General features: G+C 35.2%; 48 protein-coding genes, 4 tRNA genes, 1 other RNA gene and 3 pseudogenes (1 of these 56 running past the window's edge). 37 read left to right on the forward strand and 19 right to left on the reverse strand.

The genetic code is table 11. The features are described 5' to 3' along the window. Nucleotides 1–471 precede the first annotated feature (471 nt). From GYY69_RS06810 to GYY69_RS06820, 3 genes are all read left to right on the forward strand, one after another. Entirely contained in the window at nucleotides 472–1,209 is a 738-nt protein-coding gene (locus GYY69_RS06810) for a carbonic anhydrase (protein WP_174797002.1), read from the forward strand. A gap of 604 nt (nucleotides 1,210–1,813) precedes the next feature. After that, on the forward strand, nucleotides 1,814–2,341 hold the full coding sequence (locus tag GYY69_RS06815) for an STY0301 family protein (RefSeq protein WP_174797003.1): 528 nt from the start codon (nucleotides 1,814–1,816) through the stop codon (nucleotides 2,339–2,341). Nucleotides 2,342–2,464: 123 nt separating this feature from the next. Continuing rightward, on the forward strand, nucleotides 2,465–2,992 hold the full coding sequence (locus GYY69_RS06820) for an STY0301 family protein (RefSeq protein WP_174797004.1): 528 nt from the start codon (nucleotides 2,465–2,467) through the stop codon (nucleotides 2,990–2,992). Nucleotides 2,993–3,193: 201 nt separating this feature from the next. Here the strand turns inward: GYY69_RS06820 and GYY69_RS06825 are convergent, their stop codons facing one another. From GYY69_RS06825 to GYY69_RS06850, 6 genes are all read right to left on the reverse strand, one after another. Next, nucleotides 3,194–3,763, reverse strand: coding sequence for a hypothetical protein (locus GYY69_RS06825; protein WP_160430361.1), 570 nt, complete (start codon nucleotides 3,761–3,763; stop codon nucleotides 3,194–3,196). 354 nt (nucleotides 3,764–4,117) lie between these two features. Beyond that, nucleotides 4,118–4,450 carry an integrase core domain-containing protein gene (locus GYY69_RS06830; protein WP_075539333.1) on the reverse strand — a complete coding sequence of 111 codons (333 nt, stop codon included), beginning with the start codon at nucleotides 4,448–4,450 and terminating at the stop codon, nucleotides 4,118–4,120. Continuing rightward, nucleotides 4,428–4,694, reverse strand: a complete 267-nt coding sequence (locus tag GYY69_RS06835) for an IS3 family transposase (protein WP_065581808.1) — start codon at nucleotides 4,692–4,694, stop codon at nucleotides 4,428–4,430. Before GYY69_RS06835 ends, GYY69_RS06830 begins: the two co-directional genes overlap by 23 nt. A gap of 55 nt (nucleotides 4,695–4,749) precedes the next feature. After that, complete coding sequence (locus GYY69_RS06840; protein WP_065581809.1) at nucleotides 4,750–5,379, reverse strand: peroxiredoxin-like family protein; 630 nt, start codon at nucleotides 5,377–5,379, stop codon at nucleotides 4,750–4,752. Next, complete coding sequence (locus GYY69_RS06845) at nucleotides 5,366–5,953, reverse strand: DNA alkylation repair protein (protein ID WP_065581810.1); 588 nt, start codon at nucleotides 5,951–5,953, stop codon at nucleotides 5,366–5,368. The genes GYY69_RS06840 and GYY69_RS06845 overlap by 14 nt, the downstream gene beginning before the upstream one ends. 454 nt (nucleotides 5,954–6,407) lie before the next feature. Continuing rightward, complete coding sequence (locus tag GYY69_RS06850) at nucleotides 6,408–6,890, reverse strand: MarR family winged helix-turn-helix transcriptional regulator (RefSeq protein ID WP_065581812.1); 483 nt, start codon at nucleotides 6,888–6,890, stop codon at nucleotides 6,408–6,410. A gap of 242 nt (nucleotides 6,891–7,132) precedes the next feature. Between GYY69_RS06850 and GYY69_RS06855 the strand changes: the two are divergent. Next, nucleotides 7,133–8,206, forward strand: a pseudogene (locus tag GYY69_RS06855) (IS3 family transposase). An 8-nt stretch (nucleotides 8,207–8,214) separates the two neighbouring features. Next, nucleotides 8,215–8,385, forward strand: coding sequence for a hypothetical protein (locus tag GYY69_RS06860; protein WP_174786988.1), 171 nt, complete (start codon nucleotides 8,215–8,217; stop codon nucleotides 8,383–8,385). A 46-nt stretch (nucleotides 8,386–8,431) separates the two neighbouring features. Here GYY69_RS06860 and ssrA read toward each other — a convergent pair. Beyond that, nucleotides 8,432–8,796: a transfer-messenger RNA gene (gene ssrA / locus GYY69_RS06865) on the reverse strand. A 1,520-nt stretch (nucleotides 8,797–10,316) separates the two neighbouring features. On the opposite strand from ssrA, the gene GYY69_RS06870 reads away from it, so the two are divergent. After that, nucleotides 10,317–11,213 (forward strand): DMT family transporter, encoded by an 897-nt coding sequence (locus GYY69_RS06870; protein ID WP_174797005.1) that lies wholly within the window; start codon nucleotides 10,317–10,319, stop codon nucleotides 11,211–11,213. An 84-nt stretch (nucleotides 11,214–11,297) separates the two neighbouring features. Here GYY69_RS06870 and GYY69_RS06875 read toward each other — a convergent pair whose 3' ends face one another. Together GYY69_RS06875 and mprF are read right to left on the reverse strand one after the other, a co-directional pair. Further along, complete coding sequence (locus tag GYY69_RS06875) at nucleotides 11,298–12,578, reverse strand: virulence factor family protein (protein WP_174797006.1); 1,281 nt, start codon at nucleotides 12,576–12,578, stop codon at nucleotides 11,298–11,300. Nucleotide 12,579: 1 nt separating this feature from the next. After that, nucleotides 12,580–15,183, reverse strand: a complete 2,604-nt coding sequence (gene mprF, locus GYY69_RS06880; protein WP_202984965.1) for a bifunctional lysylphosphatidylglycerol flippase/synthetase MprF — start codon at nucleotides 15,181–15,183, stop codon at nucleotides 12,580–12,582. Between the two features lie 334 nt (nucleotides 15,184–15,517). Here mprF and GYY69_RS13095 point away from each other — a divergent pair. The 3 genes and pseudogenes from GYY69_RS13095 to GYY69_RS06890 all read left to right on the forward strand — a co-directional run. Then, nucleotides 15,518–15,613 (forward strand): annotated as a pseudogene (locus GYY69_RS13095) (IS5/IS1182 family transposase); the annotation flags it as partial. A 229-nt stretch (nucleotides 15,614–15,842) separates the two neighbouring features. Then, complete coding sequence (locus GYY69_RS06885; protein WP_174797008.1) at nucleotides 15,843–17,168, forward strand: hypothetical protein; 1,326 nt, start codon at nucleotides 15,843–15,845, stop codon at nucleotides 17,166–17,168. A 17-nt stretch (nucleotides 17,169–17,185) separates the two neighbouring features. Then, nucleotides 17,186–17,854, forward strand: a complete 669-nt coding sequence (locus GYY69_RS06890) for an HD domain-containing protein (protein WP_174797009.1) — start codon at nucleotides 17,186–17,188, stop codon at nucleotides 17,852–17,854. A gap of 117 nt (nucleotides 17,855–17,971) precedes the next feature. Here the strand turns inward: GYY69_RS06890 and GYY69_RS06895 are convergent, their stop codons facing one another. From GYY69_RS06895 to GYY69_RS06910, 4 genes are all read right to left on the reverse strand, one after another. After that, on the reverse strand, nucleotides 17,972–18,895 hold the full coding sequence (locus GYY69_RS06895; RefSeq protein ID WP_174797010.1) for an AEC family transporter: 924 nt from the start codon (nucleotides 18,893–18,895) through the stop codon (nucleotides 17,972–17,974). 24 nt (nucleotides 18,896–18,919) lie between these two features. Further along, on the reverse strand, nucleotides 18,920–21,574 hold the full coding sequence (gene glnD, locus GYY69_RS06900; RefSeq protein ID WP_174797011.1) for a bifunctional uridylyltransferase/uridylyl-removing protein GlnD: 2,655 nt from the start codon (nucleotides 21,572–21,574) through the stop codon (nucleotides 18,920–18,922). 149 nt (nucleotides 21,575–21,723) lie between these two features. After that, on the reverse strand, nucleotides 21,724–23,556 hold the full coding sequence (locus GYY69_RS06905; protein ID WP_174797012.1) for a hypothetical protein: 1,833 nt from the start codon (nucleotides 23,554–23,556) through the stop codon (nucleotides 21,724–21,726). Between the two features lie 40 nt (nucleotides 23,557–23,596). After that, nucleotides 23,597–24,472: a hypothetical protein gene (locus tag GYY69_RS06910; RefSeq protein ID WP_174797013.1), complete on the reverse strand. Its 876-nt coding sequence runs from the start codon at nucleotides 24,470–24,472 to the stop codon at nucleotides 23,597–23,599. 566 nt (nucleotides 24,473–25,038) lie between these two features. Between GYY69_RS06910 and GYY69_RS06915 the strand changes: the two genes are divergently transcribed. The 5 genes from GYY69_RS06915 to GYY69_RS06935 all read left to right on the forward strand — a co-directional run bounded on the left by GYY69_RS06915 (nucleotide 25,039) and on the right by GYY69_RS06935 (nucleotide 30,046). Beyond that, nucleotides 25,039–25,515: a PTS sugar transporter subunit IIA gene (locus GYY69_RS06915; protein ID WP_174797014.1), complete on the forward strand. Its 477-nt coding sequence runs from the start codon at nucleotides 25,039–25,041 to the stop codon at nucleotides 25,513–25,515. Nucleotides 25,516–25,524: 9 nt separating this feature from the next. Beyond that, a complete protein-coding gene (locus GYY69_RS06920) occupies nucleotides 25,525–25,803 on the forward strand; it encodes a PTS sugar transporter subunit IIB (RefSeq protein WP_065566501.1) in 279 nt (92 codons plus the stop codon). Between the two features lie 10 nt (nucleotides 25,804–25,813). Beyond that, entirely contained in the window at nucleotides 25,814–27,199 is a 1,386-nt protein-coding gene (locus tag GYY69_RS06925; protein ID WP_174797015.1) for a PTS galactitol transporter subunit IIC, read from the forward strand. Between the two features lie 93 nt (nucleotides 27,200–27,292). Continuing rightward, the gene (locus tag GYY69_RS06930) at nucleotides 27,293–29,356 is read left to right on the forward strand and encodes a BglG family transcription antiterminator (protein WP_174797016.1); all 2,064 of its coding nucleotides are present in this window, start codon (nucleotides 27,293–27,295) and stop codon (nucleotides 29,354–29,356) included. Nucleotides 29,357–29,383: 27 nt separating this feature from the next. Further along, on the forward strand, nucleotides 29,384–30,046 hold the full coding sequence (locus tag GYY69_RS06935) for a class II aldolase/adducin family protein (protein ID WP_174797017.1): 663 nt from the start codon (nucleotides 29,384–29,386) through the stop codon (nucleotides 30,044–30,046). A gap of 177 nt (nucleotides 30,047–30,223) precedes the next feature. Here the strand turns inward: GYY69_RS06935 and dhaL are convergent, their stop codons facing one another. Continuing rightward, nucleotides 30,224–30,853, reverse strand: coding sequence for a dihydroxyacetone kinase subunit DhaL (dhaL, locus tag GYY69_RS06940; RefSeq protein WP_174797018.1), 630 nt, complete (start codon nucleotides 30,851–30,853; stop codon nucleotides 30,224–30,226). A 1-nt stretch (nucleotide 30,854) separates the two neighbouring features. Further along, nucleotides 30,855–31,859, reverse strand: coding sequence for a dihydroxyacetone kinase subunit DhaK (locus GYY69_RS06945; RefSeq protein ID WP_174797019.1), 1,005 nt, complete (start codon nucleotides 31,857–31,859; stop codon nucleotides 30,855–30,857). 284 nt (nucleotides 31,860–32,143) lie between these two features. Between GYY69_RS06945 and tcdA the strand changes: the two genes are divergently transcribed. The 9 genes from tcdA to nusG all read left to right on the forward strand — a co-directional run bounded on the left by tcdA (nucleotide 32,144) and on the right by nusG (nucleotide 38,947). Continuing rightward, nucleotides 32,144–32,938, forward strand: a complete 795-nt coding sequence (gene tcdA, locus GYY69_RS06950) for a tRNA cyclic N6-threonylcarbamoyladenosine(37) synthase TcdA (protein ID WP_174797020.1) — start codon at nucleotides 32,144–32,146, stop codon at nucleotides 32,936–32,938. Nucleotides 32,939–33,242: 304 nt separating this feature from the next. Continuing rightward, complete coding sequence (gene adhE / locus GYY69_RS06955) at nucleotides 33,243–35,939, forward strand: bifunctional acetaldehyde-CoA/alcohol dehydrogenase (RefSeq protein WP_174797021.1); 2,697 nt, start codon at nucleotides 33,243–33,245, stop codon at nucleotides 35,937–35,939. A 152-nt stretch (nucleotides 35,940–36,091) separates the two neighbouring features. Next, nucleotides 36,092–36,167 (forward strand) — tRNA-Thr (locus GYY69_RS06960). A 33-nt stretch (nucleotides 36,168–36,200) separates the two neighbouring features. Beyond that, nucleotides 36,201–36,285 (forward strand) — tRNA-Tyr (locus tag GYY69_RS06965). 55 nt (nucleotides 36,286–36,340) lie between these two features. After that, a tRNA-Gly gene (locus tag GYY69_RS06970) sits at nucleotides 36,341–36,415 on the forward strand. 3 nt (nucleotides 36,416–36,418) lie between these two features. After that, nucleotides 36,419–36,494, forward strand: a tRNA-Thr gene (locus GYY69_RS06975). Nucleotides 36,495–36,677: 183 nt separating this feature from the next. Then, on the forward strand, nucleotides 36,678–37,862 hold the full coding sequence (gene tuf / locus GYY69_RS06980) for an elongation factor Tu (protein WP_065582082.1): 1,185 nt from the start codon (nucleotides 36,678–36,680) through the stop codon (nucleotides 37,860–37,862). A 133-nt stretch (nucleotides 37,863–37,995) separates the two neighbouring features. Beyond that, entirely contained in the window at nucleotides 37,996–38,397 is a 402-nt protein-coding gene (gene secE, locus GYY69_RS06985) for a preprotein translocase subunit SecE (protein WP_065638494.1), read from the forward strand. Nucleotide 38,398: 1 nt separating this feature from the next. Then, a complete protein-coding gene (nusG, locus tag GYY69_RS06990) occupies nucleotides 38,399–38,947 on the forward strand; it encodes a transcription termination/antitermination protein NusG (RefSeq protein ID WP_085248546.1) in 549 nt (182 codons plus the stop codon). 217 nt (nucleotides 38,948–39,164) lie between these two features. Here nusG and GYY69_RS06995 read toward each other — a convergent pair whose 3' ends face one another. Beyond that, nucleotides 39,165–39,716, reverse strand: a complete 552-nt coding sequence (locus GYY69_RS06995) for an HPP family protein (protein WP_174797022.1) — start codon at nucleotides 39,714–39,716, stop codon at nucleotides 39,165–39,167. 180 nt (nucleotides 39,717–39,896) lie between these two features. On the opposite strand from GYY69_RS06995, the gene GYY69_RS07000 reads away from it, so the two are divergent. Continuing rightward, nucleotides 39,897–40,469 (forward strand): TetR/AcrR family transcriptional regulator, encoded by a 573-nt coding sequence (locus tag GYY69_RS07000; protein ID WP_174797023.1) that lies wholly within the window; start codon nucleotides 39,897–39,899, stop codon nucleotides 40,467–40,469. 67 nt (nucleotides 40,470–40,536) lie between these two features. On the opposite strand, the gene GYY69_RS07005 is transcribed toward GYY69_RS07000, so the two are convergent. Both GYY69_RS07005 and GYY69_RS07010 read right to left on the reverse strand, forming a co-directional pair. Next, a complete protein-coding gene (locus GYY69_RS07005) occupies nucleotides 40,537–42,459 on the reverse strand; it encodes an ABC transporter ATP-binding protein (protein ID WP_174797024.1) in 1,923 nt (640 codons plus the stop codon). Nucleotides 42,460–42,604: 145 nt separating this feature from the next. Beyond that, nucleotides 42,605–44,608 carry an OPT family oligopeptide transporter gene (locus tag GYY69_RS07010; RefSeq protein ID WP_174797025.1) on the reverse strand — a complete coding sequence of 668 codons (2,004 nt, stop codon included), beginning with the start codon at nucleotides 44,606–44,608 and terminating at the stop codon, nucleotides 42,605–42,607. A 224-nt stretch (nucleotides 44,609–44,832) separates the two neighbouring features. Here GYY69_RS07010 and mazG point away from each other — a divergent pair, with 224 nt between their 5' ends. From mazG to GYY69_RS07025, 3 genes are all read left to right on the forward strand, one after another. Further along, complete coding sequence (gene mazG, locus GYY69_RS07015; protein WP_202984966.1) at nucleotides 44,833–45,636, forward strand: nucleoside triphosphate pyrophosphohydrolase; 804 nt, start codon at nucleotides 44,833–44,835, stop codon at nucleotides 45,634–45,636. Continuing rightward, entirely contained in the window at nucleotides 45,629–46,069 is a 441-nt protein-coding gene (locus GYY69_RS07020) for a hypothetical protein (protein WP_174797026.1), read from the forward strand. Before mazG ends, GYY69_RS07020 begins: the two co-directional genes overlap by 8 nt. Before the next feature lie 71 nt (nucleotides 46,070–46,140). Further along, on the forward strand, nucleotides 46,141–46,833 hold the full coding sequence (locus GYY69_RS07025; protein ID WP_202984967.1) for a glutathione S-transferase N-terminal domain-containing protein: 693 nt from the start codon (nucleotides 46,141–46,143) through the stop codon (nucleotides 46,831–46,833). 434 nt (nucleotides 46,834–47,267) lie between these two features. Here the strand turns inward: GYY69_RS07025 and GYY69_RS12855 are convergent, their stop codons facing one another. Continuing rightward, nucleotides 47,268–47,402 carry a hypothetical protein gene (locus GYY69_RS12855; protein WP_255458436.1) on the reverse strand — a complete coding sequence of 45 codons (135 nt, stop codon included), beginning with the start codon at nucleotides 47,400–47,402 and terminating at the stop codon, nucleotides 47,268–47,270. Nucleotides 47,403–47,590: 188 nt separating this feature from the next. Here GYY69_RS12855 and GYY69_RS07030 point away from each other — a divergent pair, with 188 nt between their 5' ends. The 10 genes and pseudogenes from GYY69_RS07030 to relA form a co-directional block, all read left to right on the forward strand. Then, entirely contained in the window at nucleotides 47,591–48,127 is a 537-nt protein-coding gene (locus GYY69_RS07030) for a hypothetical protein (RefSeq protein WP_174797027.1), read from the forward strand. A 782-nt stretch (nucleotides 48,128–48,909) separates the two neighbouring features. Beyond that, nucleotides 48,910–49,611 carry a tRNA (guanosine(46)-N7)-methyltransferase TrmB gene (gene trmB, locus GYY69_RS07035; protein ID WP_174797028.1) on the forward strand — a complete coding sequence of 234 codons (702 nt, stop codon included), beginning with the start codon at nucleotides 48,910–48,912 and terminating at the stop codon, nucleotides 49,609–49,611. 18 nt (nucleotides 49,612–49,629) lie between these two features. Further along, nucleotides 49,630–50,355, forward strand: coding sequence for an oxygen-insensitive NADPH nitroreductase (gene nfsA, locus GYY69_RS07040; RefSeq protein ID WP_174797029.1), 726 nt, complete (start codon nucleotides 49,630–49,632; stop codon nucleotides 50,353–50,355). Further along, nucleotides 50,352–51,515, forward strand: coding sequence for a histidine-type phosphatase (locus GYY69_RS07045; RefSeq protein WP_174797030.1), 1,164 nt, complete (start codon nucleotides 50,352–50,354; stop codon nucleotides 51,513–51,515). The genes nfsA and GYY69_RS07045 overlap by 4 nt, the downstream gene beginning before the upstream one ends. A 274-nt stretch (nucleotides 51,516–51,789) precedes the next feature. Continuing rightward, nucleotides 51,790–52,806, forward strand: a complete 1,017-nt coding sequence (galE, locus tag GYY69_RS07050; RefSeq protein ID WP_174797031.1) for a UDP-glucose 4-epimerase GalE — start codon at nucleotides 51,790–51,792, stop codon at nucleotides 52,804–52,806. A 47-nt stretch (nucleotides 52,807–52,853) separates the two neighbouring features. Then, nucleotides 52,854–52,961 (forward strand): annotated as a pseudogene (locus tag GYY69_RS13100) (galactose-1-phosphate uridylyltransferase); the annotation flags it as partial. Between the two features lie 400 nt (nucleotides 52,962–53,361). Continuing rightward, entirely contained in the window at nucleotides 53,362–53,676 is a 315-nt protein-coding gene (locus GYY69_RS07055; protein WP_174797093.1) for an aldose epimerase family protein, read from the forward strand. A 219-nt stretch (nucleotides 53,677–53,895) separates the two neighbouring features. Further along, nucleotides 53,896–54,384, forward strand: coding sequence for a pantetheine-phosphate adenylyltransferase (coaD, locus tag GYY69_RS07060; RefSeq protein WP_174797032.1), 489 nt, complete (start codon nucleotides 53,896–53,898; stop codon nucleotides 54,382–54,384). 10 nt (nucleotides 54,385–54,394) lie between these two features. Continuing rightward, nucleotides 54,395–55,732, forward strand: coding sequence for a 23S rRNA (uracil(1939)-C(5))-methyltransferase RlmD (gene rlmD, locus GYY69_RS07065; protein WP_174797033.1), 1,338 nt, complete (start codon nucleotides 54,395–54,397; stop codon nucleotides 55,730–55,732). Between the two features lie 3 nt (nucleotides 55,733–55,735). Next, a protein-coding gene (relA, locus tag GYY69_RS07070) for a GTP diphosphokinase (protein ID WP_174797034.1) crosses the window boundary here: on the forward strand, nucleotides 55,736–57,671 show its 5' portion. The gene runs 323 nt beyond the window's last position; the window shows 1,936 of its 2,259 coding nt (coding positions 1–1,936); the start codon lies at nucleotides 55,736–55,738; its stop codon lies off the right edge, out of view.

Consider the following 57,671-nt stretch of genomic DNA (forward strand, 5'->3'; position numbering starts at 1 on the left):
ACGATGTAATCTACAACGACGATGACTCTGACTTTGACAGTTTCAGTGTTATTTGCACCGCACCTTAGCTTTTAGCATTGAGTTCTTAATCATTAAGGCGCAGTGATACTTATATGACTGTAGTTGGTTAAGTTATCAAAGAACAACCCCCACCTAGTTGGGGACGCTGAGCAGGCAGAGTCTGCGAGTTTTGCGCTTTAATGACGGAAAATCAAAAAAAACACTTCCCTGACTGACGACGCTTAAGCTGTGAAGAGTTACTCAACATAAACAATTAGACATTATCATAATAAAAATTGAGTAAAATTATTACCAAACAAAACAGGCTATTTTTTATCTGGTTTTTTGTATAAATGTCAAACGATTTTTTTATAAAAATATCAAAAAGTGATGATGTGTGATTGTAGTAAGGTGGTTTTTTGTGGCGTATAATTTGGTTCCCACTAAACAACTTTCTGACGTAAAATCAACATGAAATTTAATATAATCATTGCAGCCTTAATGGCAACCAGTTTATCTTGTGCTGCTGTAGAGCCTGCTCCGCATTGGGATTATGAAGGCGAATTTAAACCCGAAAATTGGGGAAAACTTTCACCTGAATTTTCAACCTGTGAAAACGGCAAAAATCAATCGCCGATCAATATTGAACATGCACTAAAAACGCACCATGATAAACTTAAACTGGTGTTTAAACCCAGCAAGCAAGAAATCATCAACAACGGCCATACCATTCAAATCAATGTTAACGAAGGTAATACCTTAGAAATTGATAATGAAATCTTTACGTTACAACAATTCCATTTTCATGCACCAAGCGAAAATATGATTAAAAGTAAACCCTTTCCGATGGAAGCTCACTTTGTTTATAAAAACGACAAGGGCGACTTAACGGTTGTTGGTCTTATGTTTAATAGGGGAAAATCTAACCCCGAATTAGCTAAAGCTTGGCAACATATTCCGACACAAGTAGGAAATACTGCGGCATTAAGTCAGCCGGTTAATATTAAGGCATTATTGCCAAATAGATTAGATTTTTACCGCTTTAGCGGCTCACTAACAACACCGCCTTGTACGGAAGGTGTGAGATGGATTATTTTAGAACAAGAAAGTAGCGCATCTGCCAAACAAATTGAAAAATTCCACTCAATCATACATCACGATAACAACCGTCCAATTCAGCCTTTAAATGGTCGTGTGATAGTTAACTAATACTTTTTGGCTCTATCGGTGAGAGCGAGTAGAGCCAATAATTACTGCACTTATCACTTATAACACACTAAAATATATAATGTATTTTTTAATGATTTTTCGTAATTAAATATTATACGCATACCGTATAAAAATTTTACGCTATCATCAAATAATATTAATACCCTGTCAAAACATGAAAATTTATGTAATCAGGGCTACTTTATTGATTTTATGTTCAGGTGTTTTTTATCTTTATCTTTATCTTATCTTTAGTGCCTCAGCGTCTTGATAGTCATCACTCATATTCTATAAATATGAGTGGATAGGTTAAGCTAACTGCCCATTCTATCGTTATATGCTTTTAGGGATGAAAGCATGATTATTGGCAAATTAAGGTTAAATCATCAAAGAAAAGTTTCTCCAGCTCAAGAGCAATTGCGCCCACCAATATAACAGCAATGCTTAATCCTGCATGAGTTACAAAACAAGTTGGGTTTGTAATAATGTACTTAATCCACAATTGATCACCTAATATAAATGATTAATGACTTAAATTTTAAAAAAGGTTATATTATTCAACACTAAAAATAGTGTTTTTTATAATTAAAAAGGAATAGTTAACATGAAAGGAAAAATTTTTAGTATTGCCATAATATTATTAGCTGGAGCTTGTATGCCCCTTTCAGCTAATGCAATTTATGAGATAACTTGCCCTGATTCTGTTCAGGTAAACGCGATTTCCACCGAATTAGAAACATTACCTGAAGGATGGCAAATATCCGAACAAAAAAATCTGTTGTTACGAGTTGATAGTGGTGAAGTATACCATGGTAAACCAGTGAATTTAGGACAGATGATACCCTTTACAACTACCATTAAAGGTAAAAAATATAAGGATTCATGGAGTGTTGATACTCGTTATGATACACCTAATGATACTGGTTATTGGTTTAATTGTTCTTATTCACGTAATCGGGTTCGCTTAATAAAACACATCGATCCAACCATGAAAACCTGCTGGGTAATCACTTCAAAAGATGCAAAAGGTAATATGAAAGTAAAACTAAATTGCGATAAAAAAATACATGAAGGTCGACAATCATACTCTAAAGGTGAAAATAAAGTTAGTTTAAGCTCTAACATCGGATAAAGTTAGATAGCAAAAATAGCCTTGGTTTAGATAGTTAATAGTCTAATGCATTTAACTTAATAAAATGATATTAACTATTAGAAATCATTGTATTTTTTATAAGATTAAGAAGGAATAGCAAACATGAAAGGTAAAATTTTAAGTTTAGCAGCAATTGTCGTAATAGGGGGGAGTCTTTGCCGTTCAGCTAATGCAAATCAAGAGATAGTTTGTCCCGAATCGGTAAAAATAAAATATGCTAAACCTGAACTAGAAGTTGTGCCTGAAGGCTGGGAAGTGTCTGAAAAAGGCTATGATAAGAATAAAATTAATGGTTTAATCTTGCCAGAAGATATCGCTCACACCAGTTCTCTTATTCGACTAAATCAAGTAGAAGTATATTCCGGAAAATCAACAGATTCAGCAAAAAGAATAAAAACCAAGCCCGCAATGATAAATGGGAAAAAATATAAGGCAGTTTGGTTGTTAGAGAGCAGTGATGATACTAATAAACTGAGCTTTTGGGCTAGCTGTAATTATAACTACAATAACGAAGTACAATTGACAAAGCCTATTGATGCATCACTGAAAACTTGTTGGGCAGTTGACACCCAAAATCAGCATCAAGGAACACTTGCTAAATTAGTGTGTAGTACTGAAAAAGCAAAATAAATTAATATTAGTTTGGATATTTCGGGGGATATGTTCACATTTCCCACAAAAGTTATACCTCAATAAAGATAGTAAAAGGTAGTCGTTTGTGACTGCCTTTTACTTTTGTCAGAGATTAGCGTTTTATATAGTCCTTTATCACACTTATAACCATATTGGAGCAAGTGAAATAAATAATGAAAATCTGGTTTGATTAAATCGTTATATAGATTGCTTCTCTATATGTTGATTTATAAAATCAATGACAGGTTGCCAAATTTCTTGTTCGGGTGCTTGATAATCCCATAAAGGTGTAACCAACTCATCTAATATTTGCAATTTAGCGAGAAAATTTTTTGAATAGGTTTGACGTTGTTCATCTGACATGGCTAGTAACCTTTCTGACGAAATGTATTTGCGCTTTTGCCGTGGGTTTTCAATAAAATTGCCTAAACTACATAATTCTTTCTCATTTTCACATTCTGAATAGGAAAAGGGATAAGTTTGTTCTACTTGTTCAAAAGCATCTGCAATTTGCGGTAAATTTACTGCTTTCATTGCTGGTACAACATATTTTGCTGTAGCATAATTCCATAAAAGATTACACCAACCATCACTTTGCCAATGACTAATGGTATGAATGACAACAAAAGCATAGAAAGCATTTCGATCCAGTTTTGTGCTTAGCTCTGATTCGCAAGGGATACACTCATAAATCTTATCAAAGAACGCGATGACATCTTCAAAATCAGATAGCTTTTGATTCTGAGTTAACATATTAATTGTTATCATATTATTTCCTTATCCTAATTTATTTGAATTTTAACATATTTGAAAAGCAATGAAATGCTATCTTAGCAGCAGTCTTAAAATTGTGCTGTTTTATGGGGTGGTTACAACCTGTCCCTTGATATTCACGTCCGTTATAGGTATAAATACATTCAATGATATAAGGACATTGGGCTAATACATCATTTTGTAGAAACTGTGTTGAGCTAAATTGGGATTTATCGGGGTATATGACCCCATAAAGCTCACGTAAAAAATCAGTCTCGTGTTTTTTTTCGTTTCATTTTTAAGTAACGGTAAACGTTTGGTGTCAACATAGAGCATTCCGCCTTGATAGGGTTTATTATCGCGCTTAGCTTATCTTCTTAATTTATCTTCAATGGACTTTTCAACTTTAACCAGATGTTTAATACCATAAAAGAGAGTTTTATATCGTTCGTTTTTACTTGTCAAAGGAACAAATGTAAATACCCCAAACTTAGTACAAGATTCAAGTAGAAAATAATACTCCTTGTTTAGGGTTTTATACTCAATCTGCGTCATATTATTTAATGCTTCATGAGGTTTTTCGTTGTTATAACTGGTTAGCCATTCTTCTGTTACCTTTCTTGCTTGTTCCAGATTATTAAATAGATATAAATCTAGTACCTCTGTGCGATAGATGCGATTAAATCGTTCCAATATACCCATTTTGATATGGGTTGCCGAGCTCAATATAATCAATGGCTATATCATGTGATTTAGCCCAGTTAATAAACGTATTTCCAGTGAATTCCGGTCCATTATCTACTCGTATTTTGAGTGGATAATTATGATATTCAGCCAGTTTATCCAGATAACGGGTGATCCTGCCAGCCGGCAAACTGACCGCAATATCAATGCCTAGCACCTCACGATTAAAGTCATCGATGACATTGAAGTGTGGATAATTCAACAGTAGATTCTTATATAAGCCCTTTAGACTCTATATAAATTAATCCAAATGATTTTTAAAGTTTAATATCACATACATCAGCTCTTTCCATATAATTTGTGGAAACTGAAGAAAATAGAATTTTTTTATTTTTATCAATAAGATAAGTTGCAGGAATAGGCAGTTTATACGTCTTATCATTATTAAATAATTCTAAATCTGCTCCCATGTTTTTATAGATATCACGAACATTTTCTTGCAGCGTAAAAACAAGCCCATATTTATCAGCAATTTCGTTCCCTTTATCAGAAAGTATTCTAAATTCGAGGTTATTTCGTACCGTTACATCGTGATTAAAATGAATAGTTTGAGGAGAAATCGCAATAACCGTTGCACTATCAATAAGATTGTTATTTATAGCTTCTTGGTAATGTGCTAATTCAGCCATACAAAACGGACACCAATTACCACGAAAAAAGCTAAGTATAACTGGATTATGTTGCAATGTATCGTAGAGCGAAATAGGTAGACCCTCAGCATCTGGCAACGTAAAATCAGGAGCTATATCACCGACTTTAAGAGCGTGGTTTTCTAAATTTAGCTCTATAAGTTCATGAAGTGATTGTCCGAACGCATTTAAAATATCAACTGGCACAGTTTGCGCCATTTCTTTTTGTATTAGCTCAAGTTTTTCATTTAATTTCATGATTATTTTCCTTTAGAGGTTTATTTATTGTGCGTATAGCTTTTTTAACAATACGCTGTGTAAATGCTGAATCACTTTCTGATAACCATTGTGAATAGAGGTCTGATACCCAACTTGGTCGAGTTTTACTTGCATCATTTAACCAATTAGCAACTGAATCTTGGACATATTTTTCAGGTTCGTTTTTTAATGGTTCAAGTAAAGAAAGAGCCATTTCAGGTTGTGTTTTTAACTCACTAATATGCTTAGACCAACCCCCTCTAGGCCTTAAACATTCAACAGCAAACCACCTAACGTAGGGATTTGGGTTTATTACCCAAGTAGAAAGTAATTGAATAGAAACAATTAAATCAGAAGATAATTTTTCTCGAACGGCCATCCAAACCCATTTGCAAACTCTAAAGTGGATATCTTTAGCGTAAGATTGAATCTGGATAAGTAATTCTTGTAGCGATAGTGGAGGTTTCTTTTGGGTAAGAACCACTCTAAATAAATGCTCTTGATCTATTTGTAAGCATTCATTGAGATTAGTCGTGGCACCAAGCCCGTTATTCAATATGTCAATACGATTCATTATTCGTAACACCCTGGTAATATGATATTGTTGGGGTAGATGATTTTTTAATCTGTTCAGTTAACTTTCCATGTATCGTATCACTCATAAAATACTGACTCATAAAGACCGAATGAAGTCGATATGGAGTAAAACCGAAGGTTCTTCCCATTGTCAGCAATTCATAATAACAATCAATAATCTGATCTACATGTAATACTATTAAAAGCCGATTATTCGGCATAATTATTAAGTACGGAGAGAAATAAGGTAGTTTTCGTTCACTTTTAATAAGCCCTTTGAGAACATATTCTCGACTTATCAACCAAATAGCTTCAAAAAACGCATCATACGTGGAAGCAAATTTTATTGTTATCTTATCTTTAATAAAAGATGATTTGTTAAGATGCGTAACAATTCTAAGATTCTTTGTTTCCTGAAGCATATCAGTAATCTCTAAATTCATAAATTATAATTAATCATCTTTAAGCTGAGACATTTTATTTAAAATACAAACGAGCGTTTTAATTTCAGAATCTGTTAAATTTTTTGTAATGTTAGCAATCCAAAGACTATGTTCCTTGAAGATTCGGTGTATCAAATCTTGGCCTTTTTTAGTCAGAGTAATATCAATTTTTCTTCCATCGGTGATGTCTTCAGTTTTATTGACCAATTTTTCTTTAACTAAAGAATGAATGAAAGAGGTTATCGTTGGTTTTGTAACTCCACTCAGAGTAGCAATTTCTTGCGGTGATAGCACCTTATGCTCAAATAGAAGTACGAGCACCATAAAACGCCCCTCAGATAACTGATAATCACTTAGTCGTTTAGCACATTCTTTGTCTATTCTCATTCCAGTAGAAAGTATACTAAAACAAGCTTCTACCGATAATATATTGGCTGCTTTATGTTTTTTAATAATACGAGCTAATGATATATATTTTTTTTCCAACTTCACGATTATGACCTCCTTTTAATATAGTTAGATGTCTAACTAAACTGCCAAAAAAATAGTTAGACATCTAACTATATCTGGATTATAAAAAAAACATATTCCTTGTCAAGAAATATTAAAAAATAATTTCACTTAAGTATAAAGCTCATCAACAAAACAAATTAATACAGATTGTAACTACCCCCTAAAATAGTACAGCAAAAAAGTAGAAAATTCTCTATGATAAAAGTAAAGGGGATTTAATTATGAAAAAAATGACTGAATATCAAATCGTCGCTATTTTAAAAGAAGCTGAAGCGGGTATTCCCGTTAAAGAACTGTGCCGTAAATAGGGCATGGGTAATTCAACTTTCTATAAATGGCGGGAAAAATACGGCGGAATGGAAACTTCGGACATCAAACGCTTAAAGGAGCTGGAGGTTGAAAACCGTAAGCTTAAGCAGATGTTTGCCGAGCTGAGCTTAAAATCCCAGCTTCAGGAAGAAATCATAAAAAAGCTTTAGTGCCCACAACAGCACGTAAAACGTGGGCACAGCAACTACAACAAAATCATTTAGTTACTATTGCTATGAGTTGTGCCATTGTTGGCTTAAGCCATTGTGCTTACTATTATCAACCTAAGTTACTGGATGATTCGGTGATTATTTCGGTGTTGAATGCTATCACAGACCGGCATTTACGCTGGGGCTTTCCTAAATGCTTTAATCGTATCAAAAAGCTCGGCTATAAATGGAATCATAAACGGGTGTATTGTGAGTTGAAACTTAATATTAGGGCTAAACGTAAAAAACGTATCCCCCAACGAACACCAGAAAAGCTATTGGATCCTAATAAACAAGGTGAATGTTGGTCAATGGATTTTATGAGTGACAGTAGCCGTAATCAACGTCGCTTTAGGACCCTCAATGTCATCGATGACTTTAATCGTGAGGCGCTAGGCATTGATATTGCAGTAAGCTTACCGGCAGGGAGAATTACCCGTTACTTAGATAAACTGGCCAAATATCATGGCTATCCATTAAAAATACGAGTCGATAATGGGCCAGAATTTACAGGAAAAACCTTTATAAACTGGGCTAAATCCCATTGATATAGCCATTGATTATATCCAGCCCGGTAGCCCTTATCAAAATGGCTATATTGAACGATTTAATCGTACCTATCGTACTGAAGTACTCGATTTATATCTTTTTAACAATTTAGCGCAAGCAAGGAGAATAACCGAAGAATGGTTAACGATTTATAATACCGAAAGACCGCATGAGGCATTAAATAATATGACACCGATTGAGTATAAAACACTAAAACAAGCAGCATGATTTTCTACGTGAGTTGTGTACTAAGTTTGGGGTATTTACAGCGATTACATCCAGATATTTATATGGATGAGTTATTAGTTGGAATGCGTACTATTAATCAAGTTTTAGCGCATATTATGAAAAAACTTGATATTTATGATGAAGTTAAATTAGATACATCTGAATTGTATGTTAAGTAAAAATTTATTTATAAATTTAACTTAATGCAGATGGCAAAGGACTAAGTGGTGGAGCTGGCGGGAGTTGAACCCGCGTCCGAAATCTCTACATCCTCGGTACTACATGCGTAGTTTGTTTTTGAATTTCATCTACCCGCTGCGAACAAACACGCCACTGATAGACTAGCTTGATTAAGTTTAATGCTTCCGCCCCAAGCAAGGCTTCCACACGATCTCGTTTGGGTTTGACTCCTCTTGATCCCCGTCCTACGAGCGGAGGCTAGGGAGAGAAGGCTCTATGCAGGTTATTAAGCTGCTAGTGCGTAGTTTTCGTCGTTTGCGACTATTTTTTTGCGGTTTATTTACGAGGCCTACCGCACCTCGGCATGCACCTTGGGTTTCGCAAATCCCGTCGAATCCAGAATCAGCCCCAATTGTGAATTGTACCTAAGCACAATATCAGGGCATTATAGGTGAATTCAAGATGGAATACAAGTTAGCCAACTGCTGAGTTAGCCCGATTTTTGAGCGGAGTATATCGCGATCGTTTTAGGATTGCTATTTAATCAAAATTTACCTATTTTAATTTTGTAAAAAAGTTTCAGGTAACTATGTGTTTCAGTATAAAAATAAAGTTTGTAACCGCTAAATTAGGTTTAGGAATTAATCGCGTTATTTACCGTAATTTGAGAAACGACTGTTATAAATAGATATAAAAAAACAAAACTAACGCCAAATCACAAACAGGCGATATAGCGTTGATATCATAAAGAAAAATCACCGCCACAATGTTTCAGCTGTTTGACCATATATAACGTGCTAAAAAAGCCTGATTTCAAGCTATATTTTTGTAAAAAATATTCAGGATTCTATACCGTTTCGTGATCCATTGCGACTTTGCAGTATTTATTAGATCATGTAATAACCATGGTATCAATCAAACATTCATAAAACCTGTCTGCTAACAAATGAATGGGCAAGCTGAAAGCGATAAGGACTTTAATGAATATGTGATATTTGCTTTTCAGGTTATATTTTTTTTGTAAAAAATATTCAGGATTCTATACCGTTTCGTGATCCATTGCGACTTTGCAGTATTTATTAGATTGTGTAATAACTATGGTATCAATCAAACACTCATAAAACCCGCCTGCTAACAAATGAATGGGCAAGATGAAAGCGATAAGGACTTTAATGACTATGTGATATTTGCTTTTCAGGTTATATTTTTTTGTAAAAAATATTCAGGATTCTATACCGTTTCGTGATCCATTGCGACTTTGCAGTATTTATTAGATCGTGTAATAACCATGGTATCAATCAAACACTCATAAAACCCGCTTGCTAACAAATGAGTGGCAAGCTGAAAGCATAGGGACTTTTATGGTGATGTGGCATAACCACGTTTTTTACAAATTAGGTATATGACAGTCTGATCATTTTGTATTTTGATTAATGTGAATGAGCAAGTTTTATAATAGTTATAACTATTTTAAAATATTTAAAAAATAATTTATATTTAAAATCAAACGGTTAGTTGTTTTTTGCTTAAATATATAAAAAATATATGAAATTAAATTGAACTTTTTGCCGTTTAATCTGTCTATATTAACAGATTACGTTTTTCATTTTTTGCCTTCCACTCAAATCTTCGAGTGGATTTTTTTTGTCTTATATTTTCCCCCTCTAAAGCAATTTATTAAATCCTTTATTTATTATTAACAGTTGGCGCTAGTTTTTTTATTATTTTTGCTAGAAATAATTTGCGCTTATATAGGCAGAAAGATAGTATTGCTAAAATTTTGGTTATTTAAATAGCGCCTTTTTATTCGTTATCAAGCCTTTTCAAAAAATTGTTTAAAACTATTTTGAGTATCATTACTTTTAATAATAGCTTAGGCAATAAGCTGTGCTTGGGTTACGAAATCGTTATGTGCGCAGAGAGAATTATTATGTTATTTTCAAACAGGACACAAGGACACTTAATTGCCTTAATGACAGTGTTTCTTTGGGGAACAACATTTATCGCAACTAAGATATTATTAATTGATTTTAAACCAGTTGAGATCTTGTTTTTTCGATTTGGACTTGGTTATCTAACTCTTTGGATATTATCGCCGCGTTTTTTGGCTTGGCAGGGCGTTAAGCAAGAGTGTCTGTTTTTATGCGCAGGGCTTTGTGGTGTCACTTGTTACTTTTTGTGTGAAAATATTGCATTAACTTATACAACGACGTCTAATGTTGGGGTGATTACTACTTTAGCACCAATATTTACTGCAATATTATCGATATTCTTTTTGAAGACTGAAACACCACCTAAACGCTTTTATATGGGATGTTTATTTGCAATTGTTGGTGTTGGATTAATTAGTTTTAATGGGCAGTTTGTGCTTTCGCTCAATCCCCTTGGTGATCTGCTAACTATGTTAGCTTGTTTGTTTTGGGCTTGTTATTCAATTTTAGTAAAAAAGAGTAGCAATTATGGTTACAATACAATTTTATTAACAAGAAGATTCTTTTTTTATGGTCTGATGTTGATGTTGCCAGTATTGCCTTTCTTCGATTTTGAATGGCAATTGTCTCGTTTTACCGATCCTGTAAATCTACTCAATATTTTGTTTTTGGGTGTTGGCGCTTCGGCAATTTGCTTTGCATCTTGGAATTATGCCGTTAAATTAGTAGGGGCAGTTAAAATTAGTATTTATTTATATTTGGTTCCGATTCTTACCATTATTGCTGCCGTTGTGATTTTGCACGAGCCGTTTACTTGGATTGCTGCTATTGGTACATTGTTTACACTTTGTGGCGTGTTATTATCAGAAAGCAAAATCAGCGTAAAAAGAAAATAAGCCGTTTTTGCTAAATTGAAAATGAACAGGCGCATTAGCGCCTGTTTAATCATTTTTTAAAACATTTTGGTATTATGAATCGAATTATTGCATTCTTTTATCAATGGCATCCATGATAATTTTACCCAAATGTTCATAATTTTCATCGAAATGGTGTCCACCGGGTAATTTGAATGTTTCTCCTTTCATTTCTGGTTGTAAGCATCCAGTATCATCTATTTCTTCTTCACCATAAATACAAAATAGTTTGCTGGCAGGAATGTTATTGACTTCTGGAGCTGTTTTCATTTCGTTACCCGATTGACCAAGCCAACCACTGATTTCAATTTCAAAATTAGCATTTTTTGAAAATGCGATCATCACAATGGCTTGAACGCTATTTTGATCTGCGCTTGATAAACGGTTGTAAAGTGCAGGTAGAATATCTCCACCAAATGAATACCCGGCAAGCACAAAACGGGTTGTTCCCCATTTTTCACGATATTGTTGCATTAAGTAAGCAAGATCTTTTGCACTACGCTCAACCGAACGATGTTGCCAAAATAGTTTTAATGCATCAACCCCCACTACCGAATAACCGTGCGAAGCCATATACTCGGCTGATACCTTATCTAAATCACGCCAGCCACCATCTCCCGAATAATAAAGCGTAACCGTATTAGGGTAAACTTCTTTGCTGGTTGCGGGTAATTCAATAACAGGTAGCTGTTCATGTTTGCCAAATAAAATCGACGCAAGGTGTATACTCAGTAGTTCAACTGGCGAAGCCTGATATTCTCCAATTGCCGTTGTAACAGCGATTTTTTTTTGCTCACGAGGAAATACAGCCACTTCTTCTTCGGGAGGATTATTCCAAATTACTTGCCATGTTCCGTGGTTTGCTTGTGTTGGTAGCGCAGCATCACAATCTTTATGATCGAGTGTGAATTCAATTGATAGTGCTTTAGCATCATCACTTTGTTGTTCGGCTAACCAACGGTATGCAAAAGCAGCTCCTTCTTGCATACCTGCGACAGCAAAATTAGACTCGTCTAACACTTTTACGGCTTGTTTAAACCGATTTTTTTGTTCGGCACAGCTTGCCTGTGGCTTTAATTCAAACTGAACCAGTTTTGCGCCCGTTTTTTCTGATAAATTTAATAGTTGTTGTTCTGTAAAATGATTATCTTTGGTGGCCACTATAACAGCTGCTGCTTCAGCAGTTTGTTTAGGACTTGCCGATATAATAGACAGATCATTGTTGATAGTGATGACGTTTACTGATGCACTGCTTTGGTTTTTTATCAGATACCAACCAACCAAGCCCAGCAAGGTTATGAGGAGCATGATAATTAAAAATAAAATACAACGTATGATTTTTTTCATATTATGGATTCTTATTCTTTTTTAGACCCGTTATGCCGCCTGAAATAAGAATGGTTGTGTCAATGATTGCAACTAAAGGATCCAGTCCAGCAGGCACCGCCATATAACGGGGTTCCCAATGTGTTGCAAACTTCTCTTTAAAGCGACGTAGACCTTGGAAATTATAAAAACGCCCACCACGGCGAAAAACTAATGCACCTAGTCTTTGAATCATGGGAGCACCTCGGCGCCTTTGCATGCCAGCAAGGGGTACCATGCCTAGGCTAAAATATTTATATCCTTTTTCTTGATAATGCAAAATTAATCCAACCATTAAAAATTCCATGGTTAATTTAGGAATATCTTGCACCACTCGCATTAAATCAATACTCGCTGAATGGTTTTGCTTGGTTTCTAACAGATTGACAAAAGCAATAATGCGATCTTCATAGGTAATGGCCGCGATGGTGAAATTATCCAAATATTGTTTAGAAAACGATCCTAATGAGAATCCTTTTTCTTTCGAATGTTTGTTTTTTAGCCATGCATCAGAGACTGCTTTTAATTCATCGATCGGTGCTGTTCCTGGTGGATAAAATTTTAGCGAAAGTCCATCACGTTGCCCTCGGTTCCAAGTGTAGCGAAGATCTTTATAATCTTTTGACGCCAAATCAAATATTTTTAAATTGACTAAGGCTTCTTCACCTAATTTAACGGTACGTAAACCAATATCCATATAAAAAGGTAAATTTGCTGCTTTGACTTGATAAAAAACAGGGCGAAGATTATGTTGATCACAAAGGTCACGAAAAGCCCAAATTAAATCAGCACGATCAGCATTATCGCCAATGGGATCATAAAGCGCAATCATACTTCGCCCACGCCTTGCGTACATAATGAATGAGGTTTCGGCCTCATTAAACAGTAATGACTTATCTCCAGTCATAGCAAGCCCGCCTTCAGGCTGTTTGGAATCTAGCATAATTTGGTAAGCCTTGCTAAGCTGTGCTTTGTTGGGTTTAGTTAAAATAGGTAATGCTGGGCGAAAAATCCAAAATAGCATCACACAACTTAATAAAATAAAGCTGCCCAAGGCGGCACGTAATGCTCGTGGCACTTTGCTGTCTAATTCAAATTGCCACCATAAAGCATGACTATAAGGTACATCTTGGTAGATAAATAAAATCACCCATACAAACAGTGCGATCATACCAAAACAGATGGCAAAAAATTTAAAAGAAAAAGGAATGATTATCAAGCGGCTTTTTCGATAAAAAGAGTGCCTAAAATTGATTAATAAGATGGCAATGCTTAATAATACGGTAGCTTCGATCCAATGTAATCCTCGTAATAAAGAAAGCACACTTCCTATTAATAATAATATGACCGCACCCCACCAAGCCGAAAAGAGCCGACGACGTAATCCCATTGCGAGCAATAAACATAAAATACCGATTAAACTCGCAATTAAATGGGCAATGTTGATCACTTTTTTGGGAATCAATGTGTTAACTAAGTCATGATTAAAACCGGGTAATACGCTTGAAAACATCATGACAACACCTGCGAAAAACACGGTAGAGGCCATGACCAACGCAGCAATGCCTGTTTCGGTCTCTTTTACCTGTGGTGCAGTTAAATAGTGCTTGCCTTCATTAACCAGTAATAAGATCCCTGCGGGAATAAGTGGGATTAAAATATAAATAGTTCGATAAATAACAAGCGCAACGGTTAATGGTGCTGCGCCAATTTCTGATGATAATGCCGCTAACATAATGGCTTCAAAAACACCGACCCCTCCAGGGACATGGCTTAGTACGCCAGCAACTAAGGCTAAAATGTAAACCATAATAAAAGTGATGAAATTAGGCTGTGTTGGCAATAAAAAGTAGAGAATAGCACCAGCTAAAATAGCATCAAATAACGTGATAATAAGCTGACAGATTGCTAAGCGCATGCTTGGTAAGCGAATTGTCCAGCGGAATAGTTGAAATAGCCTTGTGTCTTTATTGGGTTTTTCGGGTAATTGATGTCGATACAAAAAAACAAAAACTAAGGCATAAACACAAAATATCGATATTGCGGTTAACCATATGCCATTTTTTGACATATGAAGCGCTAGTATTGTTTGTTGTGTGTGGATTAAAGCGGCAATTGTTGCGAATAAAGGTAATGAACAACCTAATGATAACGTCACAAAAAGTGACATTCTGGCCACATCTATGGCGGTTAAGCCTTGTTTAAAATAAAGGCGGCATCGCACAGCTCCCCCAGATAAAACAGACAAACCTATCGCATTACCAATCGCAGAGGCACAAATTGCGCCAAGAATTAGCATTGATGGTTTTAATTTGACACCCGCATAACGGGCTGCTGACCATTCATAACAGATCAACATAAAATAACTGCCCACAGCCGATAAGCAAGAAAATAAAATTGCGTTAATTGGAAGATCTCGAAAGGCTTGTTTTAAATCTCTCAGATTAATTTCTTTTAATAGACTCCAACAAATCATTAATGCAATAAAAAAGATAGATAGCCCTAGTAATAAAGCTAGACGTTGGCGGTATCGAGTGAAGCGTTCAATGAACTGGCATGGCAAAACCTTGCGTACTAATGTTTTCACTAGGTGAACTCCAAAATTTGCTTTCATGATGCCTGAGATCTGCGCATTCTACCTTTCCAATCTACTGAAAACAATCGAAAGAAAATAAAGAAACGATAAAAAAACATTAATTACTGAAATTTTACTATTAACGAAGGTGTATTTATTTTAGTCATATAAGATTAAGTTACCATAGAAAGCGCGTTTAGCTTGCTAATATTATGTTTAGGCGATAAGAAAATGCTTTTTTATATGTAATAGGTAATCAGTTTATTGAAAACCTTCTGTTAAAAAACAGTGTGTTATATTATAATGGTATTGACTTGATTTTTAATTTGTGAAATTAGATTTTTTTGTTGGAAGTGTATTTGCAAAAATAAAGCATTACCATGCAAGTGCTACACGATATGATAAGTTGGTAATAAATTATGCTAGCATCGTTGTGGTATAGCGTTTGTATGATGTGGATATCAATGTAAAGGAACATCATCATGAAGTCAAAGGGGCAACGAGTTAGAATAACAAAGAAGAACAAAAGTTGGTTAGTTAAGCAGTTGGCATTAAGTTACTTTCGGTTTTTTTATCTGTGTCGCTTATGCTCCTGTAGTGATTTATCGTTGATATTGCAAAAAAAGGTCATCACTTTAAAATCAATTATATCTTTGTGTTGTTGTATAGGGATGAGCTATCCTTTATTTGCTGTGTTACCTAATGTTGAATCCGCAAAAACCGCAAAAGCAATACAAGGTTCGGCGCCTTATTTAACGTTTGATGGTGGGCAAACCCAATCATGGGATACGGATAGATTTTTAGATATCGAGCTACCTGATGGTAAGGTGCTAACCCCAAAAAACAATCCCTCATCTAAAGCCAATCCGATACCATTGCTACGTGATGGTATAAAACTTAGTGATATTAAAACGCTTATTCCATCGGGTCAAAGTGCTATTTCAATGACCGATTTGCTGAATAATAATGGTTTTTGGGCCGATAAAGATGGTGATGGCGATATTACCGCAACGGGGAGTTTAACCATTATTGGTCGAGATGCCAATGGTACCGAAATGGGATTAGATGATACTTTTCAGGATTGTAATGCGCCCTACAGTGTAACAATGCATAGTGATAATAGTATTTTATCAACGGCTTATGGCTACCCAAATTCCACTCGGATAGGGGCTAATAGCGCCACCTATTACCTAAATCCACCCAAAGGCGCTTGTACTTATTCTGCCAAGCCTAACTTATATTTAAGTAATAGTCGCAAACATAATTGGGGTGGGTCGAATTATTCAGGGCCACCGAGCGAATGGGACGATGCAAAAGGCTTTAAACGTCAAGATTTAAATAATCCGGCATCAAACTTTCCAACCATGGGGGCGTATGGACTATTTTTTACCATGGATATGGTTGATAGCTTAGGCAGTGAGATGACATTTGACAAGTCACCAGCAACATCGGGTATTGATTTAACTATAACGGGCAATGGTAGCATTGCCAAGATTCGATTAGTCGGACCCAAAGAGGGGGCTAGCGCTGCCGAAGCAGCAACCGCAGTACCAACGACCTTTATCTTATATTCCGATAAAGCCAAAACCAATAAAGTATATAGTTTTACCATCAAAAAATGGTTTATCGCAAGAAAGGATTATAGTGGTAGCAATCATAGCTATGCTCAGGCAGAACAATATTGTAATCAGTTAGGCTATCAAATACCTACAGTTGATCAACTGACTAATGCTAATTCTCAATATTGGAATCAAGGTTTAGCAGGTCAGGGAAATAATTATCAACGTCGTATTGGTGGGGGATTATTGGCAGAATGGGGAGAAACTTATGACTCTGCTAACATTAATGTGGGCTACCCTGGTAGTAATTTCAAAAGTAATGAGGTTTATTGGACTCAAAATACATATCAAGGCAATGAACTTTATAATCTTTTAATATACAGCAATATGGGGTCAGTTGGCATTTGGCAGTATGGAGACACAGTTTGTGTTAATTAAATTATCAATACAAAATTATGAATAATAAAACAAATAAACATAAGCAGGGTGTGATTCAAGCCATACAAGCTTTTGTTAAACAAAAATTGGCTAATGACTTTTCTGGTCATGATATGGCGCATATTGAGCGCGTGGTGAGATTGTCCGAGCAGATTTTAAAGCATGAGCCAAAAGCGAATGGCTTTATTGTGATTGTTAGTGCTTATTTACATGACGTGATTGATGAAAAAGTGGTTGCTGATGTGAATCAAGCTGTCATGGAGTTGCGTGATTATTTAATATTACAGGCGTTAACCGATAGCGAAATTAAAAAGATCTTTGACATTATTGAAAATATGTCATATCGAAAAAATCTTAATCAGAAAAAAACATTATCATTAGAAGGGCAAATCGTGCAAGATGCTGATCGGTTAGATGCATTGGGAGCAATTGGTATTGCTCGCACCTTTTATTATGGTGGCAATAAACATCATATTATGTACGATCCTGATATTTCACCACGAACAGCATTGAATGAAGATAATTATAAACAAGCCAATACCGTTATTAATCATTTTTATGAAAAACTTTTTTTGCTTAAAGATAAGATGAATACCCCAATAGCTAAAAAGCTCGCTGAGCAACGGCATCATTTTTTGGTTCAATTTGTAAATCAGTTTGAAAAAGAGTGGCTAGGTAAGGATTAATTAGTCGCTGTTTTATTTTTTATAAACGGTAAAGTGTGGGCAATGATTTTGGCGACTGTAAAACGGATTTTAAACTATTTGGCGCAACGCTCTCTGACTAGAGAGCGCTTTTTACGATTAAAACGGTATTGGTGTACCAACAAGCCATAGCACAATAGGTAATGTGATTAAGCTTAATAATGTACTAACTAAGGTTGCACTTGATACCAGTTCTGGATGAGTATCAAACTGTACTGACATGAGAGTTGTATTGGCGGCACTCGGCATGGCCGCTAATACGATTAATATTTGCTTATAAACTGGCAAAATAGGCATAAAATAGACCATGCCAAATGCGACTATCGGTGAAATGATCATTCGGGTTAGTAATGAAAATGAAAGTTTAGGATAATCCAGTTGTTGGATCTTGATTTTGGCTAATTGCATTCCCAAAATAATCATAATGACAACGATTGAAGAATCACCAATCATGCCAATGGATGTCATTATGGATTTGGACAAAGGAATATGGCACAACTGAAAAAGCATACCTAATAAAGCGCCATAAGCTACTGGCATGCGGATAACTTTATTGATGACATCTTTTTGACTGACAATATCACTACGGGCACTACCTTTTGCTGCATAATAGATGCCAACTGTGCTCATTACAAATTGTTGCAATACCATCATAATCACGCCAAGGTCAAATCCCACGGTGCCAAAAAAGACTAACAGTACAGGAGTACCATAATTACCATTATTCATAAAACATGAACTTAAAATCATGGCACAGCGCTCTTTGGCTGAATATTTCATCATCATAGACCAAATGGAAATGATAAGGACCAATGAAAAACAGAGACCAAAAATATAACAGATATAAAATAAATAATCAGCCGTTAACGTATGCGTATAAAATGTTTTAAATGCCAAAAATGGGGATAGTACATAAAGTGACATTTTTGATAGATTAGCAACATCAAAATTTAAGGCTTTTTGTGCGATAAACCCGACAATAAAAATAGCAAAAATGGGAAACAAAATAATAAAAAATTGCATAAGCGATGTCTTTAATTTGATTAATTAGTTCATTGAATCAATGGTAGTTACGATCAATTCTCGTAATTGATTACAGGTAGTGTCATCCAGTGCATTGTTGTATTTATCTGTTAAGATAAATAAATCTTCAATATGTTCACCAATAGTGGCAATTTTAGCACTCCGTAATGATAAATCTAAATTAGCAAATATTTCGCCGACACAAGCAAGTAAGCCAGGCATGTCTAATGCAATGAGCTCCATATACGTTTGCCTTTCATTGAAAGCGGATAAAAAATTGACTTGTGTTGGTACAGAAAAAGATTGCAATCTTTTCTTTAGTGGTTTAATTGTCACTCCTTGATAAACAGGGTGTTGTAGTGCCTTTTCTAGAGCTTTGATAATGCCTTGATGCCGATCTGCTTGCACTGTTTGCCCATTTGGTTCAAGTACAATAAATGTATCAAGGGCAAATCCTTTTTTATTGGTAATAATGAGTGCATCATGAATAGTTAAATTATGCATACTGAGTGTATTACAAACAGTTGCAAATAGATAAGGTCTATCTGGCGAATAAATAAAAATCTCACTGCCACCATGATATGGATTTGGATTGATTAACACTAAGGTTTGCGTTAAATCATGATGTAATAAATTTTGAGCATGTATAACAATTTGTTCTGTTGTATACCGCAGAAAGTAGTCAACTCGACAGTCTTGCCAAAGATTCTTGATTTGCCATTCATCGTAATTTTGTTTGAGTAAAGTCGCGAGTGCTTCTTGTTTGTGTTGCCTTGCAATACTTCGTTGCTCTGGAATTTGGTGGATACCTGAATCAAAAGATCGCATTGCGGTAAAATAGAGCTCACGCATTAGGCTTTGCTTCCAACTATTCCAAAGCGTTTCATTGGTTGCACAAACATCGGCAATAGTTAAACAGAGCAAATACTGTAAGCGGCGCTTACTTTTTACTTGTTGAATAAATTCTCTAATGACGGCGGGATCTTGCAAATCGCGACTTTGTGCGGTTACCGACATCAGTAAGTGATAGCGTACTAACCAAATAATTAAATCGGTATCTTTGGCATCTAGCTGGTGTAATTGACAAAATTTTTCAACGAGCTGTGCACCTATTTCAGAATGATCACCATGGCGACCTTTACCTATATCATGAAATAAACCTGTGATAATAAGTAGTTCGGGTTTGGATAATTTAGCAAATACGGTCGAACTATTAGGATGCTTTTGTTTGCCGCTATCTGTTTTTAGGTTATCTAATTCAATTAGCAACCGAATGGTATGTTCATCAACGGTATAAGCATGAAAAAGATCAAATTGCATCATGCCAGCGATATGCTTCCAGTCTGGAATATATGCGGCTAATATGCCATATTGATGCATGGGTAAAATGGCTTTTTTTATTGCGTCAGGGTGTTTGATGATCATCATAAAAATTTGCCGAGATTTAGGATCTTCACATAGCAAAGCTTTTAATTTTCTTCTTGCCGAACGTAACTGCCTAATGGTGTTTGAATAAAGCCCTGTAATTTGTGGATTAAGCAAAATAGTATAAAAAAGCTGCATAATCATGACAGGATCTTTTTTAAAGAGGTTATCATCTTTTATATCAATTAAGTTTTCTCTAATTTGAAAATATTCATCAATATCATAAGGTTTATTTTTTAGGTTATTCTCAAGTATCGATTCATAAAACAGTTGTAATAACATCTGATTGAGTTCAGTAATATTGTGAGCGACACGGTAGTAGTCGTGCATCATTTTTTCTACTGGTGTGTTACCTTCACCTTTGTAACCTAGCATATTGGCAATGCTAAGCTGCCGATCAAAAAGCAAGCGGTTATCATAACGTGAGATCACGCAGTGTAAGGCAAAACGCATTCGCCATAAAAATTTACGGCAAGTTTTGAAGTCTTCAATATCTTCAGGGGTTAAATAATTGAAGTCAGCCATTTTTTGTAAAAATTTACCCCCAAAATGGCGAATGGCGATCCATTGGATTATCTGCATATCGCGCAATCCGCCTGGGCTATTTTTCAAATCAGGTTCTAGATTATAAGAGGTACTGTGATACTGCTGGTGGCGATTTTGTTGTTCTTTAATTTTTGCTTTATAAAAAGCACGAGAAGGCCATATCTTATCGCTAAAAATTTGTTTGTGTAATTCATCTAATAGTAATTGATTGCCAGAGATAAGTCTTGATTCAATCAAATTACTCATTATGGTGATATCATTTTTCGCTTCTTGTAGACAAATTCTCAATGTTCTAACACTGTGACCTATATCTAAATGCAAATCCCATAACAAGCGAACCAAATCACCGATCTGTTTTTCAATCTCTTTAGTCAATGGGTAGTCACTTAGAATCAAAATATCAATATCTGACAATGGATGTAATTCAGCCCGACCATAGCCCCCAACGGCAACCAAAGCGATGCGATTGCGTTTGAAAAAAGAAGAAACATGTTTAGGAATTTGGTAAAAACACCATAAACGCTGAAGTAAACGGTCAATAAATTGGCTGCGCAAATGCACTAATATATCAATATCTGTTTGTTGCTCAAATTGAGCCATTGACCATTGCTGAAACTCATCAAGTTGCTGTTTAAGGTAGCTAACATTTATCTGATCATCACTAAAATCAAGAGGAGAGACAGGATAAGATAAGTGCGTTTGATTCATAGTAACAACATTAAAATAGAGAAAATATTAAACAATATCCTTACCCGATTTCACGTTGCTGTCAAGCAACAGTTTGTTATCATTAACAATGCTGTTGATTAACGCACCTTATTTAAGTTATCTAAATTATTTAGTTATTATTTTTTTCATTAAACATGTTCAAATAGTATCATTTCAAAACCATCAGGGTTAAAAGGTAAATTATCATAGAGTTGAGGATTATTTTGGTCTTCAATCTCATGGGTGGTAAATAATAAATTGCCTTTATTATCAAGATATTGGTTCAGGATATCTCCTTCATTTGATATTTCAATATGGTTAGTTTTAATGCCCTGCTCATTAAACCTTTCTAATATCGCAGTAATGTTTTTCTTTTTACAATGTATAAATGTTCTGATGGTGGTTCCTTGTTCATTTTTGATAATTTGAGATAACGGTATATAACTACCTTTTTCATACTTGGTTTCTATCATTAATTTAGGTATCACTAGGCTTTCAAGTACGGTCAATTTACTGCTAATAGGGGCATTTTTTTTATATTCAAATTCGGTGGATAACCGCTGTATTCGTTTTTTTTGTAATATTGATATGATTTTGCCCATTTCTTTTTCAACACGGATATAAGTGGGTAAGCTAACAGCCTGCTCAATGCTATCTAATGGCGTTAATTGGTCTTTATCTGTCAGCGTATAAAAATACACACCATTTTCTAATGATTTAAACTGCGCTAAAGGTAGTGAAATTGGCGATTGTTGCCATTTTGTTTTATTGATTTTTTTATACTGATAATTATCACCTATTTCTACTTGGATTAAATCGCTATATTTATCATGAGGAGATTGGTTTTCGGCTTGAATTAAAGTTAATGGAGCTTGATGGGGGAAGTTTTTGTATCGCTCTGCCATAAAACCGGGAAAAGGTAATTGATGGTAATAAACTTGATGGGGCTTAATACCTAAATATTGTGCTCTATTAATCGCCTCACTATCATAGTTACTATTATCGCCAATACTCTGTTCAAAGATCGTATCGGTTAATAATGCATTACTTTTTTGTACATTCATGATTAATTTATTATAAGGATAGGGTTCGGGTAAATCTTTTTCAAAATCAAAGATTTCTTCCGGCTCTTGTTTTTTAGTTTTAATTACTTTGCCATTTTTATTTAAAATTTGATTTTCTATATGTTTGGGTTTTTCATAATGGATCACATGATTAGTTTTAATTCCCTGGTTATCAAAATAATCATCAATTTCATAAATGCCATCTTGTCTAATATAGGATTCAACGATATAACGCCCTGTTTTGATATTTTTTTTAATCGCTTTGGTCATTAATCCCGTATTTTCATCAAACCATATTTCAGAAGAATATATAGTATTATGACTATTATCATATAATTCTATTTTAAGGTTCTTTAAATTATGATTTTGCCAATAATCATAATGATAATGACTAATAGAAGCTAAACATCTTTTTTGGGTACTAACAACTATGCCTTGTTTTTTTTCAACCCGTAAATAGCAAGGCATCTCAAAAACCGCATCGAATGAGGCTTGTTTATGTAATTGCTTATGTTCATCTAAGGTATAAAAGTAAACCCCATCCGCTAGTGATTGAAAGGGATCAGTTGGATATAATATTTCGATAATATTGCGTTCTCGTTGAAAGATATCACTATATTGATAGTTTTTATTTAATTTTACCTGAGCTATATTTTGAATTGCCATTTCATACATATCTGGATGGTTTTCTAAACTAGTTAATGATGAAAATAAATCTTCCTCTGGATAACTATCTTCATTATCAAGAAAAATCTGAAAATTATGTTGAAAATAGATATTATTGGGCACAATGCCCTGAGCTTTTAATTTTTGTATCATTTGTTGTTGATTATTCATGTTTACCTCTGCCAAAACACAGTGAAAAGTTCCCGCCCATAATAAAAAAGGGATTAAGCATATTTTTACCAAGTTTTTCATATCAACATCAACTCCTTTCAATTTAAATTTACTAGTTGTGCTATTCTAACTTCGTACTTTTAGATATGTTTGATAGTTTTTTTACCAATTTAATTCTTGTTCTAGTTGTTTCTTTTGCTCCTTTAGAATGTTTATCTAACGATTTTTTATAACGTTTAAAATGTTTATCTAATTTTTCTCCAATACAATCAGGATCTGCTAAATTACAGTTAGCTAATAAAAGAAATAAAAGGGTATGGCAATTGGTTTCCTTATAACTATCATTGGCCCAACTCCACTCATCCTCAAACTTCTGGGCAAATGCTCTAATATCATTAAATATCTCTTCATCAGTTCGTGTATCACTCGGCAAAACATAGGGATGAGTGGTAAATTTAATTTTATTAGGATGAAAACGACCATTTTGATGTGGGTCAAAGGCTCGACTAGAATATTCATTATGATTGGATTTCCGTCCAGCTTTGCGGTTTTCTGTATGAGTTAATTCGGTTACTTTTTTGTTTTTATCTGCTTTTCGCCTTTGTGTGTGGTCGCCATTTAAAATCCCATCACTTGATATAATGCTTTTGTCATTAAAAATATTTAATGGTTGGAACGGTATTCCTACAGGATACCAACCATAACTTTCCCGAAAACAGTTGGCTTTGGTTGAGCTTTGTAGTGGATGCCCATTTTCATCAATAATATCTTTTTCTTTTAATCCCTTTGTTAGGGTGTCTTTCATAAACTCATCTATTTCGGCTTCGTCTTCATGCAAAAATTCAATCCAAAAATGTCCAACTTCAAATACCAGCAAATTAACGGGTATTCTTCGAATTAAAATTTTTTCTAATGGTCTCACTCCCGCCTTGACTTTGGCAATTACTTTTGAGGATTGACGGGGATAGGTGACGGATTTTACGGTTATCCAAGTCATAAAACAATCCTTAATCTTTTTATCAATACGAGCTATATTTTTTATATAGCGACAGTTGGTAATAGTAGTTTCCTTAGGCTCAATGTATTAAATTCTTTTTAGAAAAATTCCGTTAAAATAAAATAGTACAAAGTCAAATAATATCCTTACTAAATTTAAGGTCGTTGTCAAGCAACAGTTTGTTATCATTAACAATGCCGTTGATTAACGCACCTTATTTAAATTATTTAGAGGCCACTCCATAGCATAGAGATTTAACTCAAATGCCAGCGCTTGCTTTTTTATATTGATACAATTTGGTGCTTCATCATGGTTTTCTAGTTTACTCCCCTCTGTTTTTATAATAGCGAATTGCTACTTTTGAGTTGCAATAGTTTAAGGGAGAGCTACATCATTGTCCCTGTGATGAGCAATATCATGGATATTATTTGGTATCAATTCCATTCGTTTCTTTTATCTTAATTTCCTACAATTGATGCTATCAAATTAGTGTTGATTTAACTCTAGCAATAGCAAATTAACAATATTTCTAAAAGTTTGCTGATCACATCATGATGGAGGATGAAATGGGAAATGAATCTAACGACCAAATGTTTTTTCAAGATTTGATTCTTTTAGATAAAAACTTTCAAGATACAAATCAATTTTTCGATTTTACTTTTCCTATTTTAAAAAGTGGTGGTTATGTAAATCATTCCTTTTTAGATGCAATTAAACAAAGAGAGTCTTCATTTCCTACCGCATTACCAACTGAGCCTTATGTGGTTGCGATGCCGCATACTGATGTCGAACATGTTATTAGACCGTTTATCTTTTTTACTCGAGCCAAAGAAACCATTCCATGGCGTGAAATGGCAAATAATGACCATGTGTTAAAGGCTAACTTTGTGTTTTTGCTAGGGTTTAATCAAAAGGATGGGCATATTGATTTATTGCAAAAATTGATGTCCTGCTTTGTGAATTCGCGTTTTTTAGAAGAACTTTATCACGCAAAAACTGAACATGAAATTTTTACACTATTGACATCCAATATCAATTTATAAGGAGGCATTATGAAAAAAGTTATTGTTGCATGTGGCAGCGGAGTGGCCACATCACAAACCGTCGCCAGCAAGGTTACTCGTTTATTAAAAGAACGGAATCTTGATGAGATAAAAGTAGAAGTTGTAGATCTGAAATCTGTCGATACTCACATTAAAAATAGTGCTGCTTATATAGCGATAACTAAAATTGAAAAACAGTACCCTATTCCTGTCATCAATGGTATTGCGTTTCTAACAGGAATAAATATGGAAGCGGAGCTACAAAAAATTATTGATGCCTGTAAATAGGAGTACAAATATGGAATTTTTAGGAACAATTATAAATTATATTTTGAATTTAGGTGCGCCAGTTTTTGTACCATTCATTATGCTCATTGCGGGTTTAATTGTACGCATGAAATTTAGAGATGGTGCTTCGGCTGCCATTACGCTAGGTGTGGCATTTGTTGGTATGAGTATGTTGATTGGTTTTATGGTGGGAGCTATTGGCTTAGCTGCGCAAACTATGATGGAGAGAACAGGAATTGAATTGAGTATTATCGATGGCGGTTGGACAACTATGGCGAACGTATCTTGGGCTTGGCCATATGCTTTTCTTATGTTTCCTTTGCAAGTAGGTATCAATATTTTAATGTTGGTATTAAAAAAGACTGATACCTTTAACGCAGACTTATGGAATGTGTGGGGAAAAATTTTTACCGCATTTATTGTGGTTGCCGTCGCTACCCCAATTTTAGGTGCTGTTGTGGCTTTGCCTCTTGCCTTTATTATTGCTACTTTGCAGATCATATTAGAGCTTAATTCGGGGGATATTAACCAACATCGAATTGAAAAACTAACGGGCATTCCGGGGGTAACTTGTACTCATAGAATGTTATTTTTCAGTGCGATTTATTATCCTTTTGATCTACTCCTTCGCAAAATACCTATTTTAAATAAACCAATGGATGCAGCGACATTACGTTCTAAAATTGGTGTATTTGCTGAAAATCATGTGATTGGTTTTTTGTTAGGTGTGATTTTCGGGATTATTGCTGGTTATGATGTTGCAGCTATTTTAATGCTGGGTGTGCAAGCCGCTACAGCGCTTATGTTATTTCCAATGATTTCTAAGTTATTTATGCAGGCATTATCGCCAATTTCTGAAGCAATTAGTGAATATATGAATAAACGCTTTGCTGGACGTAAATTATTTGTTGGCTTGGATTGGCCATTTATGGGTGGTTCAAGTGAAATTTGGTTTACAGTTATCGCAGCTATTCCTTTTACCTTAATTTGGGCTGTTATTTTACCTGGTAACAAGCTTCTCCCTTTTGCTGGCATTATCAATTTGGCACTTATTGTTCCTGCATATATTTTAACTAAAGGAAACACATTAAGAATGGTGATTTTAGCCATCATTGGTGTGCCATTCTTCTTATTTGTTGGAACTCAATTTGCACCGATTATTACCGATTTAGGATTAACAACTAAGGCTATTGATATCCCAGCTAATCAGCTAATTTCAAATAGTTCAATCGATGCGCCTATTTTTACTTATGCATTTTCATTTATTTGGCAATGCTTAAAAGGCTATTTTGCTCCATTATTTTTTGCTGTTTATTGGTGTGTGGGGTATTTCTTTTATGCTTGTGAACTGCGCAAAGAGGCTATGCAGGATATAGCAAAAAAAAATAATGAATAAATGAGTTATAAAGTATTCGTTGAACATATTTTGCAGTAAATCTGGTGGTAAGGTTAGTTACCATCAGACAACGAACAATAAGGTAATTATTATATGGTTGTCGATAAGCGAATTCATGCTGTTTTAAAAGCATTAATTCATAATCCAAATATGAGTGGCGTTGAGCTTCAATCTGAATTTGGATTAACTCGTAAACAGCTTAGTTATACCATTAAGAAAATTAATGACTTTCTTGAATCATCTAATCTTGAATTAATTAAACGATTTAAAACAGGTAAGTTTAGTATTCCTAAATTAGTGATAGAAACCTTTAGGGATGAGCCTGTATCGCTTGCTATTGGACGTTATATTTATTCTGAAGATGAACGAGTTCATTTACTACTCTTTTTTCTATTAATTAGAACGGAAAGAATGTCGTTAATACATCTTTCTTCGTCGCTTACTGTCAGTCAAAACACCGTTATCAATGATATCAAAAAAGTACAAGCAATGATTGTTCAATATCATTTACAAATCAACTATGACCGCGAGAATGGTTATCGCATTATCGGTAATGAAATTGACAAACGTTATTTGTTGCTAAAATTAATTCGTCGAATTATTAGTATGCCAATAGCTGACAAAATTTTTAGAGAAAATGAGATTATTACCCAAGGTCGTTTAGAACAAGTGGGGCAGGTTTTCAGCGAAATAGAAAAAAAATTAAAAATTGTTTTTACTGATGAGCAGTTGCAAGAGCTAACTTACTTTATTTGTTTTATGTTACAGCGCATAGAAACCGATAAAAAAATTGCGCTTTTGCCAGAAAATTATACTGAAGTTGCAAATGGCCGTGATTTTCAATTATTGAAAAAGCTCATTGAAAAATTTGGTATCACTGATCTTAATGAGCAAATTTTTTTAATGGTATTAGTGCAAAGCTCTAATATACAAACTCTATCCGATAAATATTTCCATTTAGATGCGGTGCTATTAGAAAGCGTCGTTGAGGTTATTGCTAATTTTGAACAGATTAGTTGTATCACCTTTAAAGATAAGAGCGAACTGATTGAACGTATTTATCAGCATTGGAAACCTGCTTATTATCGTATTCGATATCATATTTCTAATATCAACAGTGTATATGATATTGTATTGCAAGAATTTGGTCACTTACATGAAATGGTAAGAAAAGCGATTTCCCCTTTTGAAAAAATATTGCATTGTAATATGCCAGATGAAGAGGTCGCTTTTATTACTGTACTTTTGGGCGGTTGGTTAACTCGAGAAGGTTTGATTAATCGAATTAAAACAAAGAAGATCGCTATTTTTGTTTGCGAAAATAGTGCAACTGTCTCAACTTATCTTTACCTGACTTTACAAGTATTGCTTCCAGAATTACATTTTTCTGATGCCATGTCTAAACGTGAGTTTGAAAAATATCATCATTATTATGATATTGTTTTTTCTACCTCACATTTATCTACCGATAAATTGTTATTTATTGTTAATCCTTCACTGAATAACTTTCATAAAAATGCTTTTCGTCATCAAGTGATTGGCACTTTACAAGGTATTGATCCTAGCATTATTCAAATTGATGAGCTGATGTTAATTATTGAAAAATATAGCAATATCAAAGATCAAAAAGCACTGCAAAAGGAGTTAACCGCATACCTTTATAACGATGAAATGAATGATAACCCCGTACTAATAACACAACAGGAAATTCCTTCATTAGCTGATTTAATGCAAAAAGAACATATCAATATTATAGAAAAAGTGAATATAGCATGGGAGGATGCATTGGCATTAGCCGCTCAACCATTGTTAAACAACCAATCCATAGAAAGTGAGTATCTTGAAAGAATGGTGAATAAAATCCAATTTGAGCAACCTTACATTATGCTGGTCGATGGGTTAATTATTGCCCATGCTGGTATTGATGATGGTGTAAATAAAGTCGCTATGTCTTTACTTAAATTATCAGAAAGAATCACTATTTGTGGTTATATGCAAGCAGATTTAATTGTTGTTTTAGCAACAAATAATCCTCAAAAACACCTTAAAGCACTTGCTCAATTAAATGAATTATTAGAATTTCACGAAGGCGCAACGCGCATACGAAATGCCAAAAATAGCAATGAAATTTGGGAATTGTTTGCCAATTATCAATGAATATCTTGTCAAAATAGGAGTTACACAATGTTAGAGATACAAAAACAATATGTAGTCGACATGGCTAAAAAATCGAGTGAGTGGGGGCTTTGTAAACATAAAGCAGGTAATTCTAGCGTTCGTGATAAAGAGTCAGGGTATGTTCTTGTCACGCCAACAACAATTGATAAAAAGTTGTTAACAATTCGGGATATTGTCGTGATGGATCTTGATGCTAATGTTATTGAAGCCGATTCAGGATTGAGACCAACCAGTGAGTGTTTAATGCATCTTGAGATTTATAAAGCTCGTCCAGATGTTTTTGCTATTTCACACACGCATTCTATTTTTGCAACATCATTTGCTGTATTAGCAAAACCTATTCCTGCCGTTGTTTATGAGTGTGCAATTCTTAATTTAAAAGATGGTGTGATCCCTGTTGCACCCTATGGGCGACCGGGTACTCCAGACCTTTCAAATAGCGTTATAGAACCCATAAAACGAGCTGATGCCATTTTAATGGAAAAGCATGGTGCTATTGCCGTAGACAAAGATCCGTATGAAGCTGTATTAAAGGCTGCATATATTGAAGAAATGGCTGAAATATACTATCACGCTTTACTGATTAATGGCGGTAAAGATCCGGGTGGATTTCCGTCAGAGGAGTTACAGCGTTGGGTCTATCCTTCACAAATTAAATTTAAAAAATAATTTTTAGTCTATTTATTTTAGTCAATTAATAGAAAAATAGTGAATCAGTAAAAAATTTTATTTTAAAAAATTAGATGTTGTTTGAATATTTAGACATTTTATCAATAATACTTAGAATATTCTTTTATCGATATTGTGATGATGATGTCCGCCGATGATATCGGCGGATTTATTGTTTTATTGGGTTTGGATATATTCATTCATATATTTTAAGATATACGCCATTGAAGCCGCTCCCGGATCCATGTGACCAATTGCACGTTCACCTAAATTTTTAGTTCGTCCAAATACAGCGATCATCTGTTTCGTTTTTTCTGCGCCTTCCATAGCAGATTGTGCTATTTTAGGGAGCGCATCGATTAACTTCGAAGATGTTAATTGACTTGCGGTTGTTGCACTAGCGGCTAAGGCATCAACCATAGTCTTATCCCCCGGTTTGGCTTTTCCGCGTTGATAGACTGCCTGCCAACCTTCATTAAGGAGTTTTGATAATACATCAGAATCAAACTCTGTTACGCCTGTAATACTTTTTCCGCCCGCTCTAAATAAAGTACCAAAAATAGCGCCAGAAGCTCCGCCCATACTTATCATTAATTTTGTACCAATTTGCGTAAAAAAATCACCTATATTAGTTGGTTGAAATTTTTCGTCTTGTAGTAGCACCATGATAGCTGTAAATCCACGTTTCATACCGATACCGTGATCGCCATCGCCGACTAATTGATCTAAAGCGGTTAATGTTGGTTCACTTTCGATCATTTTTTTTGCGGTAAATAACATCATTTTACGAACTTGTAATAAATTCATTCTATTTTCTCCATCCTAGTGTTTGGCAAGGTAAATCATAAAGATGTTGTAATTCTTCATCTAATTTCATTAAGCTAATTGAAAAACCAGACATTTCAAGGGATGTACAAAAATGGCCAACAACGACATCATGGCTGATTATGCCGCGTGTATCCAGCTCAATACCGACTTTACGTGTTACAATGAACAGTTCGGCGTTACTTAGTGCGCCTAAATTATTAATTAATACACACACGCGGTCGCCTTTTTTAAACGGTAAATCATCACACAGGCTGTCTATCATCTCTTTAACAACTTCATCAGATGATGTTATAGCTTGTCGACGTAATCCAGCTTCACCATGAATACCAATACCAATTTCAATTTCGTTATCATCTAATTCAAAATTGAAATGATTTGATTGAGGTAATGCGCATCCATCTAGGGCGACACCGATGGTACGAACATTGTTGTTTGCTTTCGATACTACTTGGTAGAGATTTTCAAGATCGTATTTTTCAAATTGTGCGGCAGCGCCGGCAATTTTGTATAAAAACATAATACCAGCAACGCCACGGCGATCAGAAATCTTAGATAATGGTGCTGAAGCAATATCATCAGTTGCTCGAATCGTTTTGATGACAATATTTTCTTCTCCTAATATTTCGGCTGCAATATCAAAATTCATTCCGTCACCAGAATAGTTGCCAAACAAAAATAGTACGCCTTTTCCTTTTTCTATAGCTTTGGTTACTTCAATAATTTGATCTGGAGATGGCGATGTGAAAACTTCGCCAATAGCACAGCCATCAATTCCGCCTTTACCAATAAATCCTGCAAAGGTTGGTTCGTGACCACTACCACCACCTGAGACAATAACTACTTGATCACTGGCAATATGGTTACCATAAACGGCACAATGTTCAGAAATTGCAGTTAACCTACCCTGATAGGCATAGATCAATCCCTGCATGACTTCTTGTCTTACATTATTGGGATCATTAAGTAGTTTTTTGGGTTTGCGCATTCTTTATTTCCTCTTTAATTATAGTTAACAACGTTTTATTGTAGGGAAAATTAATAACTCAAACGAATACAATTAATGACAAATAATATCCTACTTATTGCGCATCATCGGGATGATTTAGTTGATCTTTATGAGAGCTAGAAATTTAGTTTTTTATTCTTGAAAAGGTATAGTATCACTAATATTTATTATTAACTTGTTTATAAAATAATATTACAGTTATAATTTGTGAAAAAGTTTCAGGAGAGTAGGTGTTTGAGTATAAGCACCATTAATCATTGTCTATGAATACAGAATCTTATCTTCAACGTTTTAGCGGTATTGCAAGGCTTTATGGTGAATCAGCCTTGCAATGTTTTTTGCAAGCGCATATTTGTGTAATTGGCATTGGCGGTGTGGGATCTTGGATTGCAGAAGCGCTTGCGCGTAGCGGAATTGGTCAAATTACCTTAATTGATATGGATGATGTATGTGTGACAAATACTAATCGTCAAATTCATGCTTTAAAATCTAATATAGGTAAAGCTAAAACCTCAGTGATGGCAGAGCGTATTTTACAAATTAATCCTGAATGTGTGGTGAATGAAATTGATGACTTTATTAATATCGATAACGTCAGCGAATATTTGGGAACAAAGCAATCACCACGGTATAACTATATTATCGATGCAATTGATAGTGTTCATGATAAAGCAGCGGTTCTTGCATATTGTAAGCGACAAAAATTAAAAGTGATTACTATTGGTGGGGCTGGAGGGCAAAAAGATCCAACACAAATTAAAATTGCTGATTTAGCCAAAACCATTCAAGATCCATTAGCGGCCAAGTTACGTGAAAAGCTAAAGCATAATTATAAATTAAACAAAGATAGTAAAGGTAAATATGCCATTCCTTGTGTATTTTCAACGGAACAATTAACGTATCCAGCTAAAAACGGAAAAATATGCTTTACAAAAAGTGATGCAGAAGGACCTAAAAAAATGGACTGTGAATCAGGATTTGGAGCAATTACAACAGTTACTGCTACCTTTGGTTTCGTCGCTGTTAGTTATGTGTTAAATAAATTGTGTAACGTATAACTTTTTAGAACTAATCACTTTTTTCTTCATCACAAATCGCATTAAAGGATAACTACTTATTTATGACAAGTAGCTATCCTTTTGTTTACTGTCTAATGACTTCTTTTCTTTTTCAGTAGCTAAAGGCATAAATCAATTAGTTACTTTTATTAACATGCTTTTTTATTCAATATATTATTGTATAAAGTAAAAATCTGATTTACGATAACGTCAATTTCGTTTTGTTATTATGCTTAAGCATTAAATAGTTTCATGGAAGACGCCAAACGATCCCGATTTATTTTTTAATTTCAAGGAGAAATCTATGGCAGTAACTAATATGAATGAGTTAAATGAGTTAATGGCTCGTGTCAAAAAAGCACAGGAGACTTATTCAACTTATACTCAAGAGCAAGTTGACAAAATCTTTGTGGCAGCAGCAACCGCCGCTGCCGCTGCACGTATCCCTCTTGCACAGCAAGCTGTTGCTGAGTCAGGAATGGGAATTGTTGAAGATAAAGTCATAAAAAATCTTTTTGCTGCAGAGTATATTTTAAACAAATATCGTCACGATAAAACTTGTGGCGTCGTGGCTGAGAATGAACCATTTGGTACTATTACTATAGCAGAACCACTTGGTATTATTTGTGGAATTGTTCCTACCACTAATCCAACTTCTACCGCAATATTCAAATCTCTAATTAGTCTAAAAACACGTAATGCAATTGTCTTCTCTCCACATCCTAGAGCCAAAAAATCAACGATTGAAGCAGCTCGAATTGTGTTAGATGCGGCAATAAAAGCCGGTGCACCAAAAGATATTATTGGTTGGATTGATGAACCATCTATCGAATTATCAAATGCATTAATGCATCACGATGATGTGGCTGCTATTTTAGCAACGGGCGGACCGGGTATGGTTAAAGCAGCTTATAGTTCTGGTAAACCAGCATTAGGTGTTGGAGCCGGTAATACACCTGTTGTTATTGATGAAACAGCTGATTTAAAACGTGCTGTGGCTTCTGTACTTATGTCTAAAACCTTTGATAATGGTATGATTTGTGCTTCAGAACAAGCTATTGTGGTTGTTGATTCTGTGTATGATGAAGTGCGCCGTTTATTAACCCAATATGGCGCATATGTTTTAAATGCTAAAGAAACGAAAGCAGTGCAAGGCATCATTTTAAACGATAAAGGTGCATTAAATGCTAATATTGTTGGTCAACCAGCAACAAAAATTGCTGAAATGGCTGGTTTTAAAGTGCCTGCAGGTTCAAAAGTCCTTGTCGGTGAAGTGAGTAAAGTCGATTTATCTGAACCATTTGCCCATGAAAAACTTTCACCAACGCTAGCCATGTTTAAAGCGAAAGATTTTACTGAAGCGGTAGATAAAGCGGAAAAATTAGTTGAAATGGGGGGAATGGGGCATACTTCTGTTCTTTACACTGATCAAGATAGCAACCGTGAACGTATTGCTTATTTTGGTAGTAAAATGAAAACTTGCCGTATTTTAATTAATCAACCAGCGGCTCATGGTGGTATTGGTGATTTGTATAATTTTGATTTAGCGCCATCTTTAACTTTAGGATGTGGCTCTTGGGGTGGAAACTCGGTATCTGAAAATGTTGGACCGAAGCACTTAATCAATAAGAAAACAATCGCTAAGAGAGCAGAAAATATGTTGTGGCATAAATTACCAAGTTCTATCTATTTTAAACGTGGCTCACTACCTATAGCTTTAAATGAAGTGGTTGAGCAAGGTGCAAAACGTGTATTTTTGGTAACAGATAAATTTTTATTTAATAACGGCTACTCAAAACAAATCACTGACCAATTAGAAGCGCAGGGTGTTATTTGCGAAACTTTCTTTGATGTTGAAGCAGATCCTACATTAAGTGTTGTCCGTAAAGGTACCGACTCAATGCAAGCATTCCAACCGGATACAATTATCGCTTTAGGCGGTGGTTCACCAATGGATGCGGCTAAAATCATGTGGGTTTTATATGAGCATCCTGAAACCAAATTCGAAGAATTAGCATTGCGCTTTATGGATATCCGTAAACGTGCTTGCCACTTCCCAAATATGGGTCAAAAAGCAAAATTAATTTGTGTAACAACGACATCAGGTACGGGTTCTGAAGTGACACCATTTGCAGTTGTTACCGATGATGCAACGGGGCAAAAATATCCATTAGCCGATTATGCAATTACGCCACACATGGCTATTGTTGATGCTAATTTAGTGATGAATATGCCTCGCTCGCTTTGTGCTGCTGGTGGTTATGATGCCGTAACGCATGCATTAGAGGCTTATGTATCAGTCATGGCTAGTGAGTTTTCTGATGGACAAGCATTACAAGCTCTAAGCATACTTAAAACTTATCTACCTACAAGTTATCGGGAAGGTGCTAAAAATTCTGTTGCCCGAGAAAAAGTACATAGTGCAGCGACATTAGCAGGGGTTGCTTTTGCTCAGGCATTCCTTGGTGTTTGTCACTCAATGGCGCATAAAATTGGTGCTGCTTTCCATATTCCACATGGTGTGGCAAATGCGATGTTAATTAGTAATGTGGTGCGTTTTAATGCAACTGACAAACCAACTAAGCAAGGCACATTTAGCCAATACGGTTATCCAAAAGCAATTATCCGCTATGCAGAAGTTGCTGATCATTTAGGTTTAACCGCAGCTACTGATAAAGATGAGAAGAAAGTCGAGAAATTAATTGGTTGGTTAGATCAACTTAGAAAAGATCTTGATATCCCATTTTCTATCAAAGAATTTGGTGTGGATGAAAAAACTTTCTTGGCTCAAGTCGATCAATTAGCGGTTGATGCCTTTGATGACCAATGTACAGGCGCTAATCCTCGTTATCCTTTAATTGCAGAGTTAAAACAAATTCTGCTTGATACCTATTATGGTCGTGCATATCAGGACAAAGGGGACATTAGTGAGGATGTTGCTGTACATACCGCAGCAAAAGGTGTTGAGACCCCTAAGAAAAAAGTTGCTAAAAAGAAATAATATAAATTAATTTTTTGATTAAAAAAAGGTCTGAAATAGCTTATGTTTCAGGCCTTTTTTATGTTTTTGATTTTTTTTTAAGCAAACAAAATAAAATTTGTTTTTTTTGCTTGCAAGGTTAAATATTCTAGTCCATAATGCGCAGCACTTAGGCCGGCTTAGCTCAGTAGGTAGAGCAACTGACTTGTAATCAGTAGGTCGCCAGTTCGATTCCGGCAGCCGGCACCATTTTCCTAAGTAGACAAATTTATAAAGATTCGGGGTGGGGTTCCCGAGCGGCCAAAGGGAGCAGACTGTAAATCTGCCGTGTCACACTTCGAAGGTTCGAATCCTTCCCCCACCACCATCATCTAATATTAGCAATAGCTAATTGAAGCATTTAGGTAGCCGAGTTTGAACATGCGGGCATCGTATAATGGCTATTACCTCAGCCTTCCAAGCTGATGATGCGGGTTCGATTCCCGCTGCCCGCTCCAATTGCTGATATAGCTCAGTTGGTAGAGCGCACCCTTGGTAAGGGTGAGGTCGGCAGTTCAAATCTGCCTATCAGCACCATTCTTGTTAATTTCCTAAACTTCTAAAAATATCGAATTTGCCTGCTTTAATGCTTGTCACTAGATAGCTTTATCTGTTATCATTCAGAGCTAATTTTAAGTTAGTATTATGTTGATATTAAATATGATACTTGGTTAATGTGGTGAATCACCACCGATTTGTATTACATTTGAGGGACAATCGATGTCTAAAGAAAAATTTGAACGTACAAAACCCCACGTTAACGTTGGTACAATCGGCCACGTTGACCACGGTAAAACAACTTTAACTGCGGCAATTACTTCTGTACTTGCTAAAAAATACGGCGGTCAAGCTCGTGCATTCGATCAAATCGATAACGCACCAGAAGAAAAAGCACGTGGTATCACCATCAACACTTCACACGTTGAATATGACACACCAACTCGTCACTACGCACACGTAGACTGCCCGGGCCATGCTGACTATGTTAAAAACATGATCACTGGTGCGGCACAAATGGACGGTGCTATCTTAGTCGTAGCAGCAACAGATGGTCCTATGCCACAAACTCGTGAGCACATTCTTTTAGGTCGTCAAGTAGGTGTTCCTTACATCATCGTATTCTTAAACAAATGTGATATGGTTGATGACGAAGAGTTATTAGAATTAGTTGAAATGGAAGTACGTGAACTTCTATCTCAATATGATTTCCCAGGTGATGATACACCAGTGATTCGTGGTTCAGCGCTAAAAGCGTTAGAAGGCGAAGCAGCATGGGAAGACAAAATTGTTGAATTAGCTGAAGCATTAGACAGCTATATCCCAGAGCCAGAGCGTGATATCGACAAACCATTCCTATTACCAATTGAAGATGTATTCTCAATTTCAGGTCGTGGTACAGTAGTAACAGGTCGTGTTGAACGCGGTGTTATCAAAGTTGGTGAAGAAGTTGAAATCGTGGGTATCAAACCGACAACTAAAACCACTTGTACTGGTGTTGAAATGTTCCGTAAATTACTTGACGAAGGTCGTGCGGGTGAAAACGTTGGTGTATTACTACGTGGTACAAAACGTGAAGAAATCGAACGTGGTCAAGTACTTGCAAAACCAGGTTCAATTACACCACATACTGATTTTGAATCAGAAGTGTATATCTTAAGCAAAGATGAAGGTGGTCGTCATACTCCATTCTTTAAAGGTTACCGTCCACAGTTCTACTTCCGTACAACTGACGTAACAGGTACTATCGAATTACCAGAAGGTGTAGAAATGGTAATGCCTGGTGATAACATTAAAATGACAGTATCATTAATTCACCCAATTGCGATGGCTGAAGGTTTACGTTTTGCGATTCGTGAAGGTGGTCGTACTGTTGGTGCTGGTGTTGTTGCTAAAGTTATTAAGTAATTCAAGCATTAGCGACCATAGAGAGGGTATCGATTGATGCCCTTTCTTATCTAGTCTGTTTAGCAAAATGCTTTTTTGAAAGAGCATTTTGGAAAATAGATATTATTATACACAACATAATCATAGGTTTTATATGCTAGTAAGTAACGAGAGTCAAGATACAAATATTATTCTAGACAAAACAAAATGGATTTTAGTTCTAGTATTGATTGCGTTTGTTGTTTGGGGAAATTTTTATTTTGCTAAACCTAATGATATTTATCAACCTAATACAATCGTTCGGACTATTGCGGTTGTAGTCGTTTCCCTATTAACTTTGTTCATTGCGTTCACAACAAATAAAGGCAAAGCGTTCTTTGTATTTTTACAAGAATCCCGAAAAGAGTTAAGAAAAGTGGTATGGCCTACGCGTAAAGAAACAGGTCAAACAACTTTATTAATTGCTGCAATTACTATTATTGTTGGCTTGTCGCTTTGGGGAATGGATTCTTTATTTCGTTCAATAGTCTTTTATTTAACTTCAATAGGGCGTTAATATGAGTGAAACACAACAACAAAAACGATGGTATGTTATTCAAGCTTATTCTGGTTACGAAGCGCGTGTTGCACAATCATTACGTGAATATATCAAATTGCATAATATGGAAGATGCATTTGGTGAAGTATTAGTGCCAACGGAAGAAGTCGTTGAAATGAAAAGTGGTCAACGTCGTAAAAGTGAACGAAAATTTTTCCCTGGTTATGTATTAGTTGAAATGATGATGAATGATGCAACTTGGCATTTAGTGAAAAGTGTGCCAAGAACAATGGGCTTTATTGGTGGTACTTCTGATAGACCAGCACCTATTAGCCAACGCGAAGTTGATGCTATCATGAACCGTTTGCAACAAGTTGGTGATAAACCGCGTCCTAAAACCTTGTTTGAGCCAGGTGAACTTGTTCGTGTTAACGAAGGTCCATTTGCTGACTTTAACGGCGTTGTTGAAGAAGTTGACTACGAAAAAAGCCGCTTAAAAGTATCCGTTTCTATTTTTGGACGTTCAACGCCTGTAGAGCTTGATTTTAGTCAAGTGGAGAAAAGCTAATCTTTTGATATAGTTTTTTCACTGAATTAGCAGTATCTTTTACAAAACCACAAGAGTCTATCTTGTGGTTTTTCTTTTATAAAATAAATATAATGCCTTTCGAGAATTTGAGAATAATAGTTCTGTTTCTAATATATTTAATCAAAGTGAGTCGCCAAGGTAGATAAAACTACTATCGGATCATAATTTAACTTATTATTAATATAATACAGGCAATCTATTCTTTTTTAGATTTTTTTATTCTTTTACCCATATCAAAGTGATATCCCAACCAATAGTTAGGCCAGCGTGCTTCGATTGCTATATTATTAACTATTAAAGCAACCATGACTAATAAAACCGAACCTATAAGTACTGGTGTTATCAAGAATGAATAGTCAGTAATTCCGGACATCATGATTAGAATAGGGTTTGCACCAGCTGGAGCGTGAACTACACGTAGTAACTGCATCAATGCGATAGATGTCCCAACTGCTAATGCTATCGGTATAATTCCATTACTAAATAAATTAATGAACAACACACCTATAAAAGACGAAATAAAATGCCCTCCTATAACACTTCTTGGTTGTGCTAATGGAGATTTAGATACAGCAAATAACAAGACGCATGTTGCGCCAAATGGAGCCATAATTGCTAATGTACCTGCCCACTGAGTGATTACGAGCAAAGTCAAAATCCCTAAAGCACCCCCAATAAATCCTCTCAATATAGCTATTGCGTGAGGTTTAGGTGGCATCACCTCTCCTCCTTTTAATTTTTCTAGCATAAATCTCTCCTGTTTGGTTAATGTGGGATTTTAATAAAACTAGTAATCACACTAAGTAAACGGCATCGTTTACTTAGTGTATATTTATTAACTATAAGGGTCAAATATTATTTATAATTAACTATATTAGAGTTGTTGTGATAGAATCAAAAATATTCTAACAATTACAAATAATAAAAAATGAAATTGAAGCCTGAAATTGTTGATACGATACTTGTTGCAGCTGAATCGCTGTTTAATGAATATGGTTATCATCCTGTTAGTTTAGAGCTTGTTGCAGAAAATGCAGGTGTATCAAAAAGAACATTATATAAATATTTTGGTGATAAAAATGGGCTTGTAAGTAAAGTGTTACTTAAGAGGAATGATTTTTTTAAAAAATCACTGACAGATGTTATCGCTGTTTTTTCTGAGAAAAAAGACAAAATCAATGCAATTATTTCATGGCATATAAAATGGTTTAAGAATGATAATTACCGCGGTTGCATGTTTGTACGAGCTAAGTCTGAATATAACAATAAAAGCGAAGAAATATGCGCTATTGTTAGTGAACATAAAAAATGGATTCAAGATAGGATTTTTGAATGTCTAGGAGGCACAAAGTCATGTCAACAAGCATCTTGTCTAATTATGTTGATACTTGAAGGTATGATATCTTGCACATCCGTTTTTGGTATTGACGGATATGATTTTGAACAGGCAAAAATGTATATCTATGATATCGTCGATAACATTGGCGAGGATAACCTATGAATTTAAATAGCTGGCTTATAGACAATGGATAGCCATTACCTAAAGCCTCTTAATCGAAATGATCAATTTAATCTAAATTAAACGATTCCAGCTGTTGTTGTAATTCTAACCATTGTAGTTCTGTTTCTTCTAATCGATTTTTAAGTTGGCTTTGCTCTAGTAACAAAGTTGTAAGTTCGTTTTTTTTGCTCGCATCATAGATTGCAGGATCAGACAGTTGTTCTTCAATTTGCTTTAATTGATGGGTTAATTTATCAAGCATCTGTTCTTCTTTTTGTAACTGTTTTTTTATTGGCTGCATTTGTGCACGTAATTCAGCTTGTTTACGTTTTTGCTCTTTACGATCTTGAGCTGATATATTACTTGCATTTTCTTTTTTTGGTGAATTTATTTCGTCATTTGATTGGTTATCATTTTTTTGTGCTTCGGCTAACCATTTTTGATAATCATCAAGATCGCCGTCAAATGGTTCAACTTTATGATCATGGACTAAATAGAATTCATCAGTGGTCGAACGTAGTAAATGGCGATCATGTGACACCACAACTAATGCACCGTCAAAATCAATTAGTGCTTCAGTCAACGCTTGTCGCATATCTAAATCTAGATGGTTAGTTGGTTCGTCTAATAAAAGAAGATTCGGTTTTTGCCAGACAATTAAGGCTAAAACAAGTCGCGCCTTTTCACCACCCGAGAAAGTTTTAACTGGCTCGGTGACTTTATCGCCTTGAAAATCAAATCCACCTAAATAATTACGCAGTTCTTGCTCTGTATTTTTCGGTTCGGCAAGTTGCGTTAAATGCCAAAGTGGTGACTCATCGGGGCGTAGATATTCTAATTGATGTTGAGCAAAATAGCCTAATTTAACACCTTTAGCGAGATTAATATGTCCTTCTTTAGGTGCAAGTTCTTCGGCGAGTAATTTAATAAGCGTTGATTTCCCTGCACCATTGCGCCCTAATAAGCCAATGCGCGAGCCCGGAACTAAATTAAGTTTAATTTTTTCTAGTATAATTTTATCATCGTAACCCGCTACGACTTTGTCCATCATTAACAAAGGGCTTGGTAAGAATTCAGATGGCTTAAAATTAAAATGAAATGGATTATCAACATGCGCAGGTGCAATCAGTTCCATTCTTTCTAACATTTTTATACGGCTTTGTGCCTGTTTAGCTTTTGTTGCTTTGGCTCTAAAGCGATCGATATAATTTTGTAAGTGTGCAACTTTGAGTTGTTGGCTTTCATAAAGAGACTGTTGTTGAGCAAGTTTAGTTGAACGTTGGATCTCAAAGGAGGAATAATTGCCCGTATATTCAAATAAACTTTTTTGTTCAATATGAATAATTTTATTGACTAAAGGATCTAAAAAATCACGATCGTGAGAGATTAAAATCAACGTTCCTGGATAGTTACTTAACCATTTTTCAAGCCAAATGACGGCATCTAAATCAAGGTGATTGGTTGGTTCATCAAGCAATAATAAATCAGAACGACACATTAATGCCTGAGCCAAATTTAATCGCATTCGCCAACCACCAGAATAGGATTTAACCGGTAACATTAATTGTTCATTAGAAAATCCCAGTCCATGTAGTAGCGTTGCGGCTCGAGCGCGAATTGTCCATGCATCAATGGTATCAAGCTTTTCATGAATAATCGCAATTTGCTGACCATTATTTTGTTCATTAGCGGTATCTAACTGTTTTTCTAATTGTCGATACTCACGATCGCCATCAATGGCATATTCAATCGCAGGGATATCTAATGCCGGAGTTTCTTGATTGACCCAAGCGAGTTGCCATTGCGATGGTATATTTAACGTGCCAGCATCAGCTTGAATTTCACCTTTAATTAGTGAAAACAGCGTCGATTTTCCACAACCATTTTTACCCACTAACCCAACTTTTTGTTGAGGATTAATGGTTGCTGAAGCATTATCTAAAAGCAAGTTAACGCCTCGGCGCACTTGGATTGAATCAAAAACTATCATGATATTTTTGTCTATTATTCAAAATAAAATAGGTTAATAAAAATTGTTTTAATCATCCAAAATCAGGGACGTTATAAAACAATCAATTTAAACAAAAAAGCCCTTTGTTAAAACAAAAAGGGCTTAAATTTAATTATTCACAGGACTATTTTTTTATTGCTGATAAAGCACGACGAATAAAGAACGTACATATACCAACAAAAACAAAGAGACCTAAAAGTTGAGGTAACATACCTAAATCGAGCGGTAGTGCAAGTGGAGCATCATTTCCACCATTGGTGATGCTAATCACAATCACAATGGCTAATAAAACGCCCACTAAGCTTTCACCAACAATCAAGCCTGATGCAATTAATGCCGCTTTACGATCAGCTTTTTTGAATTGCTCTTCTGGATCTAAATTTTGTGCTTTGGCTTTTTTGTAAGCATTACGTTTAATTACCCATGATAATAAAGTGCCAATAAAAATTGGTGTTGTGATGCTTGGTGGTAAATAAATGCCTAAACCAACAGCAAGTGCAGGTATGCGAAAGTTAGATTTATTTTGGGCAAGAATTAAATCAATAATAATAATGACAGCGCCTAAAGCAAGCCCTATTAAAATCATTGTCCAGTCAAGTTGATGGGCAAAAATACCTTTAGCAATTGTTGTCATCAGTGTTGCTTGTGGTGCTGCCAAAACTTGAGTTGCATCCATATCAGAACGAGGTAAAGCGCCAGTAAAGCCGTAAGCGTTATATAAAATCTCTAAAATAGGCGCAATAACAATTGCACCAACAACACAGCCAATTAATAATGCCACTTGTTGTTTCCATGGAGTAGCATTAACCAAATGACCTGTTTTTAGGTCTTGTAAATTATCATTTGAGATACACGCTATTGCCAAAACAGCACTAGTAGTAAAGAGTGCAAGGGCTGTGGCAAAGTTGGAGCCTTCAATAGAAGCTAGCATACCATTCGCTTCACCTAAACCTAATAAAATTAATGAAATGACAACCACTGCAACAATTGCTATTCCTGATATTGGGCTTGCTGATGAGCCAACAAGTCCAGCCATATAACCACACGCGGCAGCCACTAAAAAGCCCATAATAAAAGCAAATAATACAGCGCAAAAAACTAATGTCCAAGCCATGCCTGCTGATAATCCACTATCGGCAATAAAGCTATAAAAAGTCACTAACAAAATAACTAACATACCACCCATAATTAATAAAATAGCTTTAGGTGATAAATCCCGCTCGGTTGATGCAATATCGTTGCCAGACACATCTGAACGCATACTTTTAAATGATATTTTTAAACCTTCAATCATCGGTTTGATTAATGTTAGTAATGTCCAAACCGCTGCAATAGCAATGACTCCCGCACCAATAAAGCGTATATCTTTTGCCCAAAATCCCATTGCAACTTTAGATAAAGGCTGACTGGTATCATAATCGGTGATTGCACTTAAAATTGGAACACCAAATACCCAACCAATAATAGTTCCAATTAAAATAGCAATGCCTGACATAATTCCGATCAAATAACCCGCACTCAGTAACGCTAACGAGAATCCCATAGGCAGTTGAAAAATGGATTTGCCAGCGGTAAACCAATAAGCAGTGCTTTCAGATAACAGGCGAAAACCATTAGTAAAAAGGCTAACAATAGAGGCAATGATACCGCCAAATAAAATATCCTTTAAACCATCATTAGCTTCTTTATTATCGGATTTAGATCCCGCCTTTAAAATTTCAGCAGCAGCCACCCCCTCAGGATATGGCAAATTACTTTTAACGACCATAACATGACGCAATGGAATTGAAAATAAAACCCCAAGCATTCCGCCTGCGGCACATATTGCGAAGGTTAGCCAAAAAGGAAAGTCTTGCCAGTAACCAATCATTAACAAACCCGGAAGCACAAAAATAATTGAAGATAATGTTCCTGCTGCTGATGCCTGAGTTTGCACCATGTTATTTTCTAAAATAGTTGAACCCGAAAACAGTTTCAATATTGCCATTGAAATCACTGCCGCAGGAATTGCGGATGAAAACGTTAATCCAACTTTCAAACCAAGATAAACATTTGATGCAGTAAAAATGACAGTAATAAGAGCGCCAAGAATGGTGCCCCTTAAAGTAAGTTCACGTAAATTATTCATATATCAATAAAGTTAATTTAATAGGGGAGTATTATATACTTAATTCGCTTTTATCGCCTAGAAGTTCCGTAAATAGCTCTAGTTTAGTGGCTTTTATCATTATTTTGGGTGAAATAATTAGCAAAAATATCAAAATATATTGGCATTAACCTTTAAAAAAATAACCGTTTTATTATGAAACCTTTACAATGATGCTGATTAATTACTTATTTGTGGGGGATATTTTGAACGCATTACAGCGCTTACAAGCTATTATCAAACAACTTCGTGATCCTGTTAATGGTTGTGAATGGGATCGAGTTCAAACTTTTGCATCACTAAAATCGTATACTTTAGAAGAAACTTATGAAGTTTTGGATGCAATTGATAAGCAAGATATGGATGAATTAAAAAAAGAACTTGGTGATTTACTATTTCATATTGTTTTTTATGCTGATTTAGCCGAAGAACAAGGAAGCTTTGATTTTGATGAGGTCTGTTTAGCGGTTGCTGATAAGTTAGTTTATCGTCATCCCCATATTTTTACCGAAAATAAGGTAGAAAAACCTAACTGGGAACAACTTAAACAAAAAGAACGTGATCAAAAAGCACAATACTCATTGCTCGATGATATTCCCCAAGCAATACCCGCCTTAATGCAAGCTGAAAAAATTCAAAAGCGTTGTGCTTCGGTTGGTTTTGATTGGCATGATATAAAACCTGTGCTTGATAAAGTTAAAGAGGAAATTGGTGAAGTTGAGCAAGAGCTTGAACGAAACAAGCAAGATCCACAAAAAATTGAAGAAGAGTTAGGTGATTTACTGTTTGCGACCGTCAATTTAGCTAGGCATTTAAAGGTTAAATCTGAACTCTGCTTACAGCAAGCTAATAAAAAATTTACTCGGCGATTTCAGCAAGTAGAATCGATACTTAAACAAAAAAATCTGGCTTTGACTGATGCAACGCTTGAACAAATGGAAGACGCGTGGCAAAGTGTTAAACAATTAGAACAGATTAAACTCAATAGCGAAGTGGATAAAAATGACTGAACAAAAAAATGAACTGTATCAAGAAATCGAAGCATGGGCACAAAATGCGATATTAAATAGTCCAACATGGAGCATTAATCAGCTTGATTACTCAGAAAAAAGCATTACAGTTGTTGAAATGATCATCAGTGAACTGGCTGAAAAGAACTTCAGCATATCAGAAGAACAACTCAACATGATATCGCAAGAATACGGATGTTATTTATTACTCACCGCCCATAAATTATACGGAGGTGAATTTTATTGGAACGAAGAGTTTGAACAACCCATGTTAATTTGCTGTGAACCTGATGCCATGATAATCCTCATGACATGGAACAAAGTAAAAGGACGATTAGTAGGGGATAAAGCCGATCATATTGCCTATTTCTTAGATGAATTTGGTAAAGCGACTTTCCAGCCAGAAAAAGGCAAACATGTGGTTTATTTGTAATAAAAACAAAACGACGAAAACAGATAAATATGAATTATCCATTATGTTATTAAATTAAATGGAGGTTGGACGTGAGTTATAAACTTTATATAGGCAATAAAAACTACTCAACATGGTCTATGCGACCTTGGGTTGCAATGAAGCATTTTGGCATCCCTTTTGATGAACAGCTTATTCGATTTGATAACTTTGACGATAATTCTACTTTTAAAGCAACCGTATCGGCAATATCGAAATATGGAACAGTCCCCATTTTAGTTGATAATGATGTGGTTATATCTGATTCTTTGGCTATTTGTGAATACTTGGCTGAAAAACATACCAACTTAGCTTTATGGCCGACAGATACTAAAAAAAGAGCTATCGCTCGAAGTTTAGTGGCTAAAATGCATTCAGGGTTTCCTGCAATACGAAACCATTTACCGATGAATATTGAAGCGGAGTTTTTCGAAATAGGGCAAATTATTTTACGCGATCATGCTGATGTTAAAAACGAAATTTCTCATCTTGATGAATTGTTATCTTCCTTCTTAAGTCTTAATTCATCTCAATCTAACTACTTATTTGGTGAGTTTACTCTTGCTGATGCTTTCTATGCGCCAATGTGCTTAAGACTCAAAAATTTTGGTATTAAAACATCGGCAACGTTAGCCAACTACATTGACACTATTTGTCAAACTAATAGCGTTAAAGAATGGATAAATGGCGCAATGCAAGAAAAAGACCTTATTGTAATGGATGAACCTTATCGCCTACATAGATAATGAACACGTTCTTTGATATTTCAAGTAGTTGTGTGATAGTAGCTTCGTATATTTGAAGCTATATTATCATTTTCATGAGGAAAACTTCAGGTAGTTTATACTTCATGATGAAAATACTTTTATAAAAACTTATAAGGCGTTTTGTCGAAAATCGTTTGAATTTTTAGCTTTCTATTTTTTAAATAGCTAACCATTTGCTGATTATGCCTCGTCTCTATTAAAGTGCGTAGCACAATTTCCGCTTACTCATTTATTTGAGGGCTGGTGTGTTTGGTGAATTTTTAATTGATACGATGATTATCACACGTTTTAAAAAATGGGATACAGTGAAATTGCTATTCATTACCAAACGGTCTAGAATCCTGAATATTTTTTACAAAAATTTAGCTTAAAAAGTGAATGGTTGTGTCAATGCCCGATAGTGAGCATACAGCTTATCTATAAAATGACGCTATCTGTTCTCGTGTTTTATATTCAATGGGAATCGTGCTATTTAATGTCTCATTAGGTCCTTCGGTGCGATAAATGGTTGGGCAACTGACCGTAAAGTGGTTAGCCAAATCGGTCATGGTGATTTTTCTTTATGATATAAGCGCACTATATTGCTTGTTTGAGATACGGCGTTATGTCTATGCATTACAGCCATTTTGCAAATTACGGTAAACAACGCGCGTAATTCCTACAATTAGTGAATCAGCATAGATGCTGATATATAATTAAAAAATTATCAAGATAAACAACTATTGGGAGAAATGAAATGAAAATACCTACTTATTTACAAAAATACGCAGTAGATATTAAAGAAAATGACCCTGATTATAATGGGCTAACATCTTTGTATATCCAATCATCAAATAAAGAACAATGGTTCGAGATTTACTATTATGGTGAATTATACAATGGCTATATTACTGGAACAGAACCAACATTTTGCAACATGAAAGTTATTGCAAAATCCATTGAAAGCAAAGAAGAAATATTGCTGTTTGATGCCACAGAATACGGATATAATGGGATGTTTTGTGACGGTCACTCTAAAGAAGAGAAAAAGAATAGACCACTTACTAAACTTGATGTTCCTGCGTCAAGAATAAAACTAGCGATTGGATACAGTATTGATTATGAAGAAGAAAAAGAAGATTTTGACTTTGATGAAAATGGTCATGTAATACTGATTGATGATCGTAGAATAACGTGGCAAAACTTACAGCATGATGGTTTTGATTGGCTATATATTTTATTAATTGATGAAAATGGAGATGAGTTAGAAGTAGTCAATGAAGAACTTGCTTAAACTTGAGTTATTTTATTAACGACGATAGCGCTGTTAAACCACATGCAGCGATTTCGAGTAAACTGGCTTATGAGTTTTTGATGGATTCTTTTAACCGTGTAAATAACTCGGCGTTTTGCTATATATCATTTTTAATAATAACTAGTTGTTAATTAATAAAATATTGTCATTAACTAAATCAAAGAAGCTACAGTAAAAGCAACAAATATGTACCAGCAATAAATATTGTAATGGACAATAGCATCTATAATATCCTTTATCTTTTGTATAAATAATATGTTGTCAGGAACATTATTTAGAATTTCTCTATTGTTTTTATACTAAAACGCATAGTTATCTGAAAGTTTTTGACAACTTTTTAGAATTTTAATCTAAAATCCAATAAAAAGACGATTTGGCTTTAATGCTACTGTAGTTGATATTGGTCGTTATACCGCACTTGTTTGTTATTTGCTACTGGTTGAGCGATATATCTCGTATTGAGTTATTGCCATTCTTACCCGACTTAGTGCACATAATGAGCTTTATTATCATGGTTCAGCTTGTTTGTTAGCCTAATTTATAAAATCTAAATTAAAAACCCATTTGTGCAAAAAATAATTTCCGAATGATGTTGAGATTTGTCAGTAATCTGATAGTGAAAATATTTGATATATTTTTATAAATCATTAATTAAAAAAATTTGACTGTAAGATGCTTTTGCGGTGAACGCAAAATCGAGTAAACTAGCAAAAAAACATTAATTAGTTTTAATAAATTCCGTAACCAAAGTAGATAACGTAATGAACGAACAAGTAAACTCAGATAATGAAAATATTAAATCAAAAAGAGCCATTCGTAGTTTTGTTTTGCGACAAGGTCGTTTAACAAAAGGTCAAGAACAAGCTTTAATAAACTTATGGCCTATATTTGGTATTGAATATGATGCAAATGCACCTATTTGTTTTGATGCTAATAAATCGCTAGTCCTTGAAATTGGGTTTGGTATGGGGGCTTCTTTAATTGAAATGGCCAAAAATGCACCTAATAAACACTTTTTAGGAATCGAAGTGCACAAGCCAGGGGTGGGCGCTTGTTTAATGGCGATTGAAGAAAACCAATTATCAAACTTAAACGTGATGTGCCATGATGCTGTTGAAGTATTAGAAAATATGATCCCAGATCATTCACTAGACAAAGTGCAAATCTTTTTTCCTGATCCTTGGCATAAAGCCAGACATAACAAACGCCGTATTATTCAACCCCAATTTGTACAGCTAATTCGGCAAAAATTAAAATTAGGTGGTATTTTGCACCTAGCAACGGATTGGCAACATTATGCTGAACATATGTTAGAGGTTTTAACCCAAGCAGAAGGTTTTGAAAACTTATCACCAAGTGGCAATTACATTCCAAGACCTGCTGATAGACCAATTACTAAATTTGAAAAACGAGGTCAAAATTTAGGTCATGGCGTTTGGGATCTCCAATTTGTAAATAAATAATGATGCTAAGGAGCCACTATGCAAAATGAAACGATCGATCTACTTTGTCGGCATCGCTCTATTCGTGCTTATAAAGCAACTAGCTTAACTCAAGAGCAAATAGCTTTAATTGTTAGCGCAGCACAGTCGGCTTCTAGTTCTAATTTGATTCAATGTTCAACAATTATTCGTATTACAGACCCCAGCGAACGCGAAAAACTAGCTCATTATGCAGGCGATCAAAAGTATGTTATCCAAGCACCTGAATTTTGGGTGTTTTGCGCCGATTTTAATCGCCATTATCAAATTGATCCAAAACTTAATCTTGGCAAAGCAGAGCAGCTATTATTGGGCTGTGTTGATACAGCAATTATGGCACAAAATGCCGTAACCGCAGCCGAATCATTAGGATTAGGTGCTGTATATATTGGCGGATTGCGTAATCATCTTGATAAAGTAACGCAATTACTTGATATACCGAAATACGTCCTGCCACTTTTTGGGCTTTGCCTTGGCTACCCCGATCATCATCCAGAACTAAAACCAAGATTACCAAAAGAGTTAGTGTTTTTTGAAAACCACTATCGACCAATTGATCATGCTATTTTGAAAAAGTATGATGCTCAAATGGATGAATACTATGAAACTCGGAGTACCAATCAGAAAGTCGGCGGTTGGAGTGATAAAATTGCTAATACAATAAATAATGAGCAACGCGATTTTATTCTCAATTATTTGCATAAACAAGGATGGATCACGAAATGAACAATAACCATTACCAATTAGATAAAGTCGTTATACTTAGCCGTCATGGTATTCGCACACCATTACAAAACACGTTACAATTTTTAGAGAAAGTCACTCGCTTTAAATGGCCAAAGTGGGATCACCCTTATGGTTATTTAACCATGCGTGGTGGAGTATTAGAAGCCTATTTTGGCCGCTATTTAGCAACTTGGCTTGAAAAAAACAATATAAAATTATCAACACATAATACTGAATTGTTTGTATATGCTAACAGCTTGCAAAGAACCGTCGCGACAGCTCAATTTTTGATAACAGGTGCCTTTGCTGGATATGATATTCCTATTCACCATAAATACCCGATTGAAAAAATGGATCTGATCTTCGATCCTAGTTTGCAAGACGATTCACCCGAATTTAAACATGCCGTATTGCATGATATCGATGAAGCTGACAAAGCGGCTAACATTTTTAGCAATCTAGCTCCTGCTTATGAAATTCTTTCTGATATTTTAGATTATAAAAATTCGCAGTTATATGCAAAATATCAATGTAATTTAGCCGATATTCCATCAGAACTCTATTTTAAAAAACACGAAGAACCAGCACTGCTAGGGCCTCTTGCAATAGGCGCTTCGGTCGTTGATGCATTTTTATTACAATACTATTCAGCCTTCCCTAAAGAACAAATCGCATGGGGCAGGCTAACTAGCCAAGAACAGTGGCAACAACTTATTGAAATTCGTAATCAATATATTAATTTAGTTTTCCATTCTAAAACACTTGCCAAACATTCTGCAACGCTCCTTATTAATATGATAAATGATCTTATGCACAAAGATAATAAAGTGAATCTACTGGTTGGGCACGATAGTACCATTGCAGCGTTACTTGGCATATTAAACTTTAAAGACTATCAGTTACCCAATCAATTTGAAACAACTCCCATCGGTGGGAAAGTGGCTTTACAGCGTTTTCGTCACTTACCTACGGGTGAATATTTCTTTAAAGCCGAATATATTTATCAAAGCTTTGAACAACTCCATAACTGGCAAGCACTCGATGCCAATAATCCGGCACAACACTATCAGCTTCAACTGGAAAATGCTTCTGTTAATAGTGATGGTTATTATGATTGGTCAGATTTTGAAAAACGAATGGAATCTATCAAGACTAAATAATTAACCATTAGATTACCTGATTACGCCTATCATGGTGGGAATTAGATTATCTCATATATTTATGTTCACCTTTACAAGGCTAATGTATGTTAAAATAGACCTCGAAGAAGCGCATCTAGATCCTTGGTTGTATCACGTTTATTTTTATTTTTAATTCCACCTTTATATTATCAAGGCATGAGCAATGTGAGCTGTGGAAATATATAAGAACAGTGAAGAATCTGGAGATTAACGGAAAATCACTATAATTATTACATTAGATGAAGGTTTTATTATGAAAATATTAGTCACTGGCGGCTGCGGGTATATAGGAAGTCATACCTGTGTCCAACTCACTCAATCGGGCTACACACCCATTATTATTGATAACTTGTTCAACAGTAAAGTATCAGTATTAGATAGGATACAAAAAATCACGGGTCAATCTGTCAATTTTTATCAAGGCGATGTGTGCGATGAAAAATTATTAACTAAAATTTTTGCAGAACATGATATTAAAGCTGTGATTCATTTTGCAGGATTAAAAGCAGTCGGTGAATCGGTACATAAACCACTTGAATATTATGAAAACAACGTTTACGGCAGTATAGTACTTATGAAAGCAATGCGTGCTGCTGGTGTTAAACAGTTAGTGTTTAGCTCATCAGCCACTGTCTATGGCGAACTCGCTCCTGTACCTTATGTTGAAACCTTACCACAAGGTTTACCAACTAGCCCATATGGCAAAAGTAAATTAATGGTAGAGCAATGTATCATGGATTTAGCCGTTGCTGAACCAGATTGGTCACTGACTTTACTACGCTATTTTAACCCTGTTGGTGCACATCCAAGCGGATTAATGGGCGAAGATCCACTCGGCATTCCTAATAATCTTATGCCTTATATTACCCAAGTTGCTGTAGGTAAGCGGGAATCATTAGCAGTTTTTGGCAATGATTATCCAACAACAGATGGCACTTGTGTTCGTGATTTTATTCATGTCGTTGATTTGGCTGATGGGCATATTGCTGCTCTCAAAGCGGATCATAACAAAACAGGCGTACATATTTATAATTTAGGTTCAGGTGTGGGTTACAGCGTATTACAAGTTATCAAAGCGTTTGAAAAAGCGTCAGGGAAACCACTTAATTGGCATTTTGCACCAAGGCGAACTGGTGATTTACCCGCATTTTGGGCCGATGCTAATAAAGCTGAAAAAATCCTGGGTTGGAAAACCAAACTTACACTTGATGACATGGTAAAAGACTCATGGAATTGGCAATCTAATAACCCTCAAGGTTACCCTGATTAACAAAATAAGTAAAACGTGCAAAATTAAAAGAAGAGGCAAAAAAGGATATTTTTAATCCTGTTGTTCATCCTCTTCGTTGTCACAGCCCATTGATCAATCAATGGGTGCTTGTTTTTCCACGTATGGCAAAACGTCTATGGCAAGGACAACAAGAAATATCATCCGCTAATTATAATGTATTATTTGTTTTTACTAATAATTTTTCAGCATTAATGAAAAAACTACGCCTAAAAATGACGATCCATTATTCCAGCTACAAATCGCAAAAGAGACTAGTCGAATGATCTGTTTTTCACTTAATCACAGTAAAACATTATCTGAATTTGTTTTGTCGGCTATTATGGCTAATTGCTTTTTACCCAATGAGATTGCGCGCAACGCTCTAAATATATGAAATTATTTTGAAAAATATCAGTTTATTACATTCCGTTCCGTCACAGTAGAAAATCACTATCATTTACCCGCCTATGCCAATAGTAATCTAGTTAGTGTCACTATATTCAATATGATTTGCGGTAGCCAAAGCTTGTATCTGAGAAACGTCAAGAACGGCAAATAACTGGTGGTTATGATCATGCTTATTTATTAGATAAAACAAAAGCTATCGCTGCCGAGCTCATTTCGTCGGATAATAAAGTAATGATGAATGTGATTACAACCAAACCTTCGTTACAAGTTTATACTGGCAATTTTTTGCAGCATACACCAAATCGACACAATGGGGAATATGGCAACTTTGCTGGCATCGCATTAGAGGCACAATTTTTACCTGACAGCCCTCACCATCCTTACTGGCCACAACCAAGCTGCTTATTACAGCCAGATCAAACTTATCATTATCAAACAACTTATCAATTGATCATTTTATAAATGATTAAATAACTGTAAAAAACACAATAAAAAGCCAAATAAAATTAATTAATCTATCTGAATAATTTTATTAAATTCTTTATTACTAAAGGCGCTACCAAGTAATATTGCGCCATTAATTGTATTAATGCAATTAATAGGATTTTGTCAGCTTAAGCTAACAATCCATAACAAAATTAGGTATCATATAACCATCATCGCTAATGGATAATATGAAATATGAAAAGCAAAACCTTAACGGCTATTTTCCCAGGCACTTTCGATCCCATAACTAATGGTCACATCGATCTTATTACTCGAGCGTCATTACTCTTTCCTCGCTTAATTATTGCTATTGCAGAAAATCCAAGTAAAAATACGCTATTTTCATTAGAAGAACGCGTTAATTTAGCTTCAACCGCTGTTGAACACCTACTTAATGTGGAAGTGATTGGCTTTGATAATTTAATGGCTAATTTTGCTCAAACCCATAATGCAACAGTGATCGTACGTGGTGTTCGTACAACACACGATTTTGAATACGAAAGGCAACTTGCTGAAATGAATCGTGCGTTAAAATCTGATTTAGACACTATCTTTTTGATGCCATCTATTGCAATGGGATTTATTTCATCAACAATTGTAAAAGATGTCGCCTACCATGGTGGTGATATTACAAATTTAGTACCACTGCATGTCAAAACAGCATTATTAAAGCGCTTAGCATAAATAAACGTCCATGGTTAATTTTTATACTCCACAGAAGAAAAAGCTCACACCACAAAAATTGACAGTCACAGTCTCATCCTTAGATGCTTTTGGGCAAGGCGTTGCCAATCATAAGGGTAAAACAATTTTTGTTAAATCTGCCTTGCCAGATGAAACCGTTGATATTGAACTGACTGAAAATAAAAAAAATTACGCTAAAGCTAAAGTCATTCGATATCATAATCAGAGCAAAGATCGCGTTAAACCACAATGTGAATATTATCAACAATGTGGCGGTTGTGAATTACAACATATTGCACCAAATTTGCAACAACAAGCAAAGTATGATGCGTTAATTAATCTGTTACAAAAAGAAACAGGGCAACCTTTAACAAATATTGTTCAACATTCACCTCAAATTATTGCCGATCAACCTTACCACTATCGTCGACGGGCAAGGCTTTCGATTAATCTTGTTAAAGGTAAATTAGTTATTGGATTTCGCCAAGCTGAATCAAATCAAATAATCAATATCAAACATTGTCCAGTATTAGTTGATGAATTAGATTCGTTGCTAACGCCATTACAAAGCATGCTCAATTGCATAAAACAGAAAAAAGCACTTGGTCATATTGAATTAATTTCGGTCGATAGCGGTATTATTATTGTGTTAAGGCACACCATGCCCCTTGTTGATCATGATATTAACTTATTAAAGCAATTCGCCGAAAATAATAATATTTCGCTTTATTTTCACGGCAAAGATTTAGTACATATTGCTGGTAATACCGAACATTTTTATTTGATTAATCATTTAAAATTAACATTCAGCCCGCTCGATTTTATTCAAGTAAATTGTAAAATTAATCAAAAAATGATCGAGCAAGCACTTGATTGGCTAACGTTACAACCCTCTGACCAAGTCTTAGATCTGTTTTGTGGTATGGGTAATTTTTCATTACCTATAGCAACATTAAGTAAAACGCTAACGGGCATTGAAGGTGTTGATGCCCTAGTTGAAAAAGCAAAATTTAACACTATATTAAATAGCACTGAGATTTGTGCGGAAACCAATTTTTTAACCAGTAACTTAGACGATATCCAACAATTTTCGGTATGGAGTCAATCACAATATAATAAAGTATTATTAGATCCAGCAAGAGCTGGTGCGTTTAATGCGACAAGAGAAATTGCAAAATTAGCTCCGTCAAAAATCGTTTATATATCGTGTAATCCTGCGACGCTAGCACGAGATAGCAAACAACTTTTAGATGCAGGATATCAAATTGATCAAGTTGCTATTTTAGATATGTTTCCGCAAACTAAACACATTGAATCAATGCTGTTGCTAATAAAATCAGGAACATAAATTATGGTATCGATTAGAGGTGCACACCAACATAGTGAAGAACATTATTCGCTGACTCAATTTGATGTTGAGCAATGGATAAAACAAGAGTTGTTATTAACTAATCCAACGTCTTATAAAAAGTTTAGAGAGGTTTGGGATTTTTGTTTTGAAAACAGCGCCGGTGCACCAGAGCAAACCTTTTGTTTCGAAAATGCAATAGAAATGGTCGAGATCTTATCGACACTTAATATGGACATCAATAGTTTATGTGCCGCTTTATTACTGCCTTTTGTTGATAATAAAATTATTCGTCGAGAAGATATTCCAGAAGATTTTGATCGTGAAATTTCTCATATTATTTCCAACATTGTCAGAATGAAGGAAATTCGCCAACTACGAGCAATTCGTAACGGCAATGCGACAACCGAACAAATTGATAGTATTCGCCGTATGCTACTAGCGATGGTCAATGACTTTCGAAGTGTAGTGATTAAATTAGCAGAACGTATTACCTATTTACGCAATTTAATTAATGCCCCCCAAGAAGAACAAGTGCTTGCCGCTAAAGAGTGTTTTAACATTTATGCCCCTTTAGCCAACCGCTTAGGCATAGGTCAATTAAAATGGGAGTTAGAAGATTTCTGCTTCCGCTATTTATATCCAGATGAATATCGTTTGATTGCTAAAAAATTGCAAGAAAAGCGATTAGATCGTGAATTGTATATCAAACAATTGGTTCATCATTTACAAGCACTGATGAATCAAGATCATATCCGTGCTGAGGTTTATGGTCGCCCTAAGCATATTTATAGTATATGGCGAAAAATGGAGCGTAAGCATCTCGAATTCGAAGATCTATATGACATCCGTGCCGTACGGATTATCTGCGATCGTATTGAGGATTGTTATAATGCATTAGGCATCGTCCATAGCCATTACAAACATATCGCTAAAGAATTTGATGATTATGTCGCTAATCCAAAACCAAATGGTTATCAATCAATCCATACTGTCGTTTATGGACCACAAGATAAAATAATCGAAATTCAAATCCGTACTGAACAAATGCACAATGATGCTGAACTAGGCATTGCCGCTCATTGGAAGTATAAAGAAGGCAGTACCGACAAAATGACCGCTTATGATCAGCGAATTTCTTGGTTGCGTAAATTATTAACATGGCAACAAGAGATGTCTGAAAGCGGTGAAATTCAAGAAACCGTTCGCAGTCAAATTTTTGATGATCGCGTTTATGTTTTTACACCGAAAGGCGATGTTGTTGACTTGCCAGCTGGCTCAACTCCACTTGATTTTGCTTATCATATACACAGTGATGTTGGGCATCGTTGCATTGGTGCTAAAGTTGGTGGTCGAATTGTACCATTTACCTACCATTTAAAAATGGGTGATCAAGTTGAAGTCATTACCCAAAAACAACCTAATCCAAGCCGTGACTGGCTAAATCCAAATACTGGATTTGTAAATAGTAGTCGAGCAAGAGCTAAAATTCAAGCTTGGTTTAAAAAACAAGATCGGCATAAAAATATCGTAGCGGGTCAGCAAATTTTAGAGCAAGAGCTTGAACCTTTAAATATTAGTTTAAAAAATGTTGAAAAGATTTTAATCAATAAATATAACGCTCATTCCTTTGACGAGGTACTAGCTGGTATTGGGAGTGGTGATGTTAGGATTAATCAATTAGTCAATTTTATCAATGCTCAATTTAACAAACCAACGGCTGAAGAAGAAGATGAAGCTGCCTTAAAACAGATTGCCCAAAAATCGAACGCTCAAACCAAAAATACTAATAAGACCGGTAATAAAAAAGGCAGTGAAATTATTATTGAAGGTGTGGGTAATTTAATGTACACCATTGCAAATTGCTGCCGCCCAATTCCTGGCGATCCCATTGCGGGATTTGTTACTCAAGGGCGGGGTATCTCGATTCATCGAGCTG

The organism is Gilliamella sp. ESL0250 (assembly GCF_013345045.1).
GTDB lineage: Bacteria > Pseudomonadota > Gammaproteobacteria > Enterobacterales > Orbaceae > Gilliamella > Gilliamella apicola_H.

What these genes read in the sequence shown, in the direction of transcription:
- GYY69_RS06810 (WP_174797002.1), top strand. Translation starts at nt 472, where the DNA reads ATGAAATTTAATATAATCATTGCAGCCTTAATGGCAACCAGTTTATCT.
- GYY69_RS06815 (WP_174797003.1), top strand. Translation starts at nt 1,814, where the DNA reads ATGAAAGGAAAAATTTTTAGTATTGCCATAATATTATTAGCTGGAGCT.
- GYY69_RS06820 (WP_174797004.1), top strand. Translation starts at nt 2,465, where the DNA reads ATGAAAGGTAAAATTTTAAGTTTAGCAGCAATTGTCGTAATAGGGGGG.
- GYY69_RS06825 (WP_160430361.1), bottom strand. Translation starts at nt 3,763, where the DNA reads ATGATAACAATTAATATGTTAACTCAGAATCAAAAGCTATCTGATTTT.
- GYY69_RS06830 (WP_075539333.1), bottom strand. Translation starts at nt 4,450, where the DNA reads ATGGGTATATTGGAACGATTTAATCGCATCTATCGCACAGAGGTACTA.
- GYY69_RS06840 (WP_065581809.1), bottom strand. Translation starts at nt 5,379, where the DNA reads ATGAAATTAAATGAAAAACTTGAGCTAATACAAAAAGAAATGGCGCAA.
- GYY69_RS06845 (WP_065581810.1), bottom strand. Translation starts at nt 5,953, where the DNA reads ATGAATCGTATTGACATATTGAATAACGGGCTTGGTGCCACGACTAAT.
- GYY69_RS06870 (WP_174797005.1), top strand. Translation starts at nt 10,317, where the DNA reads ATGTTATTTTCAAACAGGACACAAGGACACTTAATTGCCTTAATGACA.
- GYY69_RS06875 (WP_174797006.1), bottom strand. Translation starts at nt 12,578, where the DNA reads ATGAAAAAAATCATACGTTGTATTTTATTTTTAATTATCATGCTCCTC.
- GYY69_RS06885 (WP_174797008.1), top strand. Translation starts at nt 15,843, where the DNA reads ATGAGCTATCCTTTATTTGCTGTGTTACCTAATGTTGAATCCGCAAAA.
- GYY69_RS06890 (WP_174797009.1), top strand. Translation starts at nt 17,186, where the DNA reads ATGAATAATAAAACAAATAAACATAAGCAGGGTGTGATTCAAGCCATA.
- GYY69_RS06895 (WP_174797010.1), bottom strand. Translation starts at nt 18,895, where the DNA reads ATGCAATTTTTTATTATTTTGTTTCCCATTTTTGCTATTTTTATTGTC.
- glnD (WP_174797011.1), bottom strand. Translation starts at nt 21,574, where the DNA reads ATGAATCAAACGCACTTATCTTATCCTGTCTCTCCTCTTGATTTTAGT.
- GYY69_RS06905 (WP_174797012.1), bottom strand. Translation starts at nt 23,556, where the DNA reads ATGAAAAACTTGGTAAAAATATGCTTAATCCCTTTTTTATTATGGGCG.
- GYY69_RS06910 (WP_174797013.1), bottom strand. Translation starts at nt 24,472, where the DNA reads ATGACTTGGATAACCGTAAAATCCGTCACCTATCCCCGTCAATCCTCA.
- GYY69_RS06915 (WP_174797014.1), top strand. Translation starts at nt 25,039, where the DNA reads ATGGGAAATGAATCTAACGACCAAATGTTTTTTCAAGATTTGATTCTT.
- GYY69_RS06920 (WP_065566501.1), top strand. Translation starts at nt 25,525, where the DNA reads ATGAAAAAAGTTATTGTTGCATGTGGCAGCGGAGTGGCCACATCACAA.
- GYY69_RS06925 (WP_174797015.1), top strand. Translation starts at nt 25,814, where the DNA reads ATGGAATTTTTAGGAACAATTATAAATTATATTTTGAATTTAGGTGCG.
- GYY69_RS06930 (WP_174797016.1), top strand. Translation starts at nt 27,293, where the DNA reads ATGGTTGTCGATAAGCGAATTCATGCTGTTTTAAAAGCATTAATTCAT.
- GYY69_RS06935 (WP_174797017.1), top strand. Translation starts at nt 29,384, where the DNA reads ATGTTAGAGATACAAAAACAATATGTAGTCGACATGGCTAAAAAATCG.
- dhaL (WP_174797018.1), bottom strand. Translation starts at nt 30,853, where the DNA reads ATGAATTTATTACAAGTTCGTAAAATGATGTTATTTACCGCAAAAAAA.
- GYY69_RS06945 (WP_174797019.1), bottom strand. Translation starts at nt 31,859, where the DNA reads ATGCGCAAACCCAAAAAACTACTTAATGATCCCAATAATGTAAGACAA.
- tcdA (WP_174797020.1), top strand. Translation starts at nt 32,144, where the DNA reads ATGAATACAGAATCTTATCTTCAACGTTTTAGCGGTATTGCAAGGCTT.
- adhE (WP_174797021.1), top strand. Translation starts at nt 33,243, where the DNA reads ATGGCAGTAACTAATATGAATGAGTTAAATGAGTTAATGGCTCGTGTC.
- tuf (WP_065582082.1), top strand. Translation starts at nt 36,678, where the DNA reads ATGTCTAAAGAAAAATTTGAACGTACAAAACCCCACGTTAACGTTGGT.
- secE (WP_065638494.1), top strand. Translation starts at nt 37,996, where the DNA reads ATGCTAGTAAGTAACGAGAGTCAAGATACAAATATTATTCTAGACAAA.
- nusG (WP_085248546.1), top strand. Translation starts at nt 38,399, where the DNA reads ATGAGTGAAACACAACAACAAAAACGATGGTATGTTATTCAAGCTTAT.
- GYY69_RS06995 (WP_174797022.1), bottom strand. Translation starts at nt 39,716, where the DNA reads ATGCTAGAAAAATTAAAAGGAGGAGAGGTGATGCCACCTAAACCTCAC.
- GYY69_RS07000 (WP_174797023.1), top strand. Translation starts at nt 39,897, where the DNA reads ATGAAATTGAAGCCTGAAATTGTTGATACGATACTTGTTGCAGCTGAA.
- GYY69_RS07005 (WP_174797024.1), bottom strand. Translation starts at nt 42,459, where the DNA reads ATGATAGTTTTTGATTCAATCCAAGTGCGCCGAGGCGTTAACTTGCTT.
- GYY69_RS07010 (WP_174797025.1), bottom strand. Translation starts at nt 44,608, where the DNA reads ATGAATAATTTACGTGAACTTACTTTAAGGGGCACCATTCTTGGCGCT.
- GYY69_RS07020 (WP_174797026.1), top strand. Translation starts at nt 45,629, where the DNA reads ATGACTGAACAAAAAAATGAACTGTATCAAGAAATCGAAGCATGGGCA.
- GYY69_RS12855 (WP_255458436.1), bottom strand. Translation starts at nt 47,402, where the DNA reads ATGACCGATTTGGCTAACCACTTTACGGTCAGTTGCCCAACCATTTAT.
- GYY69_RS07030 (WP_174797027.1), top strand. Translation starts at nt 47,591, where the DNA reads ATGAAAATACCTACTTATTTACAAAAATACGCAGTAGATATTAAAGAA.
- trmB (WP_174797028.1), top strand. Translation starts at nt 48,910, where the DNA reads ATGAACGAACAAGTAAACTCAGATAATGAAAATATTAAATCAAAAAGA.
- nfsA (WP_174797029.1), top strand. Translation starts at nt 49,630, where the DNA reads ATGCAAAATGAAACGATCGATCTACTTTGTCGGCATCGCTCTATTCGT.
- GYY69_RS07045 (WP_174797030.1), top strand. Translation starts at nt 50,352, where the DNA reads ATGAACAATAACCATTACCAATTAGATAAAGTCGTTATACTTAGCCGT.
- galE (WP_174797031.1), top strand. Translation starts at nt 51,790, where the DNA reads ATGAAAATATTAGTCACTGGCGGCTGCGGGTATATAGGAAGTCATACC.
- coaD (WP_174797032.1), top strand. Translation starts at nt 53,896, where the DNA reads ATGAAAAGCAAAACCTTAACGGCTATTTTCCCAGGCACTTTCGATCCC.
- rlmD (WP_174797033.1), top strand. Translation starts at nt 54,395, where the DNA reads ATGGTTAATTTTTATACTCCACAGAAGAAAAAGCTCACACCACAAAAA.